The following is a 57,671-nucleotide window of genomic DNA, read 5'->3' as shown; positions in this document are numbered from 1 at the left end:
ATCGCCCGGCAGCGCGGCGTGGCGTCTGTGGGAATTTCGTCTGCATCCGGACATCGCCGGATCATTGTTACGGATCACCGGACCCGAGATCGAGGCTGCCCTCGCCGCTCCGAACGCGGAGAAAATGGGGGCGCTCCGCATCAAGCCCAACGGGCAGATGTTTCTTGCCATGCCGGAAGCTCCGGTCGCACTCCCGCTTGCGGCGCTCGCTTCCCCGCATCTTGTCGTCCGCGAAGTGCGGTTTTACGATCAGACCGACCATCACAGCAATCTCCTCGACGAGCGCGAATACCTCTTGCATCCCGGTGAGCGCTGCCTCCCCTTGACCGGCAACCTGGTCTGTATTGAAAATAATGCGACAGGTTCGGGTAAACAGGGAAGGGGAAGAGAGGGATTCCTGATGTTGCTCCTCGCGCCCTTGCACCGTGTGCGGGCAGAGTGGAGTCCGGTGTTTGATTTCCTCTTTGCCTGGCAGGACAGGATGCTCGTCATGAGTGCGTGCCCGGCTGGATATAGCCTGGCGCGTCTGGCTTACACGGGCGGACGGGCGGGGGCAACACGGGCCTTGCATGGCCTTCAGCGGATATTGTGTGGGGCGGGGCCGGGGGAAAATGCGCTCGTTCTTTCCAACACATGGGGAGATCGCGCGGGGGCCGCGCACCTTGGCGAGCAGTTTATCCTGGATGAAATCACCGCCGCCCGCGATCTCGGCGTGGAGGTCGTGCAGATCGACGATGGCTGGCAGCGCGGAGCCACCGTGAATACGGCGGGCGACAATCCCGAGGCGAACGCGGTTGCCCTGTCCCAAAACGGCGCGAAACCACCCGCCGGAGTCTGGAACGGTTTTTGGGCGGCGGACCCGAACTTTTGGGAACCGCATCCGGTCCGTTTCCCGCGCGGCTTCGCGCCGCTGATCGAAGCGGCGGACAAGGCCGGTGTCCGGCTCGGGCTCTGGTACGCGCCCGATTCGAGCGACGATCTGGCAAACCGGGAGCGGGACGCGGCGCAAATCCTCCGGCTGTGGCGCGAATATGGTATCGCTCATTTCAAGCTCGATGCGGTCAAACTCCATTCGCGGTTGGCCGAGCAGCGATTTCACGCGCTTTGCGACCGCCTTTGGCAGGAAAGCGGAGACGCCATTGTCATCGATTTCGATGCCACTGCCGAGCATCGGCCCACGTATTGGGGGCGGCTTCATGGCGGACCGGTTTTCCTGCAAAACCGGTTTACCGACAACGCGACCTGGCACCCGCACCAGACCTTGCGCGCACTCTGGACGCTGGCGCATTACGTGTTTCCACCCCGGCTGCGTATCGAATTTCTCAATCCCGCCCGGTGCGAGGATGCCTACGTTTTGCGCAACACCGGCGAACCCGATCCACTCCGTCCTGCGGCTTGGCCACCGGAGTATCTTTTTGCCATTACCATGCCGGCTTCGCCGCTGGCCTGGTTCGAAAACAGCAAGGTGCCCGCTGCCGTGGCCGATCGCTGGCGTCCGCTAATTGCCACTTGGAAGCAGCACCGGCGGGCGTTCCATTCGGGAAACATTTTTCCCGTGGGCGATGCACCCAATGGTTTTTCCTGGACCGGGTTCGTTTCGGTCGTTCCGGACGGTACTTTCTATTTTCTGATCTTCCGTGAGTGCGTGCCGACCGGGACTGCTGTTTTCAGATTACCCTCTTCTTGCGTACGTCTCCCCGGGAGCGCGACGCCACGTATCGCGGAAACCCTGGCGGGGGAGGGAACGGTGGAGCTGGACTCCACGAAGACATTCATCGCGCGGATTGGACATGAACGACGTTTTCTCTTCGCCCGCTGGCGGACGGGGGAAACATGAAGCAGGCGACCTATGCCTGAATATGTCCTCCCCTTCCATGTATTTCCGTATCAAAAAATAATGACTGTTTCACTCGCCCGTCCCTCTGTTCCGGTCAAACGTGTATCTGTCGTTTTCAAGACACACCTGGATATCGGGTTTACCGACTTGGCGAAAAACATCGTGGATCGTTACCTGAACGACTACATCCCCGGAGCGCTCCGGCTGGCGAGGGAGACGCGACATTCGCCGTGCCGGTTTGTCTGGACCACGGGTTCATGGCTCGCGTATCGATTCCTCGACGACGCATCGCCTTCGAACCGGCGTCTTATGGAGGAGGCGATCCGTAAGGGTGATTTTCACTGGCATGCGCTTCCTTTTACCACGCACAGCGAGTACATGACCCCCACTCTTTTCCGGGCCGGCCTTCGTTACTCCGCATTGCTGGACACCCGGTTCGGACGGAAAACGCGTGCGGCCAAGATGACCGATGTTCCCGGCCACACCATTGGGATCGTCCCGCTGCTTGCCGAGGCCGGCGTGCGGCTGCTGCACATCGGCGTGAATCCCGCTTCCACTGTTCCCGATGTCCCCCCTGTATTCGTATGGAGGCGCGGCCGCTGCGAAGTCGTTGTCATTTACGAGGCCGATTACGGCGGAGTGATCCGGTTGCCCGGCGGTCGCGCATTGTGCGTCAACCTGACCGGCGACAATCTCGGTCCCCAGAATCCGGGCGAGATCGAAAAGGTCCATGAACGCCTGCGGCACGAGTTTCCGGGGGCGAGCATTGTTCCCGGCGGACTGGGCGATATATCGGCCCATGTATGGAAACATCGTGACAAGTTTCCGGTGATCGAGTCGGAGATTGGCGACACCTGGGTACACGGCATCGGCACCGATCCCGGCAAGACCGCGCGCTACCGGGAACTGAACCGCCTGCGCGAACGCTGGACCGCCAATGGACGACTCAAGGAGGGCTCCGCCATCGATCTCCGCCTGGCGGAGTCGCTGCTTCTCACCGCGGAGCATACCTGGGGGATGGACATCAAAAAACACCTCGCGGACTGGACGCACTACACTGCGAAGAAATTCGCCCGGGTTCGTCGTCTCTCCAATTTTCGCAAGCTGGAAACTTCCTGGTGCGAACAGAGGCGCTACACGAAAACCGCGGTTGCCGCGCTCCCCGATTCGCTTCGCCGCGAGGCGCGTGCCGCCCTCGCAAGACTCCGGCCCGCGCCTTTTCGTTCCGGTTCCGTATGGCGTTCGGTCGATCCGGCCGAAGTGTTCCGTCTGGGGATGCTGACCCTGCAACTTGATCCGGAGACCGGGGCGATCCGCCGCCTGACAGCGGGCGACAGCCGGACGTCTCTGGCCGGTCGCCGAAATATGCTCGGCTGTTTTTTTCGGGAGACATATTCAAAAAGCGATTACGAACGGTTTTATCGTTCCTACATCCGGGAGGAACAAGACTGGTCGCGAAAGGACTTTACCAAGCATGGTCTCCCCACAGCGGTGCGGGCGGCAACGCACCATGTTTCGCTTTCCCGTCTGGAACTGCATCGCGATGGCGATCAGGCCCGCGCCACTCTCGTGTTTTCGCCCCTCGCCCGGCGGGACGGGGTGCCGCCGCTGGTTTGCCTCCGGCTGGAGGCGGATTCCGGCGAGAGTGCGGCCTTGCATATGACTCTCGACTGGTTCGACAAACCGGCGGTGCGATTGCCCGAGGCTTACTGTTTTTCCTTTCATCCGCGACTGCCTTCAGGCGCGTCCTGGCGTTTCCGGAAGTTGGGCCAGTGGATTGACCCTGCCGACATCGTATCGAAGGGCAGCCGGACGCTTCACGGTATCGAGGGCAGCGTGTGCGCGGGCGAGGTGACAATCACCTCGCATGACGCTCCACTGGTCGCGCCGGAACGGCCATGCTTTCTTGAATTCGACGACCGGCTTCCTCGCGCCGATGCCGGAATTGCGTTCAATCTCTTCAACAATATCTGGGGAACGAACTTTCCGATGTGGAGCGAAGGCGATGCGCGTTTCCGGTTCACGTTGCGTTTCCGGGCATAAAAACAGGCAGCATGCGGGTGGCATCCCATCATCGGCTCCGGGATCGCAGCCGGCGGCTGCTCCTCTCGTTTTCGTTTGTGGCGGCAACGTCATCCTTGTGGGCACAAAAACCGACCGGCCCTGATCGATGCGGGAAACGCCGGCTCGCAATATGGCGGCAAATGGACATCCAGCTTCGCTTTATGTCCGCGACTTCCCGCTTTTCCCGCCGGTCTCCGGGTTCCGTTTCTCCCTCTCCGCCGTCTCCTGTGTCCACTGCCTCGGCCGAATCCGATTCCCTAACCTGGGGTAAACGCATCGCCTACGGTTTCGGCGGCATGACGGATCGCCTCGGCAATCAGGGAATCAAGGATCTGGGCAACCCGCTCTACAATCTCGTTCTCGGCATCAATCCGGCCACGATCAGTATCGTTTTTGTGATTACGAGGCCGTCTTCAGCGCCCTGTTTGGCTGAATCATGAAAACCGGCACCGCCCTCGCCATCCTCGGCTTCAACATGCTGCTCAATGGCGTGGGTTTTGACGTCTCTCTTGCGGAAGGGCAGGGGAGCGGCACTCTCCTGGGCATGCGGATCATCTACGCGATTCTCCCCGCGGCCGGCTTTGCCGTTTCCATCGCCTTTCTCACCCGTTACCGCCTCGACGAAAGACGCGAGGTCTGATGCGTTCTTTCTCCCGGCTCTCCATACAACGCGCACTCACCCTGACCGCCGCTCTCGTGATCCTCGTCCTTCTGCCCGTTATCGTCATGACCATCCGCGCCACCCCCACACCATCGACTGCGACAGATGCCAGTGCCGCCGAAGGCTTCCGATGGTGCTCTATCCTTTCCGGTGGCCGCGCCCCGCCCTGACGATGCCGGAGCCACTGTCCACCTCGATGTCGTCCATCCGACGCAATCCGGAACCTCTCGCCTCGTCTTCGAATTTCCAGGCGGCCCCATGTCCGGCTCCACCCTTGCCCGAAGCCTGTAATCCTGGAGCTTCTCATTTCCGCTGTTGCAGGGTTTTCCCGAAACGCCACTCGCCGGGCACGAGGGTTTCGTAGGCCAGTTCCGGCAGACCGGTTTCGCCGGTGTGGATGAGCGACACCACTTGCGAAACGGCCTGCGCGCCGATGCGCCGTTTGTGCTGCCAGATGCCCGCCCAGTCCTCGCAATCGCCGTCGAGCGACAGATGCGCCACGCCGATGTCCTCCGGCACGCGCAATCCGGCGGCGCTCAGCCATTCGGGCAATTTTGCGTGATGCCCCACGACGGCATCCGGCCGCGTGCGTTTCAGCCAGCGTTCCAGTCCTCTCTGGTCGAACGGTTCGAAGACAAAAGGCTCCACGCGTTCGCCCCGCGGCACGCCCGACTGGAAAAAACGCAACGCCGCCAGATACGCGTGATGCGAACGCCGCTCGATGATCCGGTGCACGCACAGGCCGATGCGCCGATAGCCGAGCCGCCGCAGCATTTTCAGGGTGAGTAACAGGTTGTAGTGGTAGTCGGGCATCACCCGGTGCAGTTGCGGCGCGAGGATGGAGCCCTCCAGCGAGACGCTGGCGAAATGCCGCCAGTCGAAACGCAGCCGCATCACACTCGGCCGCGTCTGGCCGACGATCACTCCGCGAATGCCGCGGCTGGCGATGATCGACGACATGCGCCGCTCGGTCATGCCCGGTTCGCGCAGCCAGAATTCGTCCAGTTTGTATCCGAGTTCCTGACACCGTTCGCGCGCGCCTTCGATAAACGGGGCGGTCCACGAGTAATCGCGATAGGCGTTCGGGTTTTCGAATCCGTTGATCCAGGCGATGGGCACCGGTTCCTTGCGCCGCGTCTCGCGCACCCGTGTCATGACTTCCGCCAGCCGGGCGTCCGGCGAGTAGCCGAGTTCCCGGGCCGCAGCGCGCACCCGGGCCACCGTGGCCGCCCCGATCCGGCCGACGCCGCGCAGGGCGCACGAAACCGTCATCCGGGAGACCCCCGCGCGCCGCGCCACGTCCGTGAGACTCGGTTGCTTGTCCATGTCGCCATTCATCCGGCAGGCCGGGTCGCTGACAAGCTGATTTACGTAATGCAATCCCGGGCTGTCCTTGTCGGGTATTCGAAAGCAGGTTCAGGGCACATTCGTCGTCACCGTCGAGCCCGGGCTTTGCGGAGACGGTCCACCCAAAACCTCAGAAAAATCCGACCATCGATCATCATGAAACTCACACACGGAATCCCTTTTTTCAGATTGTGCGTTGTTGCTGGCGCCTTTGTCGCCGCTGCGGCCGTGCAGGGCGCGACGCTTGTCAGTTATGAATTCGGGACCACCAACAAGCTGAACCCGACGTTCTCCGATCCCGATGCGATCACAGGACCGGTCACGATCAACAGCTATGCCAATGCGACCGCTTCCAGCTACTACGGGCTCGCCTCCAACTCCGCCAACCTGTTCACCCGTCTGGCCAACAGGGCGCAAGCCGCCGGCGACCCGGAAACTCCTTTTGCCGAAGGCAGCACGCTGGCGGACGCCATAAGCAACGGGGGATTTTATTCCTTCACGATCGAAGCGGAGGAGGGCCGCTTGCTCGATCTGACTTCGCTGACCGTCCAACTCGGTACGGAACGACTCAGCGGTGCCTCCGCGTTCACCGCCCATGCTTGGCTGTGCGACGAAAACGGCAATCCGCTCGGTTCGACGACGAAGAATGCCGCATCTGCAACTTTATCATGGAATGACTTTAACGTCGATCTGTCGACACTCGCTCCCGCCGCCTCCTTTACTTTTCGCATCTATGTCGCGGGCGAGCCGGAGGGCGACGCTGAATACAATCAGGTGATCCGGCTCCGCAACGTCACGCTGACCGGTTCCGTCATTGCCGTTCCCGAACCCGGCGCATGGGCGCTGATTGCCGGGGCGCTCCTGCTTTCGTTTGCGTTCTGGCGGGCTCGCTCCAGTCGTGGTTCGCACTGAAATCCCTGTTTAACTGCCGTCATCATGATCCCCCGTTTCCCCCAAACACTTCCGCATTGCCGGTCCGCCTTCACTCTCATCGAACTGCTGACGGTTATCGCTATCATCGGCATCCTTGCGGCGATCATCATCCCGACGGTCGGCAAGGTCCGCGAAGCAGCGCGGACCGCGGCCTGCCAGAGCAACCTCCGCCAGTTTGGCGTCGCCTCGCTCCTCTACGCGCAGGACCACAAGGGCTGCCTCAATTATCAGACCGGTTATGGAAAGGCGGGCGCCACATTCTGGTATGACCGGTTTGCACCTTACATCGCCGGGAGCGACAAGGCAGACGTCCGCAATGCGCAAACTATCTGGCTCTGTCCCGCTGTTGTGGGTCGTGATCCCAACGTTGCCGACACTACAAAAAAAGACTATGCCATGTCTCGCGGCACATGTATCGACCGGGCTGAAAACACGACATCATTTACCGCATCCCGTCCGATCACCGATTTCGAGACGCCCAGTCGCAAAATCTACATTCTTGATGTCAACTCCTCTACGACCATCGTTGCCAGCGAGTTGTTCACCAAAGGCGGAACCAAAATTGCTCTCCGTCACAACAACAAGGCAAACATCCTTTTCCTGGACGGCCACGTTCGTACCTTGGGCACTCCGCCCCTTCCACGTGTTCAATCCACTTCCGAAGGTGAGAAATGGCTCTACCACGACGCTCCTGCCCCGGACTTTTAGCCCCCACCTGCCCTTTCCGGCAGAAAAACCGGACCGTCTCGACGCAGACCGGCTAGCACCTGCCATTATCCAAAACCTCGCCTCGAATGCCACTGCAACCCATGACGGCCGGATGTATCATCCGGACATTTCTCGGCCTTGCCTTCATCATTGCGCAAGCTCTTGCCGCCGCCCCCACCGAATTTCCCGAAATCCCCGGCGTCAAAATCGCTCCCGCCGGCGACCTTACGGTGGCCGGCATCCGCACCGGTGTCACACTGATCGACACCCAATGGGGGCAGGCCAAACAGGAAAGCCTTGTCACTCAAACAGGGTATCCGCGTGCTCACGACAAGACCCGAGCCTGGGTCAATCGCGGCACGCTCGCGCTCAAGACCCACCCCGACATTCCGCTCCGGTTCCTGCAACGCATCAGTCCTGTCGCGCAGGACCCGCAGGCCATGCGCCTCGAATGGGAAGTTATCCCGGCCAGTCCCGACGCCAGCGCTCCTCTCCGGGAAGCCGCGTGGCAACTGTTCCTCCCCGTCAAACGCTACGACGGCCGGCAGCTCCGCATCGACGACACCACGCTGACCCTCTCCGCCGACGACACCAGACAACCTTTCCCCAACCTCCGTTCCGCCGAGCGCACGCTGGCGATTCCGGTCGACGACAACGCCTCGCTCGTCATCACCGGAAAATTTGGCATCACTCTCCAGGACATGCGCCGTTGGGGCACTCCCGCCTGGGTCGTCCGTATCCGCTTCCTCCAGCGCAACAACACCGGCACGCAAGAGCAGCCAACCCTCGCCCGCGCCGCGCTCGAAGTCCGCCTGCGCTACCAACCGCACCGCAGCACCGCCCTCGACCTGCGGCCCGTTGCCAACCGCGCCTTCGTCGACGAGGTCGCCGGTGACAATCGCGGCGGCTGGACCGATCAGGGGCCCGAACAAGATCTCCGTGCCCTCAAGCCCGGCCTTCTCGACACCTCCGGCATTGCGTTCGATATCATCGATCCGGCATCGAACAACAACAAGGCCGCCCTCGTCCTCGGTCGCATCGGCCAGCCCGAACTTCCGCGTTCCGCCACGCTCACGCTCCCCGCCGCGCCCTCTGCTTCCGGTGCCAGTCCGTCCGACCCTCCTCGCAACCTCTACCTCCTGCACGCCGCCGCCTGGCTCCCCATCGAAAGCGAGCCCGTGGGCACGGTCGCCATCCGCAATACCGACGGAACCACCACCCGGCGCGACATCCTTGCCAACCGCGACATCGCCGACTGGTGGTCTCCCTCCACCCGCCCCAACGCCATCCCGGCCTGGAGCGCCGACAACACGCAAGCCACCGTGGCGCTCTACCTCACCCGGCTCCCGCTCGATCCTGTCAAAACTCCCGCCGCCATCACCTTTGAAACCACCGGCGACTCCATGTGGATGATCGCCGCCGCCTCCACTTCTCCCGACGACATCCCCGTTACCGGCACTCGCGTCCCCTTGGCCATCCAGGCCGGCAAGGACTGGGCGCCCTACCACCACACGCTTGAAATCCGGTCCGGATCCGTATTCGATTTTTCGCCACATGTTCTGGCCGGCGCTCCGGCCGGAAAAAACGGCCCCCTCATCGCCACGCCAGACGGCCATTTTGCATTCGAACACCAGCCCGGCCGTCCCGTCCGTTTCTGGGGCGTCAATCTCTGCTTCTCCGCCAACTTCCTCGAAAACGACGAAGCCGACCGCCTCGCCGACCGTCTCACGCGTTCCGGTTACAACACCGTTCGCCTCCACCACTACGACCGCGACATCACTCTGCCCGGACAAAATTCCTGGGACATCGATCCCGCCAAACTCGACCGTCTCGACTACCTCTTTGCCGCGCTCAAAAAACGCGGCATCTATCTCAACATCGACCTCTACTCCGCCCGCTATTTCAGCGACGCCGAACTCCGCTCCTTTGGTCTCGACACCACTCTCCGCCCCAACGCACACCGCCGCAACTTCAAGGCCCTCTTTCCCATCACTCCCGCGATGTTCGAATCGTGGAAGAAATTCGCCCAAGACCTCCTTCTTCACAAAAACGCCTACACCGGCCTCACGTGGGCCGAAGATCCCGCTCTCATTGGCATCTGTCCCCTCAACGAAGACAACCTTGTCACCAACCTGACCACCCCGCTTGCCATTTCCCGCTACGAAGCCGCCTATGCCGCCGCGCACCCCGACGCCCCCGACCCCACGCAAAACCCCGCGGCATGGAACCGTTTCCTCTACGAATCGCAGATCAGCTCCGACGCGCGCATCTTCGATTTCCTGCGCAACACCCTGAAGACCCGCGCTCTCCTCACCGGCGCCAATTATCGCGGCTATCAGGGGCTGTCGTATGTACGGGAACATTACGACTACGTGGACAACCACACCTATTGGGACCACCCCAATTTTCCCCGCGCCGCTTGGTCCCCCCCCTACAGCTTCAGCCAGCGCAACGCCACCCGCCTCGCCGCCCGCGTTCCCCGCACCACCATGCCCACCCGCATCCCGGGAAAACCCTTCGTCATCACCGAATTCAATTACTGCCGCCCCAACGCCACCCGCGCCGAAGGCTCCGTCCTCATGCCCGCCTACGCATCGCTCCAGGACTGGGATGCGCTCTATAATTTCCAGTATGCCCATGACCGCGACACCGCGCTCCATGGAGCCGTCGAAAACTACTTTGCCATCGCCGCAGACCCTGTCGGGCTCATCGGCGACCGCGTCGGCGCGCTCCTCTTCCTTCGCCGGGATATAGCCCCTGCGACGCGGACCATCGTCTATGCGGCTGCTCCTGACGAAGCGTTCGCCAAAATGACGGCACCCTTTCCCGAATCCTTTTCCCGACTCGGCCTCGTCACCCGCATCGGATCCTTTCCCGGCGCTCCCGCCGACCTGCTCGGGAAAACATTTCCCGGCGAACTCAACCTCGCCGCTCTCGTCACTGGTTCGGCCACCCTTGCCGGTTCCGCTCCCCGTGCTCCCGTTCGCACCTGGACAGCCGACAACCAGCTCGCCGCCAATCTCGTCAACGCCGGCATTCTCCCCTCCGGCTCCATCAGCGACGACGGACGGAGTTACACCAGTGAGACCCGCCAGATCGAACTCAGCACCCTGCCCGGCACGCTCAAGGTCGTCACGCCTCGCGGCGAACACTTCGTCGCCGCTCCCTCTGCCCGCCTTTCCGGCGACCGTGTGACGATCCGGAATGGCGACGTTCCCGCCACTCTCTCCATCGTTGCCGTTGACGACGCTCCGCTTGCCGCCACACGCCGCATTCTCGTCACGCACCTCACCAATTCCCTTCCCGCCGGAGCCCGCTTCGAACACACCGATCAAAAACTCCTCCTCGGTTGGGGCAAAGGCCCGCACCTCGTGCAACGCGGTTCCACCGAACTCGCCCTCCGCCTGTCCCCCGGCGACTGGAGGGCATGGGCCGTCGATGCTTCCGGCGAACGTGTCAGGGAAGTAAAACTGCAACACAAAAACAACCAGCTCGTCCTGATCGCAGATACCGTCACCGACGAAGGTACTCAACTCGCCTACGAACTCACCCGTTAACTCCCTCCCATCCGGACACGATATGACACGACTTCACACCCTCCTTTTCGGCATTCTCATCGGTAGCCTCGGCCTCATGTCGCCGGCCCGTTCCGCTGCCGCCGCCAGCACCCTGGACGAAGCAGACGACTACACCACCCGCGCATCCGTTCCCGGAAAGAAAACCGCGACCTCCTCGCACTACACCATCACGCGCAACACCGACTGGGCTCCCTACGCCCATTCCGTTGAAATCGCACCGGGAGGGGTATTCGATTTTTCACGGCAGGTGGCCGTTCATGCGCCTGCCGGAAAGGATGGGCCGATCATGGTGACACCCGACGGCCACTTCGCCTTCGAAAAACAACCCGGCCGGCGCGTCCGCTTCTGGGGAGTCAACCTCTGCTTCACGGCCAACTACCTGGAACCCGACGAAACCGAACGTCTTGCCGAACGCCTCGCCCGGTCCGGATACAATACCGTCCGCCTGCATCACTACGACCGCATGCTGGTCCGCGAAGGGGGCAACTCCTGGGACATCGACCCGCACAAACTCGATCAGCTCGACCGCCTCTTTGCCGCTCTCAAAAAACACGGCATTTACATTAACATCGACCTTTTCAGTTCCCGCCGCTTCTCCCCGGCCGAGTATGCTGCCTTCGGATTTCCCCCAAATCTGACTGCCTCGCAAAATCGCATTCTTTTCAAAAGCTACATCCCCATCGACGACGCCATCTTCGAGTCCTGGAAAAAATTCGCCGCCGCACTCCTCACGCACAAAAATCCCTACACCGGTCTCACCTGGGCCGAGGATCCCGCTCTCATCGGCATCTGTCCCGTCAACGAAGATACCCTCTTCCGCAACGTCCTGCGCAACCCGGACGTCCGCGCACGCTACGAAACCCTCTTCGCCGCCTCCCGTCAGTCGTCCGTCCCCGCCAATGAGACGCCGCCGCAGCGCGAAGCTGCCTTCACCCGCTTCGTTTACGACACCCATATCCGCTCCGACGCCCGCATCTTTGCCTACCTTCGCTCCCTCGGCACCAGGGCGCTCCTGACGGGGGCCAACTACACCCTCACCCAGGGCCTCGCCTGGGTCCGCGACCACTACGACTACGTGGACAGCCACAGCTACTGGTCCCACCCCCAGTTCCCGCAAAAATCCTGGGCCTTCCCCATAAAATTCCGGCAGGACAGCCCCATCCACGCCCTTGCTCTCGTGCCCAACCGCCTCAGCCCCGTCCGCATTCCCGGAAAACCGTTTACCGTCACCGAATTCAACTACTGCCGCCCCAATCGCTATCGCGCCGAAGGCGCCCTCCTCATGCCCGCTTACACCAGCCTCCAGGATTGGGATGCGTTGTACAATTTCCAATACGCCATGAGCCGTGAGCAGGCGCTCGAAGGCGGCGTCGAAAACTACTTTGCGGTTGCCGCCGACCCCATCGGTCTCATCAGCGACCGCGTCGGCTCCTTCCTCTTCCAGCGCGGCGACATTGCCCCCGCGAACCGCCTCATCACCTGGGCCGCCCGCTCCGAAGAAGCGTTTGCCGAACTCGACAAGAAGTTCCCCGACAACTTTTACCTCCTCGGTCTCGTCTCGCGCATCGGGGCCAAACCCGGAACGCCCGCCGAAGTCCGTGCCGCCGTTCCGGCTTCCGACGCCATTCTTACCGGCGCGACACCCGCTCCTGCCTCGCCCCTGCCACCCAAAACCTGGATCGCCGACGCCAGCCTCATCGACGACCTGAAGCGCGCCGGCGTGATCGCCCGCGACGCCGTTGATGCGAAAGGCCGCCGCGTGGTCAGCGACACCCGCCAGATCGAGCTCGATGCCGACAGCGGCACCCTCAAGGTCGTCACCCCGCGCAGTGAACTCTTCTATGCACCCAAAGGCGCCGCCCTTTCCGGCGACCGCGTTGCCGTCGAAAACGTGACCGCCGACGCTGCGCTTTCCGTGATCGCCCTCGGCGACGAACCGCTCGCCACGACGCGCCGCGTGCTCGTCACGCACCTCACCGACGCCCTGCCCGAAGGGATGCAGTTTGAAAAACCCGACCGCAAACTCCTCCTCGGCTGGGGCGAGGGACCGCACCTCGTGCAACGCGGCGAAGCCACCCTGACCCTCCGCCTTGCGCCCGGCGAATGGAAAGCCTGGGCCGTGGACGCCACCGGCGCGCGTGTCAGGGAGATTCCGTTACAAAATCGGGACGGAAAACTCATCCTGAACTCCGCCACGGTTTCCCCGGAAGGCACGCAGCTCGCCTTCGAACTCGCGCGCTAGGGAACGTCGCATCCTCTGATTTCCATCGATTCCCCTCATGACAATTCCACGCACTTATGCGGCTGTCGGCACCGGCGGGCGCATTCCGATGTTCATTGATCCGATCGCCACCACCTGGCGCGAGTCTGCCCGCCTCGTCGGCCTCTGCGACCTCTCGGCCACGCGCCGCCGGCATCACCAGAAACGCCTCTCGGAAAAATACGGTCTCCCGATCGTTCCCGACTACGATGCGACCGATTTCGAATGCATGCTCGCCGAACAGAAGCCGGACGCGGTCATTGTCTGCACTCCTGACTGTACACATCATGACTACATCGTCCGCGCGCTCGACGCCGGTTGCGATGTGATCACCGAAAAGCCGCTCACCATCGATGCAGCCAAACTCTCTGCCATCGACGCCGCACTCAAACGCAACCCCGGCCGTAGCGTCCGTGTGGCGTTCAATTACCGTTGGAGTCCCGGGGCCACACGCGTTCGCCAGCTCCTCGCCGAAGGTGTTATCGGCGAGGTCAAACACGTTCACTACGAATACATGCTCAACACCAGCCACGGCGCCGATTATTTCCGTCGCTGGCACAGCTACAAGGAGTGCTCAGGCGGACTGCTGATTCACAAGGCGACCCACCACTTCGACCTGCTCAACTGGTGGCTCGACGCCATTCCCTCCGACGTCTTCGCGCGCGGCGCACTTGCCTTTTATGGCAGGCAAAACGCCGTCGCCCGCGGTCAGGCAAACCTGACCCGTTATCCCCGCTATACCGGGCATCCCGAGTCGGCGGGCGATCCATTCCGTCTCACGCTCGACGACGATCCCGACCTCCGCGCCCTCTATCTCGATGCCGAAGACGACAGCGGCTATATTCGCGACGAAAATGTATTTCGCGACGGTATTACGATCGAGGATACGATGAGCCTCCTGGTCCATTATCGTACCGGCGTCACGGTCAACTATTCGCTCAACGCCTTTTGTCCCAACGAAGGCTGCCGGGTGTCGTTCACCGGAGATGCCGGGCGGCTGGACTACGTGGCGGAACACGCATCGCACATCATCACCGGTGACAGCGACATCAAGATCATGGCCGGTGGCCGTCACGAAATGCGCATTCGGCTGCAAAAGCATTTTCGGGAGGCCGAGGAGTTTTCCGTGAAGGAAAATCCCGGCGGCCACGGCGGCGGCGATCCGCTCCTGCAGGAACAACTTTTTTCCGCCGCACCGCCCTCCGATCCTTTTCGACGCGCCGCCTGCCATGAACAAGGCGCAGCCTCCATCCTCGTCGGCATTGCCGCCAACCGGTCGATGGAAACCGGCCAGCCGGTCGCGATCGCCGATCTGTTTCCGCTGGCTCCGGAGGCGGCCCGGCTGAGCGAACTCCGGTAGCCGGCCCGGCCACCCTTTTTCGCAGATGATGGTACGCGGTGCGACGCAGCGGCGGGGATGCTGCTGCTTCACGCTGTCTCCAGCGCCGGCCGGCGGAGTGTTTTCCCGAAACGCCACTCGCCCGGCACCAGCGTTTCGCAGGCGAGGTCCGGCAGCCCGATCTTGCCGGTATGGAGAGAAGACACCACCTGCGATACCGCCTGGGCTCCGATGCGCCGTTTGTGCTGCCAGATGCCCGCCCAGTCCTCGCAATCCCCGTCGAGCGACAGATGCACCACACCGATATCCTCCGGCACGCGCAGCCCGGCCGCGCCCAGCCATTCGGGCAATTTTGCGTGGTGTCCCACGACCACCTCCGGCCGCGTCTGCTCGAGCCACGTTTCAAATGCCACCTTGTCGAACTTTCTCTTTTCGGCCGGTCTGAAAACAAGCGGCGGCAGGCGTTCGGCGGCCGGAAGTTCCCACTGGAAATACCGGAAGGCTGCCATGTATTTGTGATGCGACCGGCGCTCCTCCTGCCAGTGCAAATACAATCCGATGCGCCGGTAGCCGAGACGCCGCAGCATTTTGAGGGTGAGCAGCATGTTGTAATAATGATCCGGTCCGACCCGATGGAGGCGGGGCGCAAGGACTGCGTTGTCGAACGAGACGGCCGAAAATTGCCGCCAGTCCATGCGGATGTGTGAAACGCTTGGCGCCACGCTCGGACACACCACTACACCGCGAATGCCCCTGCTGGCCAGGATTGTGGACATACGCGGCCCCGACATACCGGGCTCCCTGAGCCAGAACTCGTCCAGACGATAACCCAGTTCGTGCGCCTGCTCGCGAGCGCCATCGATATAGGGCGTCAACCAGGGGTAAGCCTGGAATGCATTCTTCCTCAGGTTGGCATGCAACCAGGCCAGGGGGATCAGTTCCTTTTGTTTGCTGCGACGGATGCCAGCCATCGTCTGCGCGAGCTGTGCGTCGGGAGCGTAATTCATCTGGCGGGCGATGAGCCGCACGCGCTCTGCCGTGGCTGCATTGACCAGCGGTGAATTTCGCAACGCTCGCGACACGGTCATCCGTGACACTCCGGCTCTTTCGGCGATCGGTTTCAGCCCTGTCATGATGGTTTTGTTATGTAACATAAGACCACACTTCCACTCAAAACCTTTCCCCCCCATACAACTTCTCATGACCCCATCCTCATTACCGACACGACTCCGGCACCGTCTTCCTCGTGCGGTGCAACGCCTGACGCCATCCGGCAGATCTCCCCGAAGGATCGCGCGTACGGCTGCTTTCACGCTCATCGAACTGCTGGCTGTCATTGCCATCATCGGGATCCTTGCCGCTCTTGTCCTGGGGGGGCTTGGCAAGGTGCGGCAACTGGCCCGCTCGGCCAACTGCCAGTCCAATCTGCGCCAGATCGGTGTGGCCCTGCTCCTCTACGCGGAGGAAAATAACGGCAATCTGCCCGGGCAGAAAAACGCGGGCCATGTTGCCCTCGCGACGCGTTCGCCTGCCTGTATTTCGTTTGGCGGTGGCTGGAACACCCTGGCCCGGCATCTTGCTCCCTGCATGGCGGTGCCCCTCCCGGAGGACAACACTCCTGTCGTGGTGCGGTCGTTTATTTGTCCCGCTTTCGCTGTCGAATGCCCTGAACTCGTCAGCAACACCAACGCAGCCATTTACAAACTTACGGCCAACGATGTCGATGGCGCGGACAGCCGCCCGTTCGGAAACACCAGCAAGGCGATACCTTCCCTGAAACTTCAGCGAATCGCCAACCCCGCGCGTACCTACGTGATGCGCGATGCCGACGAGCGCAGGGATTCCGGCCTGAAACCCACTGCTCCGAATCCTGTGCATGGCGACAAACGCAACTACCTTTTCTTCGATGGTCACGTCAAAGCCCTCGGAACAGACGTCAAGGACGCCGATCTTTGACCGCCCCCTCCCGCAGGTTGCGTCCCTCCCGTCCACCTCTTGCCACCAGGCCGTCCACACATCAACCGCTCATCCTGTATTCATCATGAAACGACAAAAACATGCCCTGATCCCCGCCATCGTCGCGTCCGGCCTGCTTGCCATCCTTGCCACCGCCGGCCCGTTCGCCCGCGCCACCGACTACACCTGGACGACAACCGGAACCACCGGCCACGACTGGACGGGCGCCAATGCCAGATGGTCTCCCTCCGAAGGCGCTCCCGCCGCCGATACCGACAATGCCGTATTCTCCGGGCTGAGCTCTTCCACCGCGGTCAATCTCAACGGCGATTTCTCCATCAACAATCTGTCAGTCGCCGGCAGTGGCGGCACTACGCTGACGTTGCGCGCCGCCGGCGGAGCGCGCACATTCGCCCTCGCGGGGACACTCACAAAATCGGCCAACAGCAACACCGTGCTGTTTGCCGGTGACGGCGACTCGACGCTCGACCTGACGATCGCCTCTCTCTCGCTGACAACCGGAACATACCGGTTTGGAAGCACCACCGCGGCGACTGCCCTGAAAAGCCTTTCTGTCGGCGCGGTCACGATGGGCACCAGCAACGGCAGCGCGGCCATCGACCTGAATGTGAACAGCGACTACAGCCTCGGTCAGGTGAACTTCACCGGCGGCGGGACAAGCAGCCGGACGATCAATCTCGTCAACAGTACCGGGGCCGCCACCACCCGGACTGTGACGGTCAAGAGCATCTCCCAGAGCACGGGAGCCGTCGCTGTAATCGCCGCCTCGAAGACCGCCGCCTCTACGGGCGTCCACGCCGTGACCCTTGTTATCGACACCGACGCCGCCACCACCTTCACCGCCACGACAACATTAACCGACGGCGCTGGCGGCACACTCGCTCTCCTGAAGACCGGAACAGGCAGGCAGGAACTCTCCGGCTCGCTCACGCATACCGGCGGGACAACTGTCGAGGCGGGAACTCTGGTTGTCAGCGGCAGCCTCGCGCCGGAGGGCGATCTGGCCGTTTCAGCCGGAGCCACTTTTGTCGCGGGCAATGCGCTTTCGCTGGGAAACATGGACATGGAAAGCGGCGCGATTATCGGCTTCAACCTCGACGCTGTGTCATCCCTGAACATTACCGGTGACCTTCGCCTCTCCGGCGCGGGAGAAGCCACCTTCACCATCGACTTTGGAAACACAGGCGTATTCAACAACAACTACACCGGATTGCTCTCCATCGCCGGATCAAATGCTTTCCAGGATGCCACTGTCTCCTACATCAATTTTGGAGCAACCGGCCAAAGCGGAACGCTTTCGTTCACCGAACTCACCAGCGGTTTTACTATCGGCGCAGCCGTTCCCGAGCCTGCGGCCACGACCCTGTCCGGTGCGCTCGCCATTCTCGGGTTCGCGGCATTCCGGCGCAAACTCGCCGCCCTTCGGGCCTGACTCACACCATCATCAGGCATTCAAAAATGCACCGATTTATCGAACGCCACTTCCCCGCCATAGCCGGCGTGTTGGCCGTCATTGCTGCGACTTCCGCCGTTGTCGCTGCCGACACTGCAACCGGAGCGGCGCCTGGGCCAGGATCGGTCATCTCCATCATCGGCGACTCCACGGTTTGCAACTACAGCGACGCTTCACCCCGCCGCGGTTGGGGACAGATACTGCCGGAATTTCTCGCTCCCGGTGTGCGCATCCGGAACGAAGCCAAAGGCGGTGCCAGCACCAAAACGTTTCCTGCCGAACGCTGGCAGCGCGCCCTTGCTGCAAAACCCGCCTATGTCCTCATACAATTCGGGCACAACGATTCCCACCCGAAAGAAAAACCTGAAGCCACCGACGCCGCCACCGGCTTCCGGGAAAATCTCCGGCGCTACATCGACGAAGCCCGCGCCTCCGGAGCGATGCCTGTTCTCGTGACTCCTCCCCATCGCCGCATGTTTCGCTCCGGTCGTCTCACCACGGAGCTGGCTACGTATTCCGAAGCGATGCACGCTGTCGCCAGCGAAAGCGGCGCCCCTCTCGTCGATCTGTATGCGGACAGTGGAGACCTTTTTGAAAAGCTCGGCGAAGAAGGTTCCGCCGCCTTCACGGTGAACAACCTTGAGCATCCCGGGCGCACCGGACGCGGTGACCGCACTCACTTCACCGAAGCCGGCGCTCGCGAGCTCGCCCGTCTTGTCGCCCGCCGCCTGGCCGGCATCGCTCCGGAGCTTGTCTCCAAAACGGCGATCGCAGGTGACGGCGCCGGTTCTCCTCCCACTCCGGAGTCCGCCAGGACGCCGATTGCCGGTACCGGTCGTGTCCTGCACGTCTCGCGGCAAACCGGAGACACCGCTGTTGCCGGAGCCGCCTCCGGCTCGGTGGATGCGCCCTTTGCCAGCATCCAGGCCGCCCTCGATCTTGCCGGCCCCGGAGACACGGTTCGCGTGCATCCCGGCATTTATCACGAATACGTCACCTTTCGTCGATCGGGAACACCTGACAATCCTGTCACGCTCGAAGGAGAACCCGGCGCCATTCTCGATGGCAGTCGCTCCGGTCCCCAACCCTGGGAGCCTGCGCCCGACATCGCGCCCGGTGTTTACCGCCTCGCCGTCTCCGAACCCGTGTTCACCGTCACGCTCGACGAGAAAGTCATCGTCATGCTTCGCGAGAGCATGACCCGTCCCGGCAAGGCGCCAATGGGCGAAATCTGGGAATGGCCCCGTCTCCTTGCCAACGGAGTCGGCGAATCCGGCTGGAACGGTGGTGTCGGCGCGCTCGCCATCTATCTCCCGGAACACAGGCAACTCCTCCTCCGCGTGCGCGGCGACAAGGACCCCCACACGCTTGCACTCACCCTTTCTTCCCGCGACAAAAACGATGCGCTCGTAAAGATCGACAACACCGGCCACTGCATCGTGCGTGGTCTGGAATTCCGTCGTGCCGCCGCCGGCATTCGTGTGACAAACGCCGCCGCCGCCATTCTCGAAAACAACACCATCAGGGCGATCGATTTCGGGATTCTTCTGCACGCCAACGCCACCGCTGCCATCGTCCGTCGTAATCGTATCTCCTGGGATCCCTACGACGGGGCCAACCCGCACGCCCGCCCCGGCGCCACCGATCACTGGCGTGTTCACAAACGTGGCGGATGGCTGGACCGCTACGGCATTGAGATCCGGGAAAACACCGGCGGGCACGATATTCACGACAACTACATCCACGATCATTGGGACGGCATCAGCGCCCGCCCCTTTGGCGACAGGGACCGCGGCGTGCGCGTCCATCACAACCGCATCGACATCATGTGCGACGACGGCCTCGAAACCGCCGGAGCCCAGATCGACACCCAATGGCATGACAACATCGTCAGCCGCTGTTTTGTCGGCATCCGTATCAAGGCTCCAACGACAGGGCCGCTTTACATCAACCGGAACATTTTTTTCGAAAACCGGGAGGATGTGCGCAATTTCGGGGGCAATGTTCCGCTCAAGCCCGCCGCTGTTTACATTTACCACAACACCTTCGCTTCATCCGCCGCCGCCATCGTGTCCAACAAAGTCACCGGAATCGGTGTCCCGGAGTATCATTATTTCAACAACCTCTGGAATTCTGCCTACTGGTTCCTGAATGCACCCGCCGGCGGTTCGGTGGAACCCAACTGGAAGGCCGACTACAATGTGTATACCCGCAGCGGCACCGATCCCCGCTGGTCGCAAGGCGAAGCTCGGGCGCACCGGCTCGGCATCGACAAAAACAGCCTGTGGACCGAACTCGCTCCCGGTTTTGCGAACGCCCGCGAAGGTGATTTCAGCCTGCTCGAAAACAGTCCGGCTCGCGGGCGTGGAGCAGACCTGTCGAGTCATTTGCAGCGGCCGCTTCCCGGATGTTCGCCAGGCTATTTCAAGGGAACCGCTCCGGATGCGGGCGCCCTGTCCTGGGGCGAACCGATGCCGGTGCTTCCCCGCCCCTGATGGAGGAGGGACGGGCAGGCGGGACGTGGCGCGGGCGTCTCGCCCGCTCTGCGAGACCCCTGTTACAGGCGGCGCTCCGCGCCGTCTGCGGGCGAGACGCCCGCGCCACGTCCCATGCCCGCGTAACAGCAGTTACCCTGACGACGTCGCCGGGTTCTTTGCTATATGTAAAGCACGGGCGCCGTCGTCTCCTGTTATCGCCTGCGTTCCTTCCCTGTCCCATCGCCACATCATGAAACCCGCCGACATTTACGACACCGCTTGGGATACTGTCATTTTCGGAGCCGGTTGCTCCGGTTTTGCCGCCACGCTTGCACTTCATCGGGCGGGCCGGAAGGCGTTGCTTCTCGACCGGCATGCGTCGCCGGTTTCCGAATGCGCCTGGTCGTTCGCGACCGATACCGGCGAATCGGCCGACCCGCTCTGGCGGGAATGGCTTGCTCGTCTTGACGCACACGGCGCCGTGCGCGGCGGGCGGATCGACGGAGCCATCGCCGAAATCCTCGCCAGTGACCATCTGCGCACGCAAGCGATCCCCGTTCTTTACCATGCCGTGCCGGTTTCCGTCGCAACGGCCGTGGATGATTCAATCCGCTCCGTGACCATCGGCACGAAGTCCGGACTGCACCGGTTGTCGGCTCGCGAATGGATCGACGCCACCGATGCGGGCGAACTGGCGACGCTGTGTGTTCCCGGCTGGCAGGCACCGCAGCCCGATGAGCAGGTCATCACTATCACCTTCCGGCTGGGGACGTCCGGCTCGTCTCCGGCTTCGGATATCCCGGTACCGGCCGGGCTTCCCGCCGCCGCTCGCCTCCGTTGGCATCCCGGCCTCTGGCCCGGAGAACAGATCCTGCGGATCGATCTTCCCGGCGATTTCGCACAACCGCGACGCGCCTGGTTGCCTGCCCTGCGCGCTCTGCGTGCGGCGATTCCGGAAGCGGACCTGAAAGGCGCGGTGCTTACGCATGGCAGCGTGATTCCGTTCAGAAAATACAGGGCGGCTCCGGAGCTGGCCAGGCTGGCGGGAAACGTCGTGCATCTCGGTGGACGCGGTGCAACCGTGGCGGACAAGTTTGCCGCCGGCGCCACCACATGCGGGACGCCTGCGCCGGGCGGAGGTAGGGGCTTCGCTTGCGAAGCCCGCGAATGCAGGACGGACCAGCAAAGACGTGTGGCGGGCGTCGCAAGCGACGCCCCTACAGCCGCGGAAGCGGGCGATTGGCAGAAAAAGCCCGCGCCACGGGAAGCCTCCGTCGCCATCGCCGGGCTCGGCACCGGCGGGGCGGTCGCGGCGATGGCCGCGGCGCGTGCTACCCCGGGAACTCGTGTGCTGGCGCTCGAAGCCATGCCGTTTGCCGGCGGCATCGGCACGGGCGGCGGGTTTCATGTCTATTACTTCGGCACGCCCGGAGGTCTTCAGGAGGAAATCAATCGCCGGGTCCGCGACATCATGCCGCTCTTCGGCTCGGCCGGGCAGGTGGGCGGGTTTCATCCGGAGGCCAAAAAAATCGTTCTCGACGACATGCTGGCCGAGGCCGGCGTCGAAGTCGTTTACAATGCCATGCTCGTATCCGTGGAGACGAAAGAAGGCGGGGTGGGGTCCGCCCTGTTTTCCACACCGGCCGGACCGCTCCGCGTGCGGGCGAACGGCTGGGTGGATGCGACGGGCGACGGCGATCTCGCCGCGAAAGCCGGCGCGAGCTGCCGGCTCGGGCGCGCCGGGGACGGCGTGCTGCACGCCTACAGCCAGTCCTCCGGGCGCGCGACTGTCAAAGACGAGGTGGCGCGCATGCAAATCCCCAACCACGACGCGGGTTATTGCGATCCGACGGACGAGAACGATCTCACCCGGGCCCGGCTTGTCGGTCTGTCGCACTACGTTCGACCGCGCTACACCGCCGACGATCATCCGACGTATATCGCCCCGCTGCTCGGGCTGCGCCAGTCGCGCCATATCGTGACCGATTATGAACTCACGCTCGATGACCTGATCAATCGTCGCAGTTTTAAGGATACGATCGGGTACACCGGAGGGCATTATGACAATCATGCCCGCGATTATGAATTCGAGAGCGACGAAGCCGCGTTCTGGGTCTGGGTTTGCCAGCAGTGGTACGGCCGCCTTGCGTGTGAAATCCCTTACCGGATGCTCATCCCCCGCGGTCTGAAAAACGTGATGCTGGCCTGTCGCGCCGCCGGCGTGAGCGAGGAAGCGCACCATTCGTTCCGGATGCAGCGCGACATCCAGCGCATCGGCGAAGCGGCCGGGGCCGGCTGCGCGCTGGCCGTGCACGACGGGGTGGCGTGTCGCGATCTGCCGTTTGAAAAATTGCGCCCGCACCTGCTGGCGTCGGGTGCGGTGAAGCTGGCGCCGCCATCCGGCCTCGCGGCGTCTTTTGGTAGCAATGTCGCGACGCCCGATTTCTTCGACCGGGAGCGCACCCTGCCCGACCCGCTCTCCCGCTGGCTCGAGGAGGTGAAATCCGGTCCGGCGACGGCCGCCCTCTGGCATCTGTATCGGGCAGGTAATGACAATCTCGCTCCGGTGCGTTCCGATGCCGCCCGTGAAGTGCGGACTCTGATTGGAGGCCTGCTGTCTTCACCCGATGCAACGGCCTCGTGGCGCGCCGCCGCGATCCTGGCGATGTGGGGCGACGGGCGGGCCGAGCCGCGCCTGTGGCGGGCGATCCGGGAGCGCGAGGACGACAAGGCCCGCGACATCACCCGGCCGCAGCAGGAGTGGTTTTACGTGCCGCGCGGGTATGCCGCGGTCACGCTCCTGAAGCGCTGCATCACGCCGGCGAGTCTGCCCTTGCTGGAAGAACTGGCGGCGGATGCCTCGCTGGTGCTCAACCTGCGCAATGCCGTGGCGCTCGCCTGCGAGGCGCTGGCGAAACGCGTCTCGCTGGCCGCAGGGGAACGCGATCGTGTCGCCGGCATTCTCGACCGGTTGCTGGCCACGCCCGCTCCGCATGCCGTGCGTGATCCCGGCCACTCGACCGTGGCGTTGCCGGAACCGGCGCGGCAGGCGGCGTCGGTGGTGCGCGAGGATTATTCCTGGCAGTTGCACTACGCCGTCGCCTGCGCACGCCGTGCGTCGGGGTTGCCAGTGCACGAGGATGCACGCGTGTTGGCGGAAAACGATCCGCGGGCGATCGTGCGCCGGACGCTGGCCCGGGTGACGGAGACCGTCCGCCTGTCGGCGAAGGTGTAGCGAAGGAGCCGCGGTTTCCTCACACGCCCTGGAGCGCGGCGGCCAGCTCGAGATCGGTGGCGAGGAGGGCGGTTTCGGCATCTTCCGGGTTGGCGTCGGCTTCACCGGAGGGCAGCCAGCCGGGCAGGTGCGAGGCGGCGGGTGTGCAGGCGAGCTCCATGGCGGTGACCACGGCGCGACGGAAGTTTTTCTTGCGGGAATCGTCCCAGGTGATGCGTACGCGAAAAAATTCCGCCCAGTGGAATTTCTGGAAAAACACGTGGTTCTGCACCTCGTAAACGCCGGCTTTGCCGACCGCCCACGCCAGGCTGCGCCAGGGATCGTCCTGCAGATCGAGGAGGGAAACCGGCAACCTTGCAGGAGAGAGGCGGGTGCGGCTGCCGGGGACTTGCAGGTAAACGTAGTTGTTCTCGCGCATCCGGCGCCAGAAAACGGCGGAGTCGAGGCCGGACCAGTTGGCGAGGATGTGTCCGAAGGCGGTCTTGTCACCGACATCGGCTTCGACCAGCGCGCGCAGCGTGTGGTGTCCGTCCACCATCCAGGGAACGCCGCCCGGACCGATGACGACGGGGACACTTTTTTTCCGGAGCCAGGCGACGCGCTTCCGGCGGCTCTTGCTTTCGATGTTCTTGCGTTTGGCCGCGACTTCGCGAAATCCGACGACGCTCTGGGTGGGACGGAGCAGGCGCGCATCGATCGTCACCGTTACGCCGGCGGGCAGGCCGGGGTGAAACGGAAGCGGGATTTCGCCGTCGTCGAGCAGCGAGGCAAGCGTGTGCCATCCGTCCAGCAAGCGGGCGGGACTGGTGGCGAGAGCGGAGATGAGCCGGGAACGCGATGAGTTCATGCAGGTTCGCGTCCAGTGAACGCGATTTTTCCGGCCTGTGAAGTGCCACAGGGTTACAAACATGTAAAATTACTCCGGGAATCCGGGTTTTGTCACAGGATTGTAACATTCGGGGCATTGCGCTTCGCCTTCCCGCAGGATTGGCTGTGTAACCGGTTCCCGGATACCCGACCGGTTTCCGCCAATCCGACTCCTGTTTCCCGATATGAAAAAACGCCAGAAAACCAAATCCGCCGCGGACAAGACTTCCGACAAGAAGACCGAAGGACTGATCCTGCGCGTGATCGACGCCCGCCAGCAAATTGCCTCCGCCCGGACCCGGGCCGAGGGGGCCAAAGACGCCTTCAGGAAGGCGCGCAAGGCGCTCAAGGAAACGCGGCAGGCGAAGGAACGTTCCGCAAGGGAACTCAAGGGAGCGAAAAAGACTTTCCGGGGTCTGCTGAAAAAACTTCCCGGCTCGCTTCGCAAAAAACTCACAACAACGGGCGCTGCTCCTGAAAAAGCAGGCAAGGCGAAATCCGATACGACGAAATCGAAGGGTTGACGCCCTCCTCTGTTTCCCGGCGGCAGATCCGTGCCGTATCCGGCCAGCTTGTTGCCTGCTCATCTGTCGGGGCAGTTTCTCCCCTCCTCCAAAGGCATGGCATCGCCGGATTCGGGCGGGCGCCGGAAGTTGACCCGTGAACGTCGCAGTTGCCGAATACCGGGCCGGTGCTCAAGGTAGTGGCAACCCGATGACTACCACCCGGCCGGCTCTCCTCGATCTCGACTTGCAGCGACTCGTCTCCCGTTTGCATGACCTGCTGGAGGCGCAGGCGAATGCTCCCTCCGAAAGCCAGCTTCATGCTCTCTGCGACCTGCTGTATGCGGCGAGCCTGCTGAAGGAGGAGGGGAGGGCGGTGCGCGCTCGCGTGATCGTGGCGCCCCCCGGAGTTTTCCCCGAAACCGGAGGGCCGCCCGAGAGCGCCCACGCGATCCGGTTCACCGTGCCGCACGACCTGACTCCCAACGAAATCAAGCGGCTGAGTCCGGCGGCGAGTTTTTTCCATTCGGCAGTGGCCGTCTGGCCCGACGGCGACCGCGGTTTCCGGATCTGGGGGCTGCTCAACACGGGGCCGCGCTGGCTGAACCTCGCCGCCGGCGGCCGCAAGCCGGTCGGCAACGATCTGCCGCATCCGCTTATCCATGTCCGCGACCCGGGCTGGCTGCTGTTTTACCAGGGCTACGATCTGGTCGCCGAGTGGCGGGGGCGCGAACTTTACGGACCGCGCATGGATGTTTTCCGGTCGCGCCTGCTCAACGAACGCTTTGCCGACCTCCGCCGGCAGATGCTGGGCGAACTGGCGACCGATTGTCTGCCGCCGACGCTGGCGATCGGCGACTACGTGGAACTGGTGCACAGGATCACGCTCCAGTTCGTCAAGCGGATCATCAACCTCGTCCGGACCAGCGGGCATGGCGGCACGGTGGTGGTCATGCCGGCGGGGAAAGAGGGGCTCGACGCGGTGGCGCGGTGGATCGACTGCAAGTATTCGGCCACGCCCGACGAAGCGGGTTTTCGTTGCCGCAACCTCCTGCGCGCGATCGTCCGGCGGGTGGGCCTGCTCAGCCCCGAGGGAGCGACGGCCGAGGAGGCGTGGCAGGTTTTCCGTAACAGCAACGATCCGGAGCTGGACCGGCTGGAGGAGGCGTTTTTCGAACTGGCGCGCCTGTTCTCCGACCTGATGCAGGTGGACGGGGCGCTGGTGCTGGACCAGGCGCTTTGCCTCATCGGTTTCGGCGGCGAGATCCGCGTGGATCGCAACGTTCTCGACGTGGGCCAGGCGCTCGATCTCGACGGCGATCTCGTCAGCCGCTGGAGCGTGCGCGGCGACGGCACGCGGCACCGGTCCGTCTATCGCCTCTGCTCGGTCGAGCCGGCGGTGATCGGTTTTGTCATCTCGCAGGACAGCCAGGTGAGGATGATCGCCAACGTGAACGACTCGGTGATCTTCTGGCCGCACACGATGATCTGACGCGCTTGCCGCCTTTTGCCGGCCTCCTGTCCGCCATTCCTCAAAACAGCCGCTCCGCCGTCGCTTCTGCCGCCGCCACCACCCGGTGTTCCGGCAACTGCGTGCGGAACCACGTGCGCTGCTTTTTCACGAGCGCCCGCGTGTTCCTGACAATCTCCGCCGCCAGTTCCGTCCGCGCCGCCTGCCCGGCGCTTCCTTCCGCCGCCGTGCCCCCGCGGTCGAGCATCGCCAGCGTTTCCCGGTAGCCGATCGCACGCGCCGCGCTCGGGTTTTGCCGAAAACCCGCCGCGTCCAGCCGTGCCACTTCGTCCACCAGGCCCGCCTGCAACATCTGCTCCACCCGCAACGCGATCCGCGCATCGAGCTCCGCCGGTTCGCGCTCCAGCCGCACGCACACCGGCGACCAGTCGGCAAAAGGCCCCGGCAACCGGGCAAACTCCGCCGCCAGCTCCGCCAGCGTCCGGCCCGACGCCAGACACCGCTCCAGCGCCCGCGTCACGCGCCGCGGATTCGCCGCATCCAGCACCGGCGTTTGCGTTTCGCCCGCGCCTTTGCCGCCGCCCGCCTCGCCGGCGCTCGCGCCGCCGCTGCGCATTTCGAGCCCGGGATCGAGCGCGCGCAACCGCGCCACCAGCGCCGGCAGGCCTTCCTCCGCAAGCTGCCGCGCCACCTCGTCGCGGATCGCAGCCGGCACCGCCACGTTGTCCGCCACCGGCGCGAAAAATGCCTTCAGGTAAAAACCGCTCCCGCCGGTCACCAGCACCCGCCGCCCGCGCGCCGCGACAGCCTCCACCGCCGCGCGCGCCAGCGCCACGTAGCGCGTGATGTCCATCGCCTCGCGGGGTTCGCAAATATCGACCAGATGATGCCGCACCCGCGCCCGTTCTTCCGGCGAGGGCTTCGCCGTGCCGATGTCCATCCCCCGGTAAAACAGCAGGGAGTCGCACGATACGATTTCCGCTCCGTTCGCCTCCGCCCAGCGCAACGCCAGCTCCGTCTTCCCGACGGCCGTCGGGCCCGTCAGGATGTAAAGCGGCGGTTTCCCCGTTTGTCCCGGTTGCCGTTCTGGTTGCGCCCCGTTCATGCGACCCCGGTTTTTGCGCCCCGCCGCCCGGGATTCAACTCCCCTTTCGACATTCAAAATTCGCCAAGGGATTTTTCTTCCGCCAACGTATCACTGCGCATGAAAACACCCGACCATCCGGACCCGCTCGGCCGGCTGCTCGCCACTTGGCAGCCGCCGCCTCCCGTCCGCGATCCCGGTTTCGAGGACGCTGTCCGGGCCCGCCTCCGCACCCGGGCGCGCGGCGCCGATACCGCTCCCGTTCCTTTCGTCGCGGGCGACGGGCGCGAACGCTTGCTTCGCTTTCCCGCCCTCCTGCCGCTCGCCACCGCCGCCTCCGTCGCGCTCGCCGCCCTGCTCGGCGCCACCGCCGCCCTCACCGTCAGCCACAACCGCGCGACCGAACGCATGGCTTCGGCCTACGTCGCCAGCATCAATCCTCTCGAACGCGTCCATGCCGGCCACTCTGCCGCCCCCGCCGGCCACGTTCATCCCGCCCCGTGAAGCGCTTCCTCCGCATCGTCTTTTCCGCGCTCGCGGCCGGTCTGCTCGCCTTTGGCCTCACCGCGTGGCTGGCCCGTCCGTCCGCCTCCGCGCCTGCCGGCGAGCTTGCCTGGCTGCGCGCCGAATTCTCGCTCACTCCCGAACAGGCGGCCGCCGTCGAAAAACTCCACGCTGCCTACGAACCCGTCTGCGAAGACCACTGCGCCCGGGTCCAGCAAGCCCGCGCTGACCTCGATGCCGCCGCCACGCCCGAGGCCCGCGCCGCCGCCACCGCCGAACTCGCCCGTCTCGAACAACTCTGCAAGGACACCACCCGCGCCCACCTTCGCGAAGTCGCCGCCTGCATGGACCCCGCGCAGGCCCGCCGCTTCCTCGCCCTCACCGAACCCCGTCTCGATGCCACCGCGCATGCCGGCCCCGTCGGCCTCAGGTAACACCCGATGACCCGATGACGGCCGACACTCCCCAGCCCTCGCGGCCGCCCGCCGAACCCGTCGCATCCTCCGGCGGCATTGTTTCTGCCGATCCCGCCGGTCCTGCCGGCACCGCCTCCACCGACGCCGACGACAACGCCGCCATGCGCGCCCTGCGCGACGGCGACGACCAGGCGCTGGACACCCTCATGCGCCGCTGGCAGATCCCGCTCCGCGCCTTTCTCGGCCGCCACCTCCGCAACGAACACGACGCCCTCGATCTCGCCCAGGAAACCTTCGTGCGCATCTACAAAAACCGCGCCCGCTGGCGCGACGGTGCGCGTTTTTCCACCTGGATGTTCCAGATCGCGCTCAACCTCTCCCGCGACCGCGCCCGCTGGTGGAGTCGCCGCAATCACCCTCCGCTCGACGAAGCCCGCGACACCGCCAGCGACGCCCCGCTCCCCTCCGCCAGCGCCGAGGCCGGAGAACGCGCCGCCTCCGTGCGCGCCGCCGTCGCCGCCCTGCCCGAAGACCTGCGCGCCGCCATCATCTTTTTCGAATACGAAGACCGCTCCCACGCCGAGATCGCCGGCATCCTGCGCGTCACCCCGAAGGCCGTGGAAACCCGCCTTTACCGCGCCCGCCAGCTTTTGAAAAAACGGCTCGCCCGCTGGCTGTAACGCTTCCGCCTTGCTACCAGGCAACAGGTTGTAAAAACGAGCGGCGGCGCAACCTCGGCGGGGAACCGGCAGCCCCGGTGCGGTTTTCCGGAGGCGCGGGTGGTCGCGGGGCTCATTGTGTGCGATAATAGGGCTCCCGTCGGCCCGAGAGGCCGCGGACTTCGCCATTGCATACCCGAACCCGAATCGAGGACCGCCGCCATGGATTCCACCCGCATCATCGTCGCGTTTCTGTTTTATTCCACCTTGGCCGGTCTTCTGGGCGCGCTGGCCATGGTGGTCGTGATGCGCCTGATGGCCCGGGCCGGAGCCCGGGGCGAGATGGTGGTGGCCCTGGGAAGTCTCTTCACCCGCACGCGGGATCATGCCCGGCTGGTGGGAGGCCTGCTGCACATGATTTCGGCCGTGGCCTTCGGGCAGCTTTACACGGTGCTCATGGTCGGGCTGCAACTCACCGGCTGGCCGACGGGTCTTTTGGCCGGTCTCGGTTTCGGGCTGTTTCACGGTATCGTCGTCAGCCTCGCCCTCGTCTGGGTCGTCGCCGACCAGCACCCGCTGGCGGAGTTCCGGACGGCATCGGCGAGCGTCTTCCTCACCCACCTTGCGGGCCATGTGGCCTACGGCGCGGTCGTCGGCCTGGTGATCGCGCTGGCGCCCGTCTAGCGCACAAGCAGGCAGGTGGGGAGACCGCTCAAGGGCGCTGGGGGATGCCGCGGGCGTTCCGGCGGGCGGGGCGCGGAGAACATTTAACACTTAACGCTCAACATTTAGTATTTAATGGAAAACCGGATACCGGATCGTTGAACATTGTATGTTAAATTTGGATTCAGAAGTTGAAACCGCTAAAGGACGCTAAAAGTCGCTAAAGGAGAACAGGTTGATGAAGGAGTCAGGAGGCCGGGACATTCACCTGCCGGGTGAAGGCATCGTCGGATTCTCCTGCCTGACAATGTCTTTGTTTAGCGTCCGTTAGCGTCCTTTAGCGGTTCCCTCTGCTGCGGTTTTCAGGTTAAATGTTCTGCCGGTGCGGTTCCCGGTTACAGGGAGTGTCTCCACCCTTATCAGCTCTCCGCCCGGAGGGTGGCATCGCTTATAAATCGCCGGTCGGCTGCCTGTGCGCAGCGCCGGCCGGCCAATGGCATTGACAGCGGAGGGTGCGGACGACTTTGACCAGAGGCGTCCTGCCACCTATCCGCACCCGAAAGACATGACTCAGTACGGCCATGCCAGTCCAGGCGTCATGCATCCCCCATTACGCGACCGTGCCTTGTCCCGGCCAGGCGAGACCGCCTTGCCCCGGGAAAATGCGGACGGCTCCGGCCTCCGGCAGCGGCTTCTGCCGGTGACGGTGACAGGAGGCGCCGCCAGGCCCGCGCCCTCCGACAGGCCCGGGATGGACGGAAGGGCCGGCCTGTTCTGGCGGCTGCAACTGGTCGGCTGGGGCACGGCCGGGATGTGTGTGTTTTTCCTGCTGGCAGAAACGCTCGGTCCGCGAAACGCCGCCTTTGTCGCGCTGGTTCGCAGCTTCTTCGGAATCACGGTGACCTGCGGCCTCCATCTGGTCTATCTGCGGGTGCCGTGGCGCCGGATGCGGCCTTGGGCGCTGCTTCCGGGAGTGGCCGTGCTGTGCGTCGGCCTCGGCGCCGCCGAATCGGGCCTCTGCAGGCATCTCCTTTTTCTGCAATTGAGGGAGACGATCGCTCCCGATCTTTTGCCGATGCTCGAGCGCATCGGGGCGCTGGCGCGCTCCGGCAGCTACTTCGGCTGGAGTCTGCTCTACTTCATTATCCGGATCTGGAACGACTCCGTCGAGGCGAGGCTGCACGCCGTGCGGTCCGAAGCCGCCGCCTCCGCCGCCGAGCTCCGCCAGTTGCAGGCGCAGGTCAACCCCCACTTCCTGTTCAACGCGCTCAACTCGATCATGGCGGAAAAGGATGACAGCCACGCCGTGGAAAAAATCACCGGAGAGCTGGCCGGCTACCTTCGTTATGCCCTGCGGGTCCAGGACGGCTTCGCCCCGCTCGGCGCCGAGCTCGACCAGATGGAGCGTTACCTCCGGATCGAGAAATCCCGCTTCGAGGAGCGGTTTGCCTGGCAGATCGAGGCCGACGCCTCCGCGCGGGCCGTGCGGGTGCCGGCGGCGCTCGTGCAGCCGTTGCTGGAGAATGCCTGCAAATATGGCCGCAGGACCAGCCCCCGCCTTCTGGATGTCCGCATCACGGCCGGCCTTTCCGAAGGCAACCTGCGGATCACGGTGGCCAACACCGGCCACTGGCTGGATTTCGATCCTGCGCGCTCTCACGGCATCGGTCTCGCCAATCTCCGCCGGCGGCTCGAATTGCTTTCGCGAGGGCGCGCCCGGCTCCTGCAATCCGCGGAGGACGGCCGGGTCTTCGTGACCGTGATCTGGCCTCCGGATGGCGAAATCCTCGCCCGGAAGGAGGCCGCATGACCCTGCGCGCCGTGGTCGTGGACGACGAACGGCTCGCCCGCAAGCGGCTCCGCGAGCTGCTTTCGCACCATGCCGGGATCGCGGTCGTGGACGAGGCGGCCGATGCCGAAGGCGCCATCGCTGCGGTGAAAACCTGGCGGCCCGACGTGCTTTTCCTGGACATGGAGCTTTCGCCGGGAAACGGGCTGGAGCTGCTGCCGCTCCTGCCGAGCCGGCCGGCGGTGGTCTTTGTTACGGCCTGGGAGTCGTTCGCCGTCCAGGCGTTTGAGGTCTGCGCGTTCGACTACCTGCTCAAGCCCGTTCATCCGGAACGCCTCGCGCAGACCGTGCAGCGTTTGCAGCAAGGCGCGACGCCCGGCGGCCCCGCGGCGGCGCCCGCCCCGCTGACGATGCAGGACCGGATTCCGCTCAAGGACGCCCGGACCGTCACCGTGGTCGAAGTCGGCCGGATCACCGCCATCCGGGCGGTCGGCGCCTATTCGCGTGTGTTGCTGCGCGATCATCCGCCGGTGACCGTGCTCCGCGGCATCTCGGAATGGGAGAGGATGCTGCCCGCCGGCCTTTTCCTGCGCGTGGACCGGTCGCTGATCCTGCAAGTGCCGCTCGTCCGGGCCATCAGGACGGTGTCCCGCGATGAAAGTCTCCTCACGGTCGAGGGATTGCCGGCGCCGCTGACGATCGGCCGGGCTGCCTCGCGGCGGCTGCGACGCGGCGTGCCCTCCCCGGGCGGCGGCGCGGGTTTTCCTTGGGGCAGCGGCCGGTCCTGAGCCGCGTTCAACGTGGCATCAAGATGAGTTCAGAAACGTAGTGCGGGGCTCAGCCGGCCGGGGGAAGCAGGAAGCGGCACCCGGATCACCCGGCCTTTGCCGCCGCCTTGTTCACCGCTCTCGTCCCGGAAACCTTCATCTTCCTGGCGGTCCGGGACAGCGGAAGCACATCTGTGATGGAGTATAAAAGTTGTTCCCATTCCGTGTAGTCCACGACCGCGCGCGCCAGCTTTTCCAACGCCTCCCGCTGCTGGGCATTGAGCGGTAGGCGCGCCCAGGGTTCAGGTTCGGCCGCGGCGAGGGGCATGTTCTTCGCCTCCACGCGCACCAGGCGCGACAGGTTGCCTGCGGTCAGATCGCGCAGCCATGCTTCTGTCAGTGCCGCAGCCTCCTTCGCATCGAGAGCGGCGCAGATGGCCTGCATCGCTCCGCTGTCGGGCGTGCTGCGTCCGGTCGCGTAGTTCGACAGCGTGGCATACTGGATGCCGGTCTTCCTGGAGAGCTCTGGCCGCGTGATGCCACCACCATCGAAAGTCTTTTGTAACTGCGTTGTAAACAGACTCATTAATGCTGTTTTTTATATTTATAAAATTTTGCAAGATTTTTCGTTGACTGGTAAAAATTTTGAATTCTAAATTATTGCAATGTCCCTGATCCCTGAAGACCGAAGGATGCTGGAAAAACTGATAGGGGTCTGTCGTGCCACGCAGGTGGCGCCCGACCGCGAGCAGGCGGCGAGTGCTGCTCGCGTCGAGCGGTTACTTGCCACCCTGTGCAAAAAAATTGCTCCCCCCGAAAAACGCATGGCGGAGGCCCGAATCTCTTCCTCCTGCAAAACCGTCTGACCGAATACCTCCCGCCTCCTCTCTCCCCCCTTCGTCAACCCCCTCTCCTCCAAACAAACGACCAACCCGTAACACCCATAATACCCATGCGCACATCCCGTCCCGACACTGCCGCGAGCGCTCGTCCGCTGCGTTCCTTTCATCAACTATCCGGTCTGCCGTTCCTGCTCACCGCATCTCTTCTCTGTGCACAGACCACGGTCGAGTGGAGCGGCGCGGATGCCGCCAACAATTACTGGAGCACGCCCGGCAACTGGCAGGGCGGCCTTCTCCCCTCCGACGCCGACGACGTGCTGATTACGTCCGCGGGCAGCCTGACCGTGGGGCTGAATGGCACGCAGGCTTACGCCGGCTCCCTGGAGGTCGACACCACTGCGGGCTCTGTCACCATTTCCGGAGCCGGGACGCTCAACCTGGCTTCCGGCAACCTGAAAAAAACATCCACGGCGAACGGGCTCACCATCAGCAGCAACATCGTGCTGGGCGCCAGCGGCGCATGGAGCAATGCCAGCGGTTCCGGCAGCAGCGGATTCACGGTAAGCGGCGTGATCTCCGACAACGGTAATGGTTACGGCATCACTTGGGAGAGAGGCGTCATCTCTCTGAGCGGAGCGAATACCTTTTCCGGCGGATTCCTCTTCAAGTCGGGCACAATCTACATCCGGAACAATCAGGCGCTGGGCACCGACGCTTTCACCCTGGAAAGCTCGAGCGGCGTCATCCGGTTCACCGCTTCCGATATCGCCAATGCGATCGTGCTCAACGGCACCGGTCGAAACGATTTCTATCTCGACAGCGCGACGGGTTTCAATCGCGAGGTCATCCTTGGCAACAGCATCACCGGTTCCGGCGCCACCTCCGGCGGCCAACTCCAGTTTTTCGGATCGTCGGGCGTCTGGCGTTTCAAGGAAACGATCAGTCTGACCAACGCGACCTACACCGCGCTCACCCTCAAAGGACAGCAATCTGCCGGGGTCAGCACCTACATCTTTTCCAAAAACGTCACGCTGTCCGGCACCGGCACAGGCATCTCCGGCATCACCCTTGGCGAAACCAGCACCGATCCGACAAAATCCGGCAGCGCCAGCCTGCTCATCGACCAGGCCATCCGTTTCGACGGCATGGGCCACATCACCGATGCCAGCGGCGCGGGCGTGAACACCCTCGGAGGTATCCACGAATCCGGTACGGCCGTCATCGCCCCCGGTTCCGGCATCACGCTGCAAAACCAGATGGAAAACGCCGTCAACCTCGTCTCCCTGAACGCAGGCGCCGTCACCGAATTCGCCACGCAAATCAAACAGTCCGGCGCCAGCCCCGTCGCGGTTCGCGTCAACGACAGCTACCGCCAGATCGACACTGCGCAGACCACCGGGAGCACCGAGGTTTTTGAAACGATAAACCCCGAGGGCATCGTCGATTTCACGAATGCCGGCGGCAACACCTGGCAGGGCGGCACAACCGTCCTTGCCGGCGGGCTTCGCGTGAACAACAGCAGCAATTCCGGCACCGGTTCGGGCGGGGTCACGGTCAAGTCGGGCGCCTTCCTCGGCGGCGCCGGCATCATCGCCCCGGAAGGCACGAACGGCATTGTCATCGAGTCCGGCGGCATCCTCGCTCCCGGCAACGACACCATCGGGACGCTGCGGATCAACGGGGCCGGCACCACGGGCGCGCTTCTCACCCTCGAAAGCGGCGCGACGCTTGTCTTCAAACTCGGAGCATCCGGAGCCAGCGACGGTATCAGCCTTCTGGCCTATTCCACCGGCGACCTTTCCCTCTCCGGCAACGTCGTCAACTTCACCGACGCCGGCGGCCTGAGCGCCGGACAGACCTACACGCTGTTCAGCTTCTGGTCCGACGTGGCCGGCACATCGATTACCGCCAGCGGCATCACCGACGGCCTCGTCATCGGCACCGGACTGGAAGCCTTCACCGGAAGCTACATCCAGTATGGAATCCACTCCATCGAACTCGTCGTGGGCGCGGCGATCCCCGAACCCTCCGCCTGGATACTGAGCGCGGTCGCCGGTCTGGCTGTCGCCGCCGCCCGGCGGGCGCGTCATTCCCTGCGTATCCAAAATTAAGTGACAACGTGCGTTGTCCCTCGTGTTCCGGTCCGTGTTCCTGTCCGGGTCAATTCAGTCCGGAATCCTCCTCCAAAACCTTTCCAAACACAACCCTGCCATGCCGCCCCTTTCAACTGCTCGCAACGCGGTCCTCGCTTGGCCGAGGCCATCCCGCGGATTCACCCTGATCGAGCTTCTCGTGGTCATTGCGATCATCGGCATCCTTGCCGGGCTTTCCGTGGTCGGCGTCAGCGCGGCCCGGTCCAGGGCCGCCGCCGCGCAATGCGCCTCGCAGGTGCGCACGCTCGCGATGGCGCATTACGCGTGGCGACTCGACAACAAAGGCGCCGGTCCGCCCACCACATTCGACAAGACTCACCCCTGGTCGGAAGGCCATACGGACTGGGGTTTGCGCTTGTTGCGCCGCTATTACCTGAGCGGGCCCGCCTACATCTGGGTTCGGGTCGGCGAACACGAATTTCGCGTCGAGAAAACCGAAATCTGCCCCGGTGCCCGGATCACCGGCCAGACCGCAAATGCCGAAAGAGGCGGCCCCGACTACAACATGGGCGTGAAAGCCAAAAGCTCCTCGGACCCGACTTCCATCGACCTCGATTCATTCTTTCAGGTTCATTCCAAAACGCCGGTCATCTGGGACGGCTGGTTTCCGCGCGGACAGGCGCAGATGGACGTGCCGCTCCGCCATAGCGGAGCCATCAACATGGGCTTTATGGACGGACACGTCGAACGCGTAAAAGGCACTGACGGGCGCCTCTACAAACAGTACATGTGGAGCCTCTACAACACCGGCTATCCCGACCCGAAGGCGCTGGGCAAGGGCGAGCCCATGGGAAGCACCTCCACCACGACGCCAGACTGATCTCCTCCCTTTCACCATGCATCCTTCGTTCAGTATCCTGAAAATTGTTACGCTCTGCCTCGTCTGCGCGGCCTCATCCCCCGCCGCGCTTCCAGCCGGCGACGCCGCCGGAACGCTCGACATCGGTCCGCTTGCGCTCCAGCCGGCCGCCGCCGTTTACATCGTCAAGCAGGGCGCCGCCATCAATGCCCGGGTCACCGCCCACCGCGGCAGCCGCGCCGAAGGCGAACGCCTCCTTGTCCGGGCGTTCGGCCCCGACGAGCGCATCAGCTTCTGGCAATACTGCGAACCCGGCCGCAAGCCCGTCTCCTTTGGTCCCGGTGATGGCGAAGTCTGGGGAATCCCGCTGCCCCAACCCGCAAAACCCCGTCCCGGGGAAATGATCTTCGACGCCGATATCCCGCTCGTTGCCGACGGCGTTCACCAGATCCGCCTCGTCGGCGGGGCGCGCAACAGCACCGCCCGCGTCAGCCTCCCTCCCGGCACCGCTTGGGGCATCTCCTGCCAGAATGGCACCTGGTCCCCTTGGGAAGGGCAGCCGGAAAAAATGTTCGTTTACATCCCGCCCCGCGCCGAGGAGCTACAAATCGGCGGCGGCCCGCTCCGCATCCTTGACGAAACCGGAAAACAGATCGCCGAAAGCACCATCGACAACCTCCGCACCCTCACCACAATCCCGGTCACGCGCACGGACGTTGTCTGGCAGGTCGAGTTTCCCTCTCCCGACAACTGGCGTATCCGCGCATCCGCCGGTTTCCCCTTCATCCTGTGCTCCAGCCCCGACGCGGCCCGCGCCATCAAGGCATCGGTCGAAATCCTCCCCGACGGGACGGTTGTTGCCTGGAAATTCCAGCGCCGCATCGCCGAACTCCTGCCCGCGCTCCTTTCTCCCGAAAACGTGGGCAAAGCCGATGACCTCATCGTCCCTCTCGCCTCCCGCGAGGCCGAGTGGTTGAAGAATCCGGAGCGCAACGTCCATCTCCTCGACAACTACGGGCTCTTTTCCACCGTCGCGTGGAGCCTTCGTCACCAGAATGTCGATCCCGCCAGCCACTGGGCGGGCGCCATCAACGGCTGGCAGGAACGCATCGGCCGGCCCGCCCCCGAAAATCGTTGGGATCGCCTTCGCTCCCTCCCCGGCCTCTGGGCCGGCATCACCCCGCGCAACGGCTCCATGGCGGAGAACCTCGCCGAGGCCGCGCTCCTCGACGCTCCCTTCAACCCCTGGTCCGGACGCAAGGAACTTCTCTACCGCGCCACCGCCGCCGCGCTCTCCGATCTTCTCGCCCTGACCGAATCCGAAGTCTGGCCCGGCGTCGAAGCCGATCTCGATCCCTATCCCGGTTTCATGGCTTTCCCCGTCGCCCAGAAAACCTTTCCCGTTTACGGACTCGCCGCTCCCCGGATGCCGCCCGAGGTTCGGGATGTATGGACGGAAGGATTACGGCACATCGTCGATCGCATGTTTGCCGAACAGTTGGTCACGACCCGCAACCAGTCCTCCCATTTCCCTCTCGCCTGGCAGATTTTCGCCAACGGCTCCGGCGATCCGCGTTATGCCGAAATCGCCCGCGCCGAAGCCCGGCGCTTCATCGAAGGCCAGAGCCCCGCCGGCTACCACATGGAGGCGACCGGCCCGGATGGCAGCTACATCGGCATGACGCACTGGCACCTGGCCATGTATTACCGCCAGAGCGGAGGCGACCCCGCCATGCTCGAATCCCTCCGCCGGTCGTACCGGTTTTTCAACCACACCGTGGCTCCCGAGCCCGACGGCACCATGCTCGGCGGCTTCAACTTCAACCACCGTGTGGGCGACGGATTTTTTAACGAACAATGGGGCGGCGCCCGCGGCATCCTCGACGACGTGCTTCCCGAGTCCGCCATCTGGACCACGACCGCCGCGTGGAAACGTCGCGCCGCCAGCCGGGTGGAGGCGCTCCCCCGCACGCTTCAGCGAGACCTCGAGCCCAACTACCTCGCGCTCGGCAACCTCGAAACACCGCGTTATCTTTACTGGACGGACAAACCGGACCTCGGCGTTACCTGGCCCGCGTGCGAAAGCCGGTCCTTCATTCGCAATTTTGCCGACGAGCTCATTGCGGTAAAACGCCCCGGCTATTATGCCACCGTTTACGTGGGGCGTCCCGCCACTGACAAACACTACATCCGCAACCGCGAACGATTCCGTCGTCCTCTTCCCGATGACGCCGAAAATCGGGGAGGAGAACCTCAACCCCGCCAGATCACGCCCTTCCTGGGCGGTGGCCTGTCCTCTTTCAGCACTCCGGCCTACGGCCACGCCGTGCTCGCCACCAACTGGACGCCGCTCGCGCATCACGGACTTGTCGCCACCAAAGCCGACGGCACCCGCTGGTGGGAAGACTATTTCGGCACCGCCTTCACTCTCGATGAACGAGCTTCCTCCCTTTCCGTCACCGGCAAGGTCGAAGGTCTCCCGCTCAGCTACGAGCGCCGATATCTTTTTCGCGACAATCAGGTCGAGATCATGCTCACGCTGAAAGCCGGGGCCGATCTTTCGCTTGAAACGCTTGTGGAAAACATCCCCGTCCCTCTCGGAGCGGCCAAGCCCAACGGAGCCACCCTCCGTCTCCTGTCCGCTGCTTCGGCAGACGCCGCCGGCGCTTCTGTCGCCCAGGGCTTCGTTGTAACCGACAACACCGGCGGCGGCGTCGAGTTCGTGCTGGATCAACCTCGCCGCGTCGTGCTCCGGCCCGATGGCCTTCAACGTCGCGGGCTTCAAATCGGTCGCGCCGAAATTTCCCTGCCCGTTGTGTTCAGAAAAGGCGAATCGGTCACCCTCTCCTGTACCATCAGAAGCCTCCGGGAATCCTCCCGTTGATTCGCCAGCGCCCCGGTGAGATCGATCCCGTCCTTGGTCCGGTCTCCTGGCGGCCTGCAAAAACCGGGCCGTATCCGGACGGGGATGACGGATGGACGGCAGATCCGCCAACCAGCATATTTCATACGAAGGAGCGCCTGCTTCGTAGCTGCGAACGTAATACCAAAGCCCCAAAGCCTTCAGATTTTTACACCAAGGCCGCAAAGAACGCAAAGGATTGCCAGTTACCTTCTTCGCGTCTTTTGCGGCCTTGGTGTAAAATCAAAAATATTCGGGACGCTGGTATAAGTTCGCAGGGCCCGGAGCCGATGGCCTGCGAACTTACGTTCGCAGCTACAGGTATCGCCGTCCGGATTCCGCGTGAAGCATCCGGGCTATCGGCGGAGCCAGCCGTTGGCGGCGGCTTCATCGATGAGCGCCCGGGCGTAGTCCCAGAGCGGGGCGGCGCCGGCGGCGGCGTGCTGGTTGCGGGCGAGGACGCGGTCATGCGTGACGCCGTGCTCGCGCCATTTGCGTCCCTGCGTGAGGCAGTTGAGGAGCACGGGTTGCACGCGGTCGAGCGCGGCGGCGAATTTCGCCTCGGGCGTCTCGCGCGCCTCGAACTCGTCCCAGAGTGCGCGGAACCCGGCGGCCTGGTCGGCGGGCAGCAGGCCGAAAAGGCGGTCGGCGGCGCGGGCCTCGCGTTCGGGCTGCGTGGCCATGCCGGCGGTGTCGTAGGCGTAGGTGTCGCCGGCGTCGATTTCCACAATGTCGTGGATGAGCAGCATCCTGATGACGCGGAGCAGGTCGACGGGCGTGTTGCTGTGCTCGGCGAGCACCATCGCCATGAGGCAGATGTGCCAGGAGTGCTCGGCGTCGTTCTCGCGGCGTCCGCTCCGGCTGAGGAGCGACTGGCGGAAGATTTCCTTGAGCCGGTCGGCCTCGATGATGAAGGCGAATTGTTGCGCGATGCGGTCCGCGGCGGAGGGCGCGGTTCCGGTGGCGGCGGGTGCGGCGGGAGGCGGTTTTATTTCTTCGCCCATGTGTCCTTGAGCGTGATCGTGCGGTTGAAGACCGGCGGCTTGCCGGAGCCGGGGACATTGTCCTTCGGATCGAGCGCGAAGTAGCCGAGTCGCTCGAACTGGAAACGATCTTCGGGCGTGGCATCGGCGAGGGCGGGTTCGAGCTTCGCGCTGACGGTTTCGACCGAGTGCGGGTTGAGATGGTCCAGATAATTGTCGTCGGCGCCGGGTTCGGGGACGGTGAAGAGGCGGTCGTAGAGGCGCACTTCGGCGTCGATGGCCCGGGCGGCGCTGACCCAGTGGATCGTGCCCTTGACCTTGCGGCCGGCGTCGGGCTGGCCGGCGCGTGTAGCGAGATCGGCAGTACAGCGGAGCCCGGCGAGGGTGCCGTCGGGATTTTTGACGATTTCGTCGAGCCTGATGATGCAGGCGTATTTCAGGCGCACCTCGCCGCCGGGTTTGAGGCGGAAATATTTCGGCGGCGGGACCTCGGCGAAGTCGTCGCTTTCGATGAACACCTCGCGGGTGAGCGCGACCTTGCGGGTGCCGAAGGCGGGATCGCCGGGGTGGTTGGTGGCGTCGCACTCGATGACTTCGTCTTCGGCGAGGTTGGTGAGGATGATTTTTATCGGGCGGAGGACGGCGAGGCGGCGGCGGGCGATGCGGTTGAGTTCGTCGCGCACGGCGTTTTCGTAGACGGCGAGTTCGGTGAGGCCGTCGAATTTCGTGATGCCGATATGGTAGGCGAAATTGCGCAGGGCGGCGGCGGGGATGCCACGCCGGCGGATGCCGCTGATCGTGGGCATGCGGGGATCGTCCCAGCCGTTGACGATGTTTTCCTTCACGAGGCGCAGGAGGCGGCGCTTGCTGAAAAGGGTGTAGGCGAGGTTGAGCTTGGCGAATTCGTACTGGTGGGGGAGGGGACGGGGGAGTTCGAGCGCCTCGAGAATCCAGTCGTAGAGCGGGCGATGGACGACGAATTCCAGCGTGCAGATGGAGTGCGTGATGCCTTCGATGTAGTCGCTGAGGCAGTGGGCGAAATCGTAGAGCGGATAGATGCACCAGCCATCGCCGGCGTGATGGTGCGAGGCGTGGCGGATGCGGTAGAGCAGGGGGTCGCGCAGCCAGACGTTGGGCGAGGCCATGTCGATGCGGGCGCGCAGGGTGCGGGCGCCGTCGGGGAATTCGCCGGCGCGCATGCGGCGGAAGAGATCGAGGCTCTCCTCGACGGAGCGGTTGCGCCAGGGGCTGTCCTTGCCGGGCTGGTCGGGGGCGCCGCGGTACGCGTCGGTTTCCTCGGGCGTGAGGTCGCAGACATAGGCCTTGCCCTTGAGGATGAGCTGCTCGGCGCAGGCATAGAGGGCGTCGAAATAATCGCTGGCGAAGAAGGGCCCGGTGGCGGCCGGGCTGTCGTTGCCGGTGACAGCGGCGGGGGCGGCGTAGTAGTCGGTCTTGCCGTCGACGGTGCGCGCGGCGGGGCGGCTGCCCTTGACGGTGAGGCCGAGGCAGTGGTCGGCCCAGCCATCGATCAGCCAGCGGATGTCGGCGGTGATGGATTCGACGTACTCGACCTCTTCCTTGGCCGGATTGGTGTCGTCCATGCGGAGGTTGCACCGGCCGTTGTTTTCGAGGGCGATGCCGAAATTGAGGCAAATGGACTTGGCGTGGCCGAGGTGGAGGTAGCCGTTGGGCTCGGGGGGGAAACGGGTGACGATTTGCGGGTAACGCTTCGCGGCCACGTCCGCGGCGACGACGTCGCGGATGAAATCGGTGGGGGCCGCCGGGGCCGCGGAGGGAGCGGCGCCGGTGGCGGATGCGGGATGGGCGCTGGAGGCGGAAGCGTCTGCGTTCATAAAACGGACAGCATGCGCGGGCCGGAGGCGGGGTGGCAAGCAGCGAGGAGCAGGGGAGGGCGCTCGCGCCCGCCGGCCGGGGGGGGCGATTTGTGCCACGTAACCCTGCATGCGGGCTGGCGTCTCGGGATTTGTGCATGCAAGCTCTCCATCTTCCCTATGTCCGCCGCCGACGACGAACAACCCATCGACATTGATCAATGCCTTGATCGTGTCCGCATGGGCGACCAGTCCGCGGCACGGGAACTGGTCGAGGCGCTCTCCCCGATGGTCATGCGCATCGTCCGCGCCCGCCGTCCGCGCCGGATGGCCGAGGAGGATCTCGCACAGGAGGTTTACCTGAAAATGTTTACCCGCCTCGAACAGTACCAGGGCAATGTCCCCTTCACCCACTGGGTGTCGCGGATCGCCGTGACCACCTGCATCGACCACCTGCGCGCCCAGCAGCGCCGCCCGGAGCTGCGCTGGGCCGATCTTTCGGAAAACGAAGCCACCGTCCTCGACGCCGTCCTCACGAGCGACACCGACCGCAACGCTCCCGATGCGCTTGCCGCGCACGAACTCGTGCACAAATTACTCGGGCAGCTTTCCGAAACCGACCGCCTCGTCCTGCAACTGCTCGACCTCGAACAAAAAACTCTCATCGAAATCCGGGAAATCACCGGCTGGAACATCACCCTGATCAAGGTCCGCGCCTTCCGTGCGCGGCGGAAATTGCAAAAACTCTTCGAAACTCTCAAACGAAAGGAGCGCGCATGAAAAACAACACCACACGCGACAACGGTCACATGGATCCCTGGCAACGCCTGGTGGAGGCGGCTCGCCGCGCCCCGGTCGCTCCCGTGGATCTCTCCCTGCCTCCGGGTCTGGCCACCCGGGTGGTGGCGCATGCCTTCGCCTCGCGCATCCCCGGCACGGGCAGCGGTCTGCTCGGCTGGCTCGACGGCATGGCCTGGAAGGCGATCGGCATCGCCTCGCTGGCGATGGCCGCCTGCGTGCTCTGGAGCGTGGCTCCGAGCGCGAGCGCATCCGAAGAGGGACAGCACGTCAGCGACTATCTCGATCCGGTCGGCGAGGTGCTCGCCATGGCCGAAACCACCTGATGTTTTTCTGACCATGAACCGCACGTTCAAAGCCTCTCTGGTCTGCATCGGTATCTTCGTGGCCGGCGCCGTGGCGGGCGGCATGATCACGTTCCGTTATGCGCGCGTGCAGCCGCCGAAGCGGCCGGGCGCCGAGGATTTTGTGCGGATGCAGCGGCGGCAGTTCGACAAACTGGAACTGACCGAAGACCAGCAGGCGCGGATCAGGCCGATCCTGGAAAAACGCGGCGAGGAACTGCGCAAGCTGCGCCGGGACAGTTTTCGGGAGACGACTGCCGTCTTCGAAAAAATGGAAGCGGAAGTCTCGCGGGAACTGACGCCGGAGCAGCGGGAGAAACTGACCGCGCTCCAGCAGGCGCAGCGCGAGCGCATGCAGAAATGGGCAGCCGAGCGTGCCAGCGAGCGCAAGCGGCGCGGCGAACGTCCGGAAATCGATCCGGTGCCGCCGCCTCCCCCCCCTCCCGGGGTGCCCGGCGCAGAGGCAGAACCGCCGCCCCCGCCACCGGCGGAGACCCGCTCCGGCGAGCGTCCGTAGCCGGGCGGGCGATGACGCTGCCGCGGCCCGGGTTGCCGGAGTCGCAAATTGATACACCGGAGTAGCAACGGTTGTAACTGTCCTGGCGAGCCCCTGCTCCCGGGCCGGACGATTGACCACCGTGTGCCGGGGGGCGCATGCTGCGGGCACACTCCCGCCCCCGTCATGAATCCGTCCACCCCCGTACACGACGGTGTTTGTCCCGTCACCCACCGTTGCTTCAGCGCCGGCCAGCCGGACGGCGTCTGGGTCATCTCGATTCTCTGCACCTTCGCCGTCGTGGCGGCCCTTCTCTTCGCCGCCGGGCGCACGCTGATGCTGACTTTCGCCGGCGCCACCGTGGAAACGGAGGGCCTCACCGCCGCCACGCTCCAGATGGAATTGCTGAAAACCTGGATTCCGGTCATCGCCATTGTCGCGCTCTACGGGCCGCTCGCCCTTTTCCTGCTCCTGCGCAAGGCCGTGGCGGTTGCCTGGACTCTCCTCCTGCTCGTCCTCTGCGCGGCGGCCTGCGGGGTTCTCGCCGTCGGTTTTTTCCGGAGCCGTTCGCTCGATTACATCCGGATCGGCGCACTGCTCCTGCCGGTCGTCGCCCACGCATGGGCAATGACGTATGTGAAAGGTCTGAAAAAGGACGCATTGCTCGGATAACCCGCGAAAGATCCGCGACCCGGGAATTGATTTCAGCCTGGTTCTGAATGTCCTGTTTTCATCAAGTTATTCTGATTATGGAGTTTGCATTGGAATATAAGCATCTTGCTGAAGATACTAAATTTTACTTGCACTCCAATCCCCATCGGCGCACTGTAGTTTCATTGACCAACAATGAAGCTCTCCAAGAAAGGTGAATACGCGCTCCGCGCCCTGATCGATCTCGGCATCGCTGCCGAGGTCGAGCGGGACCTCGTGCAGGTGGCCGAACTCGCCGACAAGGAGCGCATCCCGATAAAATTCCTGGAGCAGATCATGCAGGAACTGAAGGCGTCGGGTTTTGTCGTCAGCCAGCGGGGCAAGTTTGGCGGTTACCGCCTTTCGCGCCCGTCTTCGGAAATCACCGTCGGCAGCGTTGTCCGGCTGATCGATGGTCCGCTCGCGCCCATCGGCTGCGTGAGCCACACGGCCTACGAGAAGTGTAGTTGTCCGGACGAGACGCACTGTGGACTCCGCATGCTCATGCTCGATGTCCGCAATGCCATCGCCGGCATCCTCGACCGCTACTCGCTCGCCGACGTCGTCGAGGTCACCACCCGCAAGATGCGCCGCGATGACATCCCGCTCCCGTTCTCCGAAAGCCGGCATCCGCCCTCCGGCGGCCAGCGCCACCTCCAGCCCGTGCCGCAAGCCGCCCGTTCCGTCCCGCCCGACCAGCGCCTCGCACCTGTCGAAGGCCTCCTTTCCAACCTCCTCCCGGATTACACCATCTGATCCATCTCCACTCTTATTCTTTTGTCACATGAGCCACGCCATTGATAACTCCCGGACCACTGTCACTTCTCTGCCACCCGACTGGCTCGAGATCGTCCGCGAAAAGGTCGCGGGCCTGCGTTACGGCGTCGTCCAGATCGTCGTCCACGACGGCAAGGTCACCCAGATCGAGCGCACCGAAAAAACCCGTCTCCAGAAAGACTGAACCACAGACGCCGTTTTCGCGCGCCTGTCCCGCCCGCTCTCCCTTCTTTCATCGAACCCGGCTCCGGCTTTCCCCGTCCGGCATCGAACGCCCGCCTCCCGACCCTTTCCGCTTTTTCCCACCGGCCCGCCGGAGGATTGTATCCAAAAACCAACGACAAAATCACGTAACCAGTAACAGACCCGTTTTCCTTTCCGACCACGGACGGAGACCGGAACCGACAGCGACACATCATCGCCATGAATCCAGTCCGCAATTCACGCCTCGCCGGCGTTTCCCGCACCCGCCACCGCAAAAGCGCTGCTGCCCTCCTGCTCGCCGCTCTCGCCAGTCTCACGCCGCTCGCGGCGCAGACTTCGTCTTCCGCTTCTGCGGACGACATCGCGGCGCTGCGTGAACAGATCCGACTCCTCGACCAGAAAATCCGCATCCTCGAGCGCAACCAGGAGCTCAAGGACGAAGCGGCCGCCGCCGCCGCGGCCAAGCCCGCTGCGCCGAGCCCGAAAGTCTCGCTCGACGGCAAGGGTTTTGTCGTCACCTCGCCCGACAAGGATTTCTCGCTGAAGATCGGCGCGCTCGTCCAGGCCGACGCGCGCGTCTTCCTCGACGACGGTGCGCCCAACCGCGACGGTTTTCTCCTGCGCCGCATCCGCACGCCGCTTTCCGGCACCGTCGGGAAGATCTACAACTTCAACATCACGCCCGAATACGCCGGCGGCAACTCCACCACATCTTCCGTCACGCTGGTGGATGCCTGGCTGGACGCCCGCTTCTCGCCTCTCTTTGGCCTGAAAGCCGGCAAGTACACGCTGCCGGTCGTCCTCGAGCCGGGTTCCAACCGTCACTTCAACGAATCGCCCTTCCCCAATACCCTCGCGCCCAACCGCGACCTGGGTATCGAAGCGTTCGGCGCCTTCTCCGAAGGGCTGGTTTCCTATCGCCTCGGCGTGTTCAACGGCGCGCCGAACAACACCCAGAATTTCGGCGGCGGCACTCCCTGGGGAGAGGATGGTGATTTCACCACCGCCGGCCGTCTGACGGTCGTTCCTTTCAGCAAGAGCGAAGGCGCTCTCTCGAAGCTGGCCCTCAGCGTCGGCGGCAGCTATGGCAACGAGCGCGCCAGCACCAACGGCGGCGGCCTCACCAACATCGTGAGCAATGGCCAGCAAGCCGTTCTTAGCTGGGGTGCTCTCCGTGCCGATGGCGAGCATCTCCGCGTCAGCCCCGGTATCGAGTGGTACACCGGCGGCCCCTTCAGCGCCGCGGCCGAGTTTATCTGGGAGCGCCAGGATCTCACCAACGGCACCACGTTCAACAAATCCGTCACCAACACCGGCTGGCGCGTCAGCGCCGGTTATGTGCTGACCGGTGAAGAAGCGACCAAAAACGGCGTCACGCCGAAGACTCCCTTCAACTGGGAGAACGGCACCTGGGGCGCCTTCGAAATCGTGGGCCGGCTCAGCGGCCTCGACCTCGACAGCAAGCTCTTCAACGGTGCGGGCTCTCTCAGCGACACGAACAACATCACCGGAGCCTTCTCCTACGGTGTCGGTCTCAACTGGTATCTCACCAGCAACGTCCGCGCCCTGTTCAACGTGGAGCAGACCGAATATGACGGCGGCGGCGCTTCCACCGCGGCCGTGGGCGCCCGCTCCGACGAACTCTACTTCTTCACCCGCTTCCAGCTCCAGTTCTGATCCGCGTATCCTCCCGGCACTACATCGGAACAATCTTTATAACCGGGGAGGCCCTCTGCGGCCTCCCCTCCTTCAAACCGAAAAACAAAAATATCATGAAAATTCCCGCACTCGTCCTCGCCACGCTGGCCCTGGTCGCCGCGCCTTTCGCGCACGCCAAGACCATCGAGCTTCTCAACGTTTCCTACGATCCGACCCGCGAACTCTACGTCGAATACAATGCCGCCTTCGCCAAATACTGGAAGGCCAGGACCGGCGATGATGTCCGCATCAAGCAGTCGCACGGCGGCTCCGGCAAGCAGGGCCGTTCCGTCGTCGACGGCCTCCAGGCCGATGTCGTCACCCTCGCCCTCGCCAACGACATCAACGCCCTCTACAACAACGGCAAACTCGTGCCGGAAGACTGGCAGAAACGCCTCCCGAACAATTCCGCGCCCTACACCAGCACGATCGTCTTCCTCGTGCGCGGCGGCAATCCTCACGGCATCAAGGACTGGGATGATCTCATCAAGTCCGGCATCTCCGTGATCACACCCAACCCGAAGACCTCGGGCGGCGCGCAATGGAACTACCTCGCCGCCTGGGAATTTGCCCGCCGCAAGTACGGCAGCGACGAAGCCGCCAAGGATTTCGTGGCCAAGCTCTACAAAAACGTGCCCGTCCTCGACTCCGGTGCGCGCGGCTCCACTACCACCTTCGTCCAGCGCGGCGTCGGCGATGTGTTCCTCTCCTGGGAAAACGAGGCCTTCCTCGCGCTCAAGGAATTCGGCAAGGACAAGTTCGAGATCGTCGTTCCCTCGCTCAGTATCCTCGCCGAGCCCACGGTCACGGTCGTGGACAAGGTCGTTGACAAGAAGGGCACCCGCGAAGTCGCCACCGAATACCTGAAGTATCTCTATTCCGACGAAGGCCAGGACATCGCCGGCAGGAATTTCTACCGTCCCAGCAATCCGAAGTTTGCCGAGAAGTACGCCGGCCAGTTCCCGACGGTCGAGCTCTTCACCATCGACGAAAAATTCGGCGGCTGGATCCAGGCCTACAAGACCCACTTCGCCGACGGCGGCACCTTTGACCAGATCTATCTGAAAAAGTAAACAGGACGCGGGCGTCCTGCCCGCTCGACTACGGAAGCGGATTGCGGAGCGCGGAAACAACCTTTCCGCGCCTCCCCGATCCGCGCCGCATTCAACCTCGTATCATTCCGCACTCCGCAACCCCCACTCCGCATTTCTCATGAACGCCATCGCCCGCACCACCCGCGCCAACACGATTGCCGCCGCGTCCGCGACGCCCGTGCTTGCCGTCACACCTTCCCTCCGCGGAGGCACTTTGCAGGAGCGCCTTTCCCGCCTCTACCAGATCGCGCAGCGTTCCGATTACGTTTTTGCTTCGCCGCTCGGTCCCTTTTTCCGCCTCGGGCGGCACTATCCGTTGCCCCGTTTCGTTTATTTCGGCCCTCACACGAGCGACTCTTCGCTCCGCCTCGCGTTTTATGCCGGGCAGGATCACACCGATCTGCGCGCCACCACCGCGCTCCTTCATTTCATCGAACGGCTCGCGACCACGCCCGATCTCGGCCACGGGCTCAATCTCGGTTTCTTTCCGCTGATCGATGTCGCCGGGTTTCTCCTCGGCGACAACCGCAACCTCGCCAACGCATCCTGGACGTGGCCGGCCGACGACCAGGAAGAGATCGCCCTGCTCGCGCGGGATGTCCGCCTGTCGGCTTATCACGGCTTCGTCCGGCTCGAGTCGACCGCGGCGGACGAAATCACCGTCCGTCTGCGTGGCGCCGACGGGGGCGCCGGCTACACCGGAGTCGAGTTGCTCAATTCCGCCGATTTCGGCGACTGGCCAGTGCGCTGGGAAGGCGAACCGCTTTCGTCCGTCGTCCATGGTCCGCTCACCCTTGCCGGCGACCTCCCGCATGCTCCCTTTGAACTCACGCTCGCGATCCCGGCCGCGTGGGGTGACGTCGAATACCGCCAGGCCACCACCGAGGTGCTGCGCAACATCATCCATCGCCACCGCGCCTTCGAAGCCAACGCCTGGCACATCTGAAATCCGTTTACATGCCGCTCACCTCCGCCGATCCGCACGCCGCCCGACTCGCTCCGCTCCACGAGTTGATGGCGCGCTGCCCGACGCTGACGGTCGGAGAGGCGGGCACGTTTACCGATCCCGCCGCCGGCCAGACCTGGACGATCCCGCGCATCACGTTCGCCGGCCCGCGCGCCCGCCACGAGGAGCCCATCCACATCGGCATCTTCGGCGGCCTCCACGGCGACGAACCGTCCAGCGTGGATGCCATTCTCACGTTTGCCCGCCAGCTGGTCGACGATCCCGGACGCGCCACCGGCTACAATCTCTCGCTCTATCCGATCACCAATCCCTCCGGCCTGGCCGACAACAGCCGCCACAACCGCGCCGGCGTGGATCTCAACCGGGAGTTCTGGACCGGCTCCGTGCAGCCGGAAGTGCGCATTCTCGAAAACGAGCTCGTCCGGCATCATTTCGGCGGGCTCATCACGCTCCATGCCGATGACACCAGCGAAGGCATTTACGGCTACACGCACGGCCAGATTCTCAACGATGCCCTGCTCGAGCCCGCGCTCCGGGCCGCCTCGCTCGTCCTGCCGCGCGACCGGCGGTCCATGATCGACGGCTTTGCAGCCGCCGACGGCAAGATTTCCCGGTGCTTTTCAGGAATTCTGGCCTCGCCACGGGACCAGCGACCCAGACCATTTGACCTGATTTTTGAAACACCCGGTCTCGCTCCGCACGACCAGCAGGTCGAGGCCTCCATCCTTGCCCTCGAAACCATTCTCGACGAATACCGCGTATTCCTCGCTCACGCCCAGTATCTCTGATGTCACTTTTCCGCCGCTCTTCCCGTTCTGTTCTGCCCGGCTTCGGGCTCACGCTCGGCTTCACGATTCTCTACCTGAGCCTCATCGTGCTCGTGCCCTTGTCGGCGGCCTTCATCCGGACGTCGGGCATGTCGTGGGCCGACTTTGCCGATGCGGTCTTTTCGCCGCGCGTGCTCGCCTCGTACAAGATCAGTTTCGGCGCCTCGTTCGCCGCCGCGCTCATCAATTCCGTTTTCGGTCTCATTGTCGCCTGGGTGCTCAGCCGCTACACGTTTCCGGGGAAGAAAGTGGTGGATGCGCTCGTCGATCTTCCCTTCGCGCTCCCCACGGCCGTGGCCGGCATCGCCCTCACGGCGATCTATTCGAAAAACGGCTGGGTGGGCCGCTGGCTCGATCCGCAGGGTGAGCTGTTCATCAAATTTTTCTCCAAAGACGGTTTGCTCGGCAAATGGTTCGGTTTCGAGTTCGGGGGAATCCAGATCGCCTACGCCGAGCTCGGCGTGTTCATGGCCCTGACGTTCATCGGCCTGCCCTTTGTCGTCCGCACGCTCCAGCCCGTCATCGAGGAGCTGGAGCCGGAGCTGGAGGAAGCTTCGGCCACGCTCGGAGCCAACCGCTGGCAGACCCTCCGCAAGGTCATTTTCCCGCAACTCGTGCCGGCGCTGATCACTGGCTTCGCCCTGGCCTTCGCCCGGGCGCTCGGCGAATACGGTTCGGTCGTCTTTATCTCGGGCAACATGCCGATGCGCACGGAAATCACCCCGCTGCTGATCGTCACCAAACTCGAGCAGTACGACTACGCCGGCGCCACGGCCATCGCCAGCGTCCTGCTCGTGGCCTCGTTCGTCCTTCTGCTCGTGATCAACCTCCTGCAAAAATGGAGCCGCCGTCACCACGCCGTTTGAGCTAGCCGCCGCACCCTGCGTTCCGTTTTTCAGCATTTCAGCTTTTCCAAAAAATGGCTTCCGCCGCCACATCCCTTTCCTCCCACGCCTCCGGCGCTCTCGCTGCCGCGAGCCGGCGCACCACGCAGGATTCCCGCTGGGTGCGCTGGACTCTCACGACCATCGCGCTGCTGTTCCTCGGCGGGTTTCTTGTGCTCCCGCTCGTCTCTGTTTTTGCGGAATCATTTCGCAAAGCCATCGAAGTATTTTTCGAGACCATTCCCGACGGGACGGGTTTTTGGGAAAAAGTGCGCTCGCTGCCGCAAGCGGCCGGCATCGGCGCGACCGAATATGTGCAACCCTTCAAAGACCCCGACGCGTTTTCCGCGTTCAAACTCACGCTCATTGCCGCCGGCATCTCGGTGCCGGCCAATCTCGTCTTTGGCGTGGCCGCGTCCTGGGCGATCGCCAAATTCAATTTCCCGGGGAAAAGCATCCTCATCACGCTGATCGACCTGCCGTTTGCCGTCTCGCCCGTCATCGCCGGCCTCATCTACGTGCTCGTTTTCGGCCTGCAAGGCTGGTTCCCGCCCGAGTCCCAGGCCGCCTTTTTCGCTCCTGTCGCGGGCATCGTCCAGCGGGTCGCCGACGTGCCCGGTCTCGGCTGGCTCTTCGGCGGCCTCGCCGGCTGGCTCGCCAATCCGCAGGTCATCTTCGCCACGCCCGGCATCGTCCTCGCCACGATTTTTGTGACGTTCCCCTTTGTCGCCCGTGAGCTCATCCCGCTGATGCAGGCGCAGGGCAACGACGAGGAATATGCCGCCATCACGCTCGGCGCCAACGGCTGGCAAACATTCTGGCACGTCACCCGGCCCAACATCAAGTGGGGCCTCTTTTACGGCATCATCCTCTGCAACGCCCGCGCGATGGGCGAATTCGGCGCCGTATCCGTCGTCTCGGGACACATCCGCGGCGAGACCAACACCCTCCCGTTGCACGTCGAGATCATGTACAACGAATACCAGTTCGTCGGCGCTTTCGCCGTGGCCTCTGTTCTGGCGTTGCTCGCCATCGTCACGCTGGTCCTGAAATCTTTCGTCGAATGGCGCTTCAGCGAGAACCGCTGATCCGTTTTCCCACAGACTCGAAACAGCCTATACCACCTCTTCCGGATGAGTATCACCGCAAACAAGATCAAAAAAACCTTCGGCAACTACACCGCGCTCGAAGGCGTGGACCTGAAAGTCCCCGCCGGCAAGCTCGTGGCGCTCCTCGGCCCCTCCGGCTCCGGCAAGACGACGCTGTTGCGCATCATTGCCGGCCTCGAATATGCGGATTCCGACAGCGGTCGCATCCTCTTTCACGGAGAAGACGTCACCGATGTGCCCGCCGGCAAGCGCGGCGTCGGTTTTGTGTTCCAGCATTATGCGCTCTTCCGCCACATGACCGTGGCCGAGAACGTCGCCTTCGGACTCAAGATCAAGAAAGGCAAGGAGCGCCCGTCGAAGGAGCAGACCGAGGCCCGCGTTCACGAACTCCTCACCCTCGTGCAGCTTGGCGGGCTCGACCGCCGTTACCCGGCGCAGCTTTCCGGCGGACAGCGCCAGCGTGTCGCCCTCGCCCGCGCCCTCGCCGTCAACCCGAAGGTGCTCCTGCTCGACGAGCCCTTCGGCGCGCTCGACGCCAAGGTCCGCAAGGAGCTCCGCCGCTGGCTCCGCCAGTTCCACGACGAGATCGGGCTCACCACCGTCTTCGTCACGCACGACCAGGAAGAGGCGCTCGAAATCGCCGACGAGGTCGTCGTCATGAACAACGCCCGGGTCGAGCAGGTCGGCACCCCGCAGGAGGTTTACGACCACCCGCAATCGCCGTTCGTTTACCAGTTTCTCGGCAACGTCAACCGCCTGCAACTCCCGTGGAGCGGACTCAACAGCAGCGACGGCGGCACGCTCTCGCCGTTTACCGACGAGAAGGCGCGCGTCGCCTTCGTGCGCCCGCACGAACTCGAGATCGAGCACTTCCAGGTCGGCCGCCAGGGCGAGCCCGCGCGCGTCCGCGCCATCCAGGCCGCTGGTCCCGTTGCCCGGGTCACGCTCGTGCGCGGCGCCAACGAATACATCGATGTCGAGCTCAGCCGCCAGCGGCTCGATGAACTCAACCTCGCGCTCGAGGACACCGTTCTCCTGCGTGTCCGCCGGAGCCGGACTTTTGCCCAGGATTATTCGATCTGAAGCCGCAACGCGGATGCCCGCCCGCGGCATCCACCTTCCGGCGGGGTAGCCAAGTGGGAAGGCCGGGCGCCGCAAACGCCCTACGAGCTGGTTCGATTCCAGCCCCCGCCTCCAGTTTCCGTCACCCGCAGAAGTCAACTTCCGGGCGACGAGCCCGTCCAACACCAACCGACACACGACCACACCAGAAAACCGGACCCGCCGGATCACCGGACGTCCGGACGGCAGCACACACACCTGCCCGCCACAGAACCGATTCACATGAAAACACCACGCACCCTGTTCGCCGGCCTGCTCGCGCTTGCCGGACTCGCCCTCCTCGCGCCCGCCACCACGGCCCGCGCCCAGCAGGAGATTCTCAACACCTCCTACGATATTTCGCGCGAACTCTTCGCCGATGTGAACAAGGAGTTCGTCCCGTACTGGAAAAACAAAACCGGGCAGGACGTCACCGTGAAACAATCGCATGCCGGCTCCTCGAAGCAGGCCCGCTCCATCCTCGAAGGACTCCAGGCCGACGTCGTGACCTTCAACACCTTCACCGATGTGCAGCTCCTCGCCGACAAGAGTTTCGTGGCGAAAGACTGGACGGAAAAATTCCCGTACAGCGCCTCGCCGTTTTACTCCGTCCACTCGATTCTCGTGCGCGCCGGCAACCCGAAGGGCATCAAGGACTGGGACGACCTCGCCCGGCCCGGCGTCACCATCGTGCAGGTCAACCCCAAGCTCGGCGGCAACGGCCGCTACGCCGTCCTCGCGTACTACGCTTACGGACTGCACGCCAACAACGGCGACCACGACAAGGCCCGCGCCTTCCTCAAGGCCGTCCTTGCCAATGTGGTCGTGTTCGAATCCGGCGGCCGCAGCGCCACGACCACGTTCACCGATCGCGAAATCGGCGACGTGCTCGTCAACTTCGAATCCGAGACGCTTTCGCTCTCCAGCGGCGACAGCAGCAAATTCCAGGCGGTGACGCCGAGCGTGAGCGTCCTCTCCGAATTCCCGGTGGCCGTCGTGGACAAGGTGGCGAACAAGCGCGGCACCGCGGCGCTCGCCAAAGGTTATCTCGATTTTCTCTACACGCCCGAAGCGCAGGAAGTGATCGCCCGCAACTTCTACCGCCCGCGCGACGAGGCTGTCGCCGCCCGCCATGTCGCGCAGCTCCAGCCCGTCAAGGCGCTCGAAGTCGGCCCCGTCTTCGGCGGCTGGGAAAAAGCAGCGAAAGACTTTTTCGCCAACGGCGCCCTCGTCGACACCCTGCTCAAGGAAATCGCCGCCGGGAAGTAATGCCCGCAGGGGCGCACTCCGCGTGCGCCCCTGCAATTCCGCTACCCGTACCATGGGCGCACCCGCTACCACACCTCCCGCCGCTCCCGCTTCCGACGATCCGGCCACGGCACGTCCGCCCACCACGCCGCGGCGTCTCCTTCCCGGTTTCGGGCTCACGCTCGGCAGCACGCTTCTGTTCCTCGGCCTCGCCACGCTGCTCCCGCTCGGCGCGCTCGTCCTGAAGTCCACCGAACTTTCGTGGTCCGACTACTGGATGCACGTCACGGATTCCCGCGCGCTCGCCACCTATCGCATCACGCTCACTTCGGCCTTCCTGGCCACACTCATCAACGTCGTCCTCGGCGTCCTCGTGGCGTGGATACTCGTCCGCTACGACTTTCCCGGCCGCCGTTTTCTCGATGCCGCCGTCGATCTTCCGTTCGCGCTCCCCACGGCGGTGGCCGGTCTCAGCCTCGCCACCTTGCTCGCGCCCAACGGCCTCATCGGGCAACTGTTTTCCCCCTTCGGCATCAAGCTCGCCTACGCGCTTCCCGGCATGGTGGCGGCGATGGCGTTCACCAGTTTCCCCTTTGTCACGCGCACGGTGCAACCTGTCCTCGCCGATCTCGATCCGCAACTCGAGGAGGCCGCCACGGTTCTTGGCGCCGGTCCCGTCACCACATTCCGGCGTGTGATCCTGCCGGCCATCCTCCCGGCCACCCTGGCCGGCACCACGCTCGCGCTCGTGCGCAGCCTCGGCGAGTTCGGAGCCGTGGTTTTCATCGCGGGCAATCTCCCGTTCCGCACCGAGATCACCTCGCTCCTCATCTACACCCGCGTGGCCGAGCACGACTACGAGGCCGCCGCCGCCCTCGCCACGGTCGTCCTCGGGTCCGCCCTGGCCGTGCTCGTGGTGATGAACATCATCCAGAGCCGGCTCTACCGGAGGCTGCACGGATGAACGCCGGGTAACGCTCCCTTCCGCACCATCACACACAGCTCTCTCCGTTTCAGCTTTTCAGTTTTCAGCCTTTTCAGCTTTTCAAAAAAAATGTCGGCCTCCACCCATAACACCACGCGCGTCCCGATCTGGAATCACCCCGGTCGCATCGCGCTCGTGCTGGCCGGCGCCGGCGCGGCCACGCTGTTGATCCTGCTGCCGCTTTTCGCCGTATTCTGGTATGCGCTACGCGACGGGTGGGATGCCTACATCGGCTACATCACCGATGCCGCCACCGTCCACGCCATCGGGCTGACGCTGCTCGCCGCGCTGGTGGCGGTGCCGGTCAACACGGCGTTCGGCATCACCGCGGCGTGGGCGGTTTCGAAGTTCGAGTTTCCCGGGCGCCGGCTCCTCATCAGCCTCATCGAGCTGCCGCTTTCGATCTCACCTATCGTGATCGGCGTCGCCTACCTGTTCGTTTTCGGCATGCAGGGGCTTTTCGGCGAGTGGCTCATGGATCACGATATCCGCCTCGTGTTTTCCGTCCCGGCCATCGTCATCGTCACGACCATCGTCACGATGCCCTTTGTTTTTCGCGAAGTGCTCCCGCTCATGCAGAGCCAGGGCACGAGCGAGGAACAGGCCGCGATCACGCTCGGGGCCAGCGGCTGGCAGACCTTTCGCAAGGTCACGCTGCCCAACATCAAGTGGGCGCTCATCTACGGCGTGTCGCTGGCGTTTGCCCGCTGCCTGGGAGAATTCGGCTCCGTCGCCGTGGTCTCCGGCGCCGTCCGCGGCGAGACCAACACCATGACGCTGCAAATCCAGCTCCTCTTCGACGACCGCGTGCAGACCGGCGCTTTCGCGGTCGCTTCCATCCTCACCTCGCTGGCGCTCGTGACCCTGATCATCAAGACGTGGGTCGAGCGTCGCGAAGCCCGCCGCCTGGCTGACGGAGCTTCCGGATCACCCTCAGGCTGAAAAATCGGCGCCCGGTCATGCGGTTGCCGCTTTGCGTTTTCCGGATTCCCGGCCCAGATTTTTACCAACGTCCCTCTCTTTCCCCGATGAGCACCACGACCACACCACCACGCATCGTCATCATCGGCGGCGGCCTTTCCGGCACGCTCGTCGCCGTCCAGATCATGCGCCACGCCCCGCAGGGCACGCGCATCACGCTGATCGAGCGACATCCTCCGATCGGCCGCGGCGTGGCTTTCGGGTCGGATTACTGTTGCCACATCCTCAACGTGAAAGCCGCGCGCATGAGCGCCTTCCCCGACGAGCCCGACCATTTCCTGAACTGGGCCCGGGAACGTGCCGGTCGCGTCGGTTACCCCGAGCAGATCGGCCCCGACGACTATCTGCCCCGCCGCCTCTACGGCGATTACATCGGCTGGGTTTTCGCCGAAGCCCGGCAACGCTTCAAGGAGCACCTCACCGTGAAAACCGTCGCCGGCGAGGCCATCGACATCGAGGAGCTCCCGCAGGGCGGCGTCCGTGTGTATCTCGAAGACGACCGTTCCTTCGAGGCCGACCGCGTGGTCCTTGCCATCGGCAACCTTCCCGGCGAGTACCCGGTGCGCCGTTCCCAGCGTTTTCTCCACGGCCGTCGCTACGTCCATATTCCCTGGACCGAGGGTGTGCTTGAAGGCATCGATCGCGATGACAACGTGCTGCTCGTCGGCGCCGGCCTCACGGCCAACGACATCATCCTGCAACTCGCCGATCTCGGCCATCGCGGCGTGGTTCACGCGCTTTCGCGCCGCGGGCTCCGGCCCCGGGCGCATCGCCCGTACAAGCCGGTGAATCTCAAACTCGATATCGCGGAGATCCCGACCGTCCGCGCCGCCGTTCGCCGCATGCGCGAGGAAATCGCGCGGGCCACGGCGGCCGGCGACGACTGGCGCGCGGTCATCGACGCGCTGCGTCCGCACACGCAGGCGCTCTGGCGCTCCTGGAGCTGGGAGGAGCGCGGCCGTTTCCTGCGCCATGTGCGTCCGTTCTGGGAAGTGCAACGCCACCGGATCGCGCCGGAGGCCGCCCAGGAAATCGACCGGCTCGCCGCCATCGGTCGCGTGCGGTTCTGGGCCGGTCGCATCGTGCTTCTCGAAGAGACCGAAAACGGCGCCAACGTGGAATTCCGCCGCCGCGACACCGGCGTGATTGTCGGCCTCAGGGTGGCGAAAGTCATCAACTGCACCGGTCCGCGCACGGATTATTCCAAGTACCAGCACCCGCTGCTCATCAACCTGCTCGCCCGCGGCCTCATCGATCATGATCCGCTCGCGCTCGGCCTGAATGCGCTGCCGGACGGCGAGGTGTTGCGTTACCGCAACGGACCCACCGGCTGGCTCTTCACCATCGGCGCACCGCTCAAGGGCG

General features: G+C 64.0%; 50 protein-coding genes and 1 tRNA gene (2 of these 51 only partly in view). 44 read left to right on the top strand and 7 right to left on the bottom strand.

Annotation, left to right across the window (positions count from 1 at the left end):
* From OPIT5_00990 to OPIT5_00965, 6 genes are all read left to right on the top strand, one after another.
* Positions 1 to 1,837 carry the 3' portion of a hypothetical protein gene (locus OPIT5_00990; protein ID AHF93941.1) on the top strand. The gene continues 125 nt to the left of window position 1, outside the view, so 1,837 of the gene's 1,962 nt are visible here — the last part of the coding sequence; its start codon lies beyond the left edge, outside the window; its stop codon occupies positions 1,835 to 1,837.
* 60 nt (positions 1,838 to 1,897) lie between these two features.
* Positions 1,898 to 3,880: a glycosyhydrolase gene (locus OPIT5_00985; GenBank protein AHF89053.1), complete on the top strand. Its 1,983-nt coding sequence runs from the start codon at positions 1,898 to 1,900 to the stop codon at positions 3,878 to 3,880.
* A gap of 248 nt (positions 3,881 to 4,128) precedes the next feature.
* Positions 4,129 to 4,341: a hypothetical protein gene (locus OPIT5_00980; GenBank protein ID AHF93940.1), complete on the top strand. Its 213-nt coding sequence runs from the start codon at positions 4,129 to 4,131 to the stop codon at positions 4,339 to 4,341.
* Positions 4,338 to 4,541 carry a hypothetical protein gene (locus tag OPIT5_00975; GenBank protein AHF93939.1) on the top strand — a complete coding sequence of 68 codons (204 nt, stop codon included), beginning with the start codon at positions 4,338 to 4,340 and terminating at the stop codon, positions 4,539 to 4,541. Before OPIT5_00980 ends, OPIT5_00975 begins: the two co-directional genes overlap by 4 nt.
* Positions 4,541 to 4,732: a hypothetical protein gene (locus tag OPIT5_00970; GenBank protein AHF93938.1), complete on the top strand. Its 192-nt coding sequence runs from the start codon at positions 4,541 to 4,543 to the stop codon at positions 4,730 to 4,732. Before OPIT5_00975 ends, OPIT5_00970 begins: the two co-directional genes overlap by 1 nt.
* A complete protein-coding gene (locus OPIT5_00965) occupies positions 4,713 to 4,853 on the top strand; it encodes a hypothetical protein (GenBank protein AHF93937.1) in 141 nt (46 codons plus the stop codon). Before OPIT5_00970 ends, OPIT5_00965 begins: the two co-directional genes overlap by 20 nt.
* A 12-nt stretch (positions 4,854 to 4,865) precedes the next feature.
* On the opposite strand, the gene OPIT5_00960 is transcribed toward OPIT5_00965, so the two are convergent.
* A complete protein-coding gene (locus OPIT5_00960; GenBank protein ID AHF89052.1) occupies positions 4,866 to 5,888 on the bottom strand; it encodes a LacI family transcriptional regulator in 1,023 nt (340 codons plus the stop codon).
* 177 nt (positions 5,889 to 6,065) lie between these two features.
* Between OPIT5_00960 and OPIT5_00955 the strand changes: the two genes are divergently transcribed.
* From OPIT5_00955 to OPIT5_00935, 5 genes are all read left to right on the top strand, one after another.
* On the top strand, positions 6,066 to 6,821 hold the full coding sequence (locus tag OPIT5_00955) for an anchor protein (protein AHF89051.1): 756 nt from the start codon (positions 6,066 to 6,068) through the stop codon (positions 6,819 to 6,821).
* Between the two features lie 24 nt (positions 6,822 to 6,845).
* Complete coding sequence (locus OPIT5_00950) at positions 6,846 to 7,550, top strand: N-terminal cleavage protein (GenBank protein ID AHF89050.1); 705 nt, start codon at positions 6,846 to 6,848, stop codon at positions 7,548 to 7,550.
* 101 nt (positions 7,551 to 7,651) lie between these two features.
* Complete coding sequence (locus tag OPIT5_00945; GenBank protein AHF89049.1) at positions 7,652 to 11,107, top strand: glycosyl hydrolase family 5; 3,456 nt, start codon at positions 7,652 to 7,654, stop codon at positions 11,105 to 11,107.
* Between the two features lie 22 nt (positions 11,108 to 11,129).
* A complete protein-coding gene (locus OPIT5_00940; GenBank protein AHF89048.1) occupies positions 11,130 to 13,370 on the top strand; it encodes a hypothetical protein in 2,241 nt (746 codons plus the stop codon).
* 37 nt (positions 13,371 to 13,407) lie between these two features.
* Positions 13,408 to 14,748 (top strand): oxidoreductase, encoded by a 1,341-nt coding sequence (locus tag OPIT5_00935; protein AHF89047.1) that lies wholly within the window; start codon positions 13,408 to 13,410, stop codon positions 14,746 to 14,748.
* 68 nt (positions 14,749 to 14,816) lie between these two features.
* Here OPIT5_00935 and OPIT5_00930 read toward each other — a convergent pair whose 3' ends face one another.
* Entirely contained in the window at positions 14,817 to 15,860 is a 1,044-nt protein-coding gene (locus OPIT5_00930) for a LacI family transcriptional regulator (GenBank protein AHF89046.1), read from the bottom strand.
* Between the two features lie 118 nt (positions 15,861 to 15,978).
* Here OPIT5_00930 and OPIT5_00925 point away from each other — a divergent pair, with 118 nt between their 5' ends.
* From OPIT5_00925 to OPIT5_00905, 3 genes are all read left to right on the top strand, one after another.
* The gene (locus OPIT5_00925; protein AHF89045.1) at positions 15,979 to 16,683 is read left to right on the top strand and encodes an N-terminal cleavage protein; all 705 of its coding nucleotides are present in this window, start codon (positions 15,979 to 15,981) and stop codon (positions 16,681 to 16,683) included.
* 85 nt (positions 16,684 to 16,768) lie between these two features.
* On the top strand, positions 16,769 to 18,136 hold the full coding sequence (locus OPIT5_00920; GenBank protein AHF89044.1) for an autotransporter: 1,368 nt from the start codon (positions 16,769 to 16,771) through the stop codon (positions 18,134 to 18,136).
* Between the two features lie 2,748 nt (positions 18,137 to 20,884).
* Entirely contained in the window at positions 20,885 to 23,869 is a 2,985-nt protein-coding gene (locus OPIT5_00905) for a hypothetical protein (protein AHF89043.1), read from the top strand.
* Between the two features lie 19 nt (positions 23,870 to 23,888).
* On the opposite strand, the gene OPIT5_00900 is transcribed toward OPIT5_00905, so the two are convergent.
* Positions 23,889 to 24,779, bottom strand: a complete 891-nt coding sequence (locus tag OPIT5_00900; protein AHF89042.1) for a chromosome partitioning protein ParB — start codon at positions 24,777 to 24,779, stop codon at positions 23,889 to 23,891.
* A 142-nt stretch (positions 24,780 to 24,921) separates the two neighbouring features.
* Between OPIT5_00900 and OPIT5_00895 the strand changes: the two genes are divergently transcribed.
* Complete coding sequence (locus OPIT5_00895) at positions 24,922 to 25,260, top strand: hypothetical protein (protein ID AHF89041.1); 339 nt, start codon at positions 24,922 to 24,924, stop codon at positions 25,258 to 25,260.
* 190 nt (positions 25,261 to 25,450) lie between these two features.
* Positions 25,451 to 26,731 carry a hypothetical protein gene (locus OPIT5_00890; protein ID AHF89040.1) on the top strand — a complete coding sequence of 427 codons (1,281 nt, stop codon included), beginning with the start codon at positions 25,451 to 25,453 and terminating at the stop codon, positions 26,729 to 26,731.
* Between the two features lie 40 nt (positions 26,732 to 26,771).
* On the opposite strand, the gene OPIT5_00885 is transcribed toward OPIT5_00890, so the two are convergent.
* Positions 26,772 to 27,815 (bottom strand): tRNA delta(2)-isopentenylpyrophosphate transferase, encoded by a 1,044-nt coding sequence (locus tag OPIT5_00885; protein ID AHF89039.1) that lies wholly within the window; start codon positions 27,813 to 27,815, stop codon positions 26,772 to 26,774.
* Between the two features lie 99 nt (positions 27,816 to 27,914).
* On the opposite strand from OPIT5_00885, the gene OPIT5_00880 reads away from it, so the two are divergent.
* The 6 genes from OPIT5_00880 to OPIT5_00855 all read left to right on the top strand — a co-directional run bounded on the left by OPIT5_00880 (position 27,915) and on the right by OPIT5_00855 (position 32,613).
* Positions 27,915 to 28,298: a hypothetical protein gene (locus OPIT5_00880; protein ID AHF89038.1), complete on the top strand. Its 384-nt coding sequence runs from the start codon at positions 27,915 to 27,917 to the stop codon at positions 28,296 to 28,298.
* Complete coding sequence (locus OPIT5_00875) at positions 28,295 to 28,732, top strand: hypothetical protein (GenBank protein AHF89037.1); 438 nt, start codon at positions 28,295 to 28,297, stop codon at positions 28,730 to 28,732. The genes OPIT5_00880 and OPIT5_00875 overlap by 4 nt, the downstream gene beginning before the upstream one ends.
* A gap of 14 nt (positions 28,733 to 28,746) precedes the next feature.
* Positions 28,747 to 29,394 carry an RNA polymerase subunit sigma-24 gene (locus tag OPIT5_00870; GenBank protein AHF89036.1) on the top strand — a complete coding sequence of 216 codons (648 nt, stop codon included), beginning with the start codon at positions 28,747 to 28,749 and terminating at the stop codon, positions 29,392 to 29,394.
* A gap of 201 nt (positions 29,395 to 29,595) precedes the next feature.
* Positions 29,596 to 30,057 (top strand): hypothetical protein, encoded by a 462-nt coding sequence (locus OPIT5_00865; protein ID AHF93936.1) that lies wholly within the window; start codon positions 29,596 to 29,598, stop codon positions 30,055 to 30,057.
* Between the two features lie 1,165 nt (positions 30,058 to 31,222).
* A complete protein-coding gene (locus tag OPIT5_00860; GenBank protein ID AHF89035.1) occupies positions 31,223 to 31,846 on the top strand; it encodes a histidine kinase in 624 nt (207 codons plus the stop codon).
* The gene (locus OPIT5_00855) at positions 31,843 to 32,613 is read left to right on the top strand and encodes a histidine kinase (protein AHF89034.1); all 771 of its coding nucleotides are present in this window, start codon (positions 31,843 to 31,845) and stop codon (positions 32,611 to 32,613) included. The genes OPIT5_00860 and OPIT5_00855 overlap by 4 nt, the downstream gene beginning before the upstream one ends.
* 85 nt (positions 32,614 to 32,698) lie before the next feature.
* Here OPIT5_00855 and OPIT5_00850 read toward each other — a convergent pair whose 3' ends face one another.
* Positions 32,699 to 33,178, bottom strand: coding sequence for a DNA-binding protein (locus OPIT5_00850; GenBank protein ID AHF89033.1), 480 nt, complete (start codon positions 33,176 to 33,178; stop codon positions 32,699 to 32,701).
* Between the two features lie 79 nt (positions 33,179 to 33,257).
* On the opposite strand from OPIT5_00850, the gene OPIT5_00845 reads away from it, so the two are divergent.
* The 4 genes from OPIT5_00845 to OPIT5_00830 all read left to right on the top strand — a co-directional run bounded on the left by OPIT5_00845 (position 33,258) and on the right by OPIT5_00830 (position 39,270).
* A complete protein-coding gene (locus OPIT5_00845; protein ID AHF89032.1) occupies positions 33,258 to 33,458 on the top strand; it encodes a hypothetical protein in 201 nt (66 codons plus the stop codon).
* 86 nt (positions 33,459 to 33,544) lie between these two features.
* Positions 33,545 to 35,545 (top strand): autotransporter, encoded by a 2,001-nt coding sequence (locus OPIT5_00840; protein AHF89031.1) that lies wholly within the window; start codon positions 33,545 to 33,547, stop codon positions 35,543 to 35,545.
* 13 nt (positions 35,546 to 35,558) lie between these two features.
* Positions 35,559 to 36,407, top strand: coding sequence for a type II secretion protein (locus tag OPIT5_00835; protein ID AHF89030.1), 849 nt, complete (start codon positions 35,559 to 35,561; stop codon positions 36,405 to 36,407).
* Positions 36,408 to 36,423: 16 nt separating this feature from the next.
* Positions 36,424 to 39,270, top strand: coding sequence for a hypothetical protein (locus OPIT5_00830; GenBank protein AHF89029.1), 2,847 nt, complete (start codon positions 36,424 to 36,426; stop codon positions 39,268 to 39,270).
* A gap of 374 nt (positions 39,271 to 39,644) precedes the next feature.
* Here OPIT5_00830 and OPIT5_00825 read toward each other — a convergent pair whose 3' ends face one another.
* Complete coding sequence (locus OPIT5_00825) at positions 39,645 to 40,292, bottom strand: phosphohydrolase (GenBank protein ID AHF89028.1); 648 nt, start codon at positions 40,290 to 40,292, stop codon at positions 39,645 to 39,647.
* Entirely contained in the window at positions 40,277 to 42,124 is a 1,848-nt protein-coding gene (locus OPIT5_00820; GenBank protein AHF89027.1) for a glutaminyl-tRNA synthetase, read from the bottom strand. Before OPIT5_00820 ends, OPIT5_00825 begins: the two co-directional genes overlap by 16 nt.
* Positions 42,125 to 42,283: 159 nt before the next feature.
* Here OPIT5_00820 and OPIT5_00815 point away from each other — a divergent pair, with 159 nt between their 5' ends.
* From OPIT5_00815 to OPIT5_00730, 18 genes are all read left to right on the top strand, one after another.
* Positions 42,284 to 42,883 (top strand): RNA polymerase subunit sigma-24, encoded by a 600-nt coding sequence (locus OPIT5_00815; protein ID AHF89026.1) that lies wholly within the window; start codon positions 42,284 to 42,286, stop codon positions 42,881 to 42,883.
* Positions 42,880 to 43,227 (top strand): hypothetical protein, encoded by a 348-nt coding sequence (locus tag OPIT5_00810; protein AHF89025.1) that lies wholly within the window; start codon positions 42,880 to 42,882, stop codon positions 43,225 to 43,227. Before OPIT5_00815 ends, OPIT5_00810 begins: the two co-directional genes overlap by 4 nt.
* A 13-nt stretch (positions 43,228 to 43,240) precedes the next feature.
* Positions 43,241 to 43,762: a hypothetical protein gene (locus OPIT5_00805; protein AHF89024.1), complete on the top strand. Its 522-nt coding sequence runs from the start codon at positions 43,241 to 43,243 to the stop codon at positions 43,760 to 43,762.
* A gap of 165 nt (positions 43,763 to 43,927) precedes the next feature.
* On the top strand, positions 43,928 to 44,413 hold the full coding sequence (locus OPIT5_00800) for a hypothetical protein (protein ID AHF89023.1): 486 nt from the start codon (positions 43,928 to 43,930) through the stop codon (positions 44,411 to 44,413).
* Positions 44,414 to 44,587: 174 nt separating this feature from the next.
* A complete protein-coding gene (locus OPIT5_00795; GenBank protein ID AHF89022.1) occupies positions 44,588 to 45,187 on the top strand; it encodes a transcriptional regulator, BadM/Rrf2 family in 600 nt (199 codons plus the stop codon).
* A 28-nt stretch (positions 45,188 to 45,215) separates the two neighbouring features.
* Positions 45,216 to 45,392: a hypothetical protein gene (locus OPIT5_00790; GenBank protein AHF89021.1), complete on the top strand. Its 177-nt coding sequence runs from the start codon at positions 45,216 to 45,218 to the stop codon at positions 45,390 to 45,392.
* A 239-nt stretch (positions 45,393 to 45,631) separates the two neighbouring features.
* On the top strand, positions 45,632 to 47,089 hold the full coding sequence (locus tag OPIT5_00785; protein AHF89020.1) for a porin: 1,458 nt from the start codon (positions 45,632 to 45,634) through the stop codon (positions 47,087 to 47,089).
* 95 nt (positions 47,090 to 47,184) lie between these two features.
* The gene (locus tag OPIT5_00780; protein ID AHF89019.1) at positions 47,185 to 48,183 is read left to right on the top strand and encodes a sulfate transporter subunit; all 999 of its coding nucleotides are present in this window, start codon (positions 47,185 to 47,187) and stop codon (positions 48,181 to 48,183) included.
* 139 nt (positions 48,184 to 48,322) lie between these two features.
* Positions 48,323 to 49,150: a hypothetical protein gene (locus OPIT5_00775; protein AHF89018.1), complete on the top strand. Its 828-nt coding sequence runs from the start codon at positions 48,323 to 48,325 to the stop codon at positions 49,148 to 49,150.
* Positions 49,151 to 49,161: 11 nt separating this feature from the next.
* Positions 49,162 to 49,959: a peptidase M14 gene (locus OPIT5_00770; protein ID AHF89017.1), complete on the top strand. Its 798-nt coding sequence runs from the start codon at positions 49,162 to 49,164 to the stop codon at positions 49,957 to 49,959.
* Positions 49,959 to 50,864, top strand: coding sequence for a sulfate/thiosulfate transporter subunit (locus OPIT5_00765; protein ID AHF89016.1), 906 nt, complete (start codon positions 49,959 to 49,961; stop codon positions 50,862 to 50,864). Before OPIT5_00770 ends, OPIT5_00765 begins: the two co-directional genes overlap by 1 nt.
* A gap of 53 nt (positions 50,865 to 50,917) precedes the next feature.
* Positions 50,918 to 51,970, top strand: a complete 1,053-nt coding sequence (locus OPIT5_00760; protein AHF89015.1) for a sulfate ABC transporter permease — start codon at positions 50,918 to 50,920, stop codon at positions 51,968 to 51,970.
* Between the two features lie 45 nt (positions 51,971 to 52,015).
* Entirely contained in the window at positions 52,016 to 53,074 is a 1,059-nt protein-coding gene (locus OPIT5_00755) for a sulfate ABC transporter (protein AHF89014.1), read from the top strand.
* Positions 53,075 to 53,113: 39 nt separating this feature from the next.
* A tRNA-Cys gene (locus OPIT5_00750) sits at positions 53,114 to 53,188 on the top strand.
* Positions 53,189 to 53,335: 147 nt separating this feature from the next.
* Positions 53,336 to 54,361: a thiosulfate transporter subunit gene (locus tag OPIT5_00745; protein ID AHF89013.1), complete on the top strand. Its 1,026-nt coding sequence runs from the start codon at positions 53,336 to 53,338 to the stop codon at positions 54,359 to 54,361.
* Between the two features lie 52 nt (positions 54,362 to 54,413).
* The gene (locus tag OPIT5_00740; GenBank protein ID AHF89012.1) at positions 54,414 to 55,304 is read left to right on the top strand and encodes a sulfate/thiosulfate transporter subunit; all 891 of its coding nucleotides are present in this window, start codon (positions 54,414 to 54,416) and stop codon (positions 55,302 to 55,304) included.
* Positions 55,305 to 55,394: 90 nt separating this feature from the next.
* The gene (cysW, locus tag OPIT5_00735) at positions 55,395 to 56,267 is read left to right on the top strand and encodes a sulfate/thiosulfate transporter permease subunit (GenBank protein AHF89011.1); all 873 of its coding nucleotides are present in this window, start codon (positions 55,395 to 55,397) and stop codon (positions 56,265 to 56,267) included.
* 86 nt (positions 56,268 to 56,353) lie between these two features.
* A protein-coding gene (locus OPIT5_00730; protein ID AHF89010.1) for an FAD-dependent oxidoreductase crosses the window boundary here: on the top strand, positions 56,354 to 57,671 show its 5' portion. 83 nt of this gene lie beyond the right edge of the window; only the first 1,318 of its 1,401 coding nucleotides appear in the window; its start codon is at positions 56,354 to 56,356; its stop codon lies off the right edge, out of view.

Source organism: Opitutaceae bacterium TAV5 (genome assembly GCA_000242935.3).
Classification (GTDB): domain Bacteria; phylum Verrucomicrobiota; class Verrucomicrobiia; order Opitutales; family Opitutaceae; genus Geminisphaera.
Note: the sequence above shows the minus strand (reverse complement) of the source record. Positions and strands in the feature narration are given on the sequence as shown.

Excerpts from the sequence above, each read along its gene's own strand:
- OPIT5_00880 (AHF89038.1), top strand. The coding sequence starts at position 27,915 with ATGAAAACACCCGACCATCCGGACCCGCTCGGCCGGCTGCTCGCCACT.
- OPIT5_00815 (AHF89026.1), top strand. The coding sequence starts at position 42,284 with ATGTCCGCCGCCGACGACGAACAACCCATCGACATTGATCAATGCCTT.
- OPIT5_00940 (AHF89048.1), top strand. The coding sequence starts at position 11,130 with ATGACACGACTTCACACCCTCCTTTTCGGCATTCTCATCGGTAGCCTC.
- OPIT5_00820 (AHF89027.1), bottom strand. The coding sequence starts at position 42,124 with ATGAACGCAGACGCTTCCGCCTCCAGCGCCCATCCCGCATCCGCCACC.
- OPIT5_00935 (AHF89047.1), top strand. The coding sequence starts at position 13,408 with ATGACAATTCCACGCACTTATGCGGCTGTCGGCACCGGCGGGCGCATT.
- OPIT5_00740 (AHF89012.1), top strand. The coding sequence starts at position 54,414 with ATGGGCGCACCCGCTACCACACCTCCCGCCGCTCCCGCTTCCGACGAT.
- OPIT5_00950 (AHF89050.1), top strand. The coding sequence starts at position 6,846 with ATGATCCCCCGTTTCCCCCAAACACTTCCGCATTGCCGGTCCGCCTTC.
- OPIT5_00920 (AHF89044.1), top strand. The coding sequence starts at position 16,769 with ATGAAACGACAAAAACATGCCCTGATCCCCGCCATCGTCGCGTCCGGC.
- OPIT5_00800 (AHF89023.1), top strand. The coding sequence starts at position 43,928 with ATGAATCCGTCCACCCCCGTACACGACGGTGTTTGTCCCGTCACCCAC.
- OPIT5_00765 (AHF89016.1), top strand. The coding sequence starts at position 49,959 with ATGTCACTTTTCCGCCGCTCTTCCCGTTCTGTTCTGCCCGGCTTCGGG.
- OPIT5_00855 (AHF89034.1), top strand. The coding sequence starts at position 31,843 with ATGACCCTGCGCGCCGTGGTCGTGGACGACGAACGGCTCGCCCGCAAG.
- OPIT5_00840 (AHF89031.1), top strand. The coding sequence starts at position 33,545 with ATGCGCACATCCCGTCCCGACACTGCCGCGAGCGCTCGTCCGCTGCGT.
- OPIT5_00770 (AHF89017.1), top strand. The coding sequence starts at position 49,162 with ATGCCGCTCACCTCCGCCGATCCGCACGCCGCCCGACTCGCTCCGCTC.
- OPIT5_00775 (AHF89018.1), top strand. The coding sequence starts at position 48,323 with ATGAACGCCATCGCCCGCACCACCCGCGCCAACACGATTGCCGCCGCG.
- OPIT5_00795 (AHF89022.1), top strand. The coding sequence starts at position 44,588 with ATGAAGCTCTCCAAGAAAGGTGAATACGCGCTCCGCGCCCTGATCGAT.
- OPIT5_00745 (AHF89013.1), top strand. The coding sequence starts at position 53,336 with ATGAAAACACCACGCACCCTGTTCGCCGGCCTGCTCGCGCTTGCCGGA.
- OPIT5_00810 (AHF89025.1), top strand. The coding sequence starts at position 42,880 with ATGAAAAACAACACCACACGCGACAACGGTCACATGGATCCCTGGCAA.
- OPIT5_00760 (AHF89015.1), top strand. The coding sequence starts at position 50,918 with ATGGCTTCCGCCGCCACATCCCTTTCCTCCCACGCCTCCGGCGCTCTC.
- OPIT5_00930 (AHF89046.1), bottom strand. The coding sequence starts at position 15,860 with ATGACAGGGCTGAAACCGATCGCCGAAAGAGCCGGAGTGTCACGGATG.
- OPIT5_00890 (AHF89040.1), top strand. The coding sequence starts at position 25,451 with ATGACTACCACCCGGCCGGCTCTCCTCGATCTCGACTTGCAGCGACTC.
- OPIT5_00970 (AHF93938.1), top strand. The coding sequence starts at position 4,541 with ATGCGTTCTTTCTCCCGGCTCTCCATACAACGCGCACTCACCCTGACC.
- OPIT5_00785 (AHF89020.1), top strand. The coding sequence starts at position 45,632 with ATGAATCCAGTCCGCAATTCACGCCTCGCCGGCGTTTCCCGCACCCGC.
- OPIT5_00870 (AHF89036.1), top strand. The coding sequence starts at position 28,747 with ATGACGGCCGACACTCCCCAGCCCTCGCGGCCGCCCGCCGAACCCGTC.
- OPIT5_00865 (AHF93936.1), top strand. The coding sequence starts at position 29,596 with ATGGATTCCACCCGCATCATCGTCGCGTTTCTGTTTTATTCCACCTTG.
- OPIT5_00850 (AHF89033.1), bottom strand. The coding sequence starts at position 33,178 with ATGAGTCTGTTTACAACGCAGTTACAAAAGACTTTCGATGGTGGTGGC.
- OPIT5_00955 (AHF89051.1), top strand. The coding sequence starts at position 6,066 with ATGAAACTCACACACGGAATCCCTTTTTTCAGATTGTGCGTTGTTGCT.
- OPIT5_00790 (AHF89021.1), top strand. The coding sequence starts at position 45,216 with ATGAGCCACGCCATTGATAACTCCCGGACCACTGTCACTTCTCTGCCA.
- OPIT5_00845 (AHF89032.1), top strand. The coding sequence starts at position 33,258 with ATGTCCCTGATCCCTGAAGACCGAAGGATGCTGGAAAAACTGATAGGG.
- OPIT5_00985 (AHF89053.1), top strand. The coding sequence starts at position 1,898 with ATGACTGTTTCACTCGCCCGTCCCTCTGTTCCGGTCAAACGTGTATCT.
- OPIT5_00895 (AHF89041.1), top strand. The coding sequence starts at position 24,922 with ATGAAAAAACGCCAGAAAACCAAATCCGCCGCGGACAAGACTTCCGAC.
- cysW (AHF89011.1), top strand. The coding sequence starts at position 55,395 with ATGTCGGCCTCCACCCATAACACCACGCGCGTCCCGATCTGGAATCAC.
- OPIT5_00975 (AHF93939.1), top strand. The coding sequence starts at position 4,338 with ATGAAAACCGGCACCGCCCTCGCCATCCTCGGCTTCAACATGCTGCTC.
- OPIT5_00825 (AHF89028.1), bottom strand. The coding sequence starts at position 40,292 with ATGGGCGAAGAAATAAAACCGCCTCCCGCCGCACCCGCCGCCACCGGA.
- OPIT5_00805 (AHF89024.1), top strand. The coding sequence starts at position 43,241 with ATGAACCGCACGTTCAAAGCCTCTCTGGTCTGCATCGGTATCTTCGTG.
- OPIT5_00900 (AHF89042.1), bottom strand. The coding sequence starts at position 24,779 with ATGTTTGTAACCCTGTGGCACTTCACAGGCCGGAAAAATCGCGTTCAC.
- OPIT5_00885 (AHF89039.1), bottom strand. The coding sequence starts at position 27,815 with ATGAACGGGGCGCAACCAGAACGGCAACCGGGACAAACGGGGAAACCG.
- OPIT5_00755 (AHF89014.1), top strand. The coding sequence starts at position 52,016 with ATGAGTATCACCGCAAACAAGATCAAAAAAACCTTCGGCAACTACACC.
- OPIT5_00905 (AHF89043.1), top strand. The coding sequence starts at position 20,885 with ATGAAACCCGCCGACATTTACGACACCGCTTGGGATACTGTCATTTTC.
- OPIT5_00945 (AHF89049.1), top strand. The coding sequence starts at position 7,652 with ATGACGGCCGGATGTATCATCCGGACATTTCTCGGCCTTGCCTTCATC.
- OPIT5_00780 (AHF89019.1), top strand. The coding sequence starts at position 47,185 with ATGAAAATTCCCGCACTCGTCCTCGCCACGCTGGCCCTGGTCGCCGCG.
- OPIT5_00960 (AHF89052.1), bottom strand. The coding sequence starts at position 5,888 with ATGGACAAGCAACCGAGTCTCACGGACGTGGCGCGGCGCGCGGGGGTC.
- OPIT5_00830 (AHF89029.1), top strand. The coding sequence starts at position 36,424 with ATGCATCCTTCGTTCAGTATCCTGAAAATTGTTACGCTCTGCCTCGTC.